This is a genomic window from Nocardioides sp., assembly GCF_047607365.1.
Taxonomy (GTDB): Bacteria; Actinomycetota; Actinomycetes; order Propionibacteriales; family Nocardioidaceae; genus Nocardioides.
The window spans coordinates 1-52,879 of sequence record NZ_JASGDD010000052.1 but is presented as its reverse complement, the minus strand read 5'-3'; the positions used below and the strand labels follow the sequence as shown (position 1 = coordinate 52,879).

56 protein-coding genes, 1 tRNA gene and 1 riboswitch are annotated in these 52,879 nt (G+C 71.7%); of the genes, 12 read left to right on the top strand and 45 right to left on the bottom strand.

Annotated features, from left to right (window positions below; translation table 11 throughout):
* Positions 1-666 (top strand): A/G-specific adenine glycosylase (locus QM572_RS04855; protein ID WP_415090616.1); only part of this gene is annotated, 666 nt, incomplete at its 5' end.
* A gap of 98 nt (positions 667-764) precedes the next feature.
* Here the strand turns inward: QM572_RS04855 and QM572_RS04850 are convergent.
* On the bottom strand, positions 765-3,332 hold the full coding sequence (locus QM572_RS04850; RefSeq protein ID WP_415090614.1) for an ATP-dependent Clp protease ATP-binding subunit: 2,568 nt from the start codon (positions 3,330-3,332) through the stop codon (positions 765-767).
* A 112-nt stretch (positions 3,333-3,444) separates the two neighbouring features.
* Positions 3,445-4,329 carry an SDR family oxidoreductase gene (locus QM572_RS04845; RefSeq protein ID WP_415090612.1) on the bottom strand — a complete coding sequence of 295 codons (885 nt, stop codon included), beginning with the start codon at positions 4,327-4,329 and terminating at the stop codon, positions 3,445-3,447.
* Between the two features lie 109 nt (positions 4,330-4,438).
* Between QM572_RS04845 and QM572_RS04840 the strand changes: the two genes are divergently transcribed.
* Positions 4,439-4,813 carry a winged helix-turn-helix transcriptional regulator gene (locus QM572_RS04840; protein ID WP_415090610.1) on the top strand — a complete coding sequence of 125 codons (375 nt, stop codon included), beginning with the start codon at positions 4,439-4,441 and terminating at the stop codon, positions 4,811-4,813.
* 4 nt (positions 4,814-4,817) lie between these two features.
* On the opposite strand, the gene QM572_RS04835 is transcribed toward QM572_RS04840, so the two are convergent.
* The 11 genes from QM572_RS04835 to folP form a co-directional block, all read right to left on the bottom strand.
* The gene (locus tag QM572_RS04835; RefSeq protein WP_415090608.1) at positions 4,818-5,138 is read right to left on the bottom strand and encodes a histone-like nucleoid-structuring protein Lsr2; all 321 of its coding nucleotides are present in this window, start codon (positions 5,136-5,138) and stop codon (positions 4,818-4,820) included.
* 45 nt (positions 5,139-5,183) lie between these two features.
* Positions 5,184-5,963 carry a type III pantothenate kinase gene (locus QM572_RS04830; RefSeq protein WP_415090606.1) on the bottom strand — a complete coding sequence of 260 codons (780 nt, stop codon included), beginning with the start codon at positions 5,961-5,963 and terminating at the stop codon, positions 5,184-5,186.
* 2 nt (positions 5,964-5,965) lie between these two features.
* Positions 5,966-6,871 carry a carboxylating nicotinate-nucleotide diphosphorylase gene (gene nadC, locus QM572_RS04825; protein ID WP_415090604.1) on the bottom strand — a complete coding sequence of 302 codons (906 nt, stop codon included), beginning with the start codon at positions 6,869-6,871 and terminating at the stop codon, positions 5,966-5,968.
* Positions 6,868-8,511 carry an L-aspartate oxidase gene (locus tag QM572_RS04820; protein WP_415090602.1) on the bottom strand — a complete coding sequence of 548 codons (1,644 nt, stop codon included), beginning with the start codon at positions 8,509-8,511 and terminating at the stop codon, positions 6,868-6,870. Before QM572_RS04820 ends, nadC begins: the two co-directional genes overlap by 4 nt.
* Before the next feature lie 25 nt (positions 8,512-8,536).
* Positions 8,537-9,412, bottom strand: a complete 876-nt coding sequence (gene panC, locus QM572_RS04815) for a pantoate--beta-alanine ligase (RefSeq protein ID WP_415090600.1) — start codon at positions 9,410-9,412, stop codon at positions 8,537-8,539.
* A complete protein-coding gene (locus QM572_RS04810; RefSeq protein WP_415090598.1) occupies positions 9,409-10,365 on the bottom strand; it encodes a Rossmann-like and DUF2520 domain-containing protein in 957 nt (318 codons plus the stop codon). Before QM572_RS04810 ends, panC begins: the two co-directional genes overlap by 4 nt.
* Before the next feature lie 280 nt (positions 10,366-10,645).
* On the bottom strand, positions 10,646-11,212 hold the full coding sequence (locus QM572_RS04805; RefSeq protein ID WP_415090596.1) for a hypothetical protein: 567 nt from the start codon (positions 11,210-11,212) through the stop codon (positions 10,646-10,648).
* Positions 11,213-11,287: 75 nt separating this feature from the next.
* Positions 11,288-11,749, bottom strand: coding sequence for a DUF3180 domain-containing protein (locus QM572_RS04800; protein ID WP_415090594.1), 462 nt, complete (start codon positions 11,747-11,749; stop codon positions 11,288-11,290).
* 11 nt (positions 11,750-11,760) lie between these two features.
* A complete protein-coding gene (gene folK, locus QM572_RS04795) occupies positions 11,761-12,330 on the bottom strand; it encodes a 2-amino-4-hydroxy-6-hydroxymethyldihydropteridine diphosphokinase (RefSeq protein ID WP_415090592.1) in 570 nt (189 codons plus the stop codon).
* Positions 12,323-12,706 (bottom strand): dihydroneopterin aldolase, encoded by a 384-nt coding sequence (folB, locus tag QM572_RS04790; protein ID WP_415090590.1) that lies wholly within the window; start codon positions 12,704-12,706, stop codon positions 12,323-12,325. Before folB ends, folK begins: the two co-directional genes overlap by 8 nt.
* A complete protein-coding gene (folP, locus tag QM572_RS04785; protein ID WP_415090588.1) occupies positions 12,703-13,527 on the bottom strand; it encodes a dihydropteroate synthase in 825 nt (274 codons plus the stop codon). Before folP ends, folB begins: the two co-directional genes overlap by 4 nt.
* Positions 13,528-13,795: 268 nt before the next feature.
* Here folP and QM572_RS04780 point away from each other — a divergent pair, with 268 nt between their 5' ends.
* Both QM572_RS04780 and QM572_RS04775 read left to right on the top strand, forming a co-directional pair.
* Positions 13,796-14,671 (top strand): hypothetical protein, encoded by an 876-nt coding sequence (locus tag QM572_RS04780; RefSeq protein ID WP_415090586.1) that lies wholly within the window; start codon positions 13,796-13,798, stop codon positions 14,669-14,671.
* 45 nt (positions 14,672-14,716) lie between these two features.
* Positions 14,717-15,268, top strand: a complete 552-nt coding sequence (locus QM572_RS04775) for a hypothetical protein (protein WP_415090584.1) — start codon at positions 14,717-14,719, stop codon at positions 15,266-15,268.
* A gap of 60 nt (positions 15,269-15,328) precedes the next feature.
* On the opposite strand, the gene folE is transcribed toward QM572_RS04775, so the two are convergent.
* From folE to dacB, 7 genes are all read right to left on the bottom strand, one after another.
* Positions 15,329-15,946: a GTP cyclohydrolase I FolE gene (folE, locus tag QM572_RS04770; RefSeq protein WP_415090582.1), complete on the bottom strand. Its 618-nt coding sequence runs from the start codon at positions 15,944-15,946 to the stop codon at positions 15,329-15,331.
* A gap of 13 nt (positions 15,947-15,959) precedes the next feature.
* Positions 15,960-18,017, bottom strand: coding sequence for an ATP-dependent zinc metalloprotease FtsH (gene ftsH, locus QM572_RS04765; RefSeq protein ID WP_415090580.1), 2,058 nt, complete (start codon positions 18,015-18,017; stop codon positions 15,960-15,962).
* A 45-nt stretch (positions 18,018-18,062) separates the two neighbouring features.
* Complete coding sequence (gene hpt / locus QM572_RS04760) at positions 18,063-18,614, bottom strand: hypoxanthine phosphoribosyltransferase (RefSeq protein ID WP_415090578.1); 552 nt, start codon at positions 18,612-18,614, stop codon at positions 18,063-18,065.
* A 39-nt stretch (positions 18,615-18,653) separates the two neighbouring features.
* Entirely contained in the window at positions 18,654-20,366 is a 1,713-nt protein-coding gene (locus QM572_RS04755) for an aldehyde dehydrogenase family protein (RefSeq protein WP_415090576.1), read from the bottom strand.
* A 194-nt stretch (positions 20,367-20,560) separates the two neighbouring features.
* Complete coding sequence (gene tilS, locus QM572_RS04750) at positions 20,561-21,568, bottom strand: tRNA lysidine(34) synthetase TilS (protein WP_415090574.1); 1,008 nt, start codon at positions 21,566-21,568, stop codon at positions 20,561-20,563.
* Positions 21,569-21,668: 100 nt separating this feature from the next.
* Positions 21,669-22,736, bottom strand: a complete 1,068-nt coding sequence (locus QM572_RS04745; protein WP_415090572.1) for a zinc-dependent metalloprotease — start codon at positions 22,734-22,736, stop codon at positions 21,669-21,671.
* Positions 22,733-24,142 (bottom strand): D-alanyl-D-alanine carboxypeptidase/D-alanyl-D-alanine-endopeptidase, encoded by a 1,410-nt coding sequence (gene dacB / locus QM572_RS04740; protein WP_415090570.1) that lies wholly within the window; start codon positions 24,140-24,142, stop codon positions 22,733-22,735. Before dacB ends, QM572_RS04745 begins: the two co-directional genes overlap by 4 nt.
* 18 nt (positions 24,143-24,160) lie before the next feature.
* Here dacB and QM572_RS04735 point away from each other — a divergent pair, with 18 nt between their 5' ends.
* Positions 24,161-24,652: an inorganic diphosphatase gene (locus tag QM572_RS04735; RefSeq protein ID WP_415090568.1), complete on the top strand. Its 492-nt coding sequence runs from the start codon at positions 24,161-24,163 to the stop codon at positions 24,650-24,652.
* Between the two features lie 44 nt (positions 24,653-24,696).
* Here the strand turns inward: QM572_RS04735 and QM572_RS04730 are convergent, their stop codons facing one another.
* The 9 genes from QM572_RS04730 to deoC all read right to left on the bottom strand — a co-directional run bounded on the left by QM572_RS04730 (position 24,697) and on the right by deoC (position 33,049).
* The gene (locus QM572_RS04730) at positions 24,697-25,035 is read right to left on the bottom strand and encodes a hypothetical protein (RefSeq protein WP_415090566.1); all 339 of its coding nucleotides are present in this window, start codon (positions 25,033-25,035) and stop codon (positions 24,697-24,699) included.
* A 141-nt stretch (positions 25,036-25,176) separates the two neighbouring features.
* Positions 25,177-25,299 carry an acyl-CoA dehydrogenase gene (locus QM572_RS04725; RefSeq protein ID WP_415090564.1) on the bottom strand — a complete coding sequence of 41 codons (123 nt, stop codon included), beginning with the start codon at positions 25,297-25,299 and terminating at the stop codon, positions 25,177-25,179.
* 16 nt (positions 25,300-25,315) lie between these two features.
* Positions 25,316-25,792 (bottom strand): hypothetical protein, encoded by a 477-nt coding sequence (locus QM572_RS04720; RefSeq protein WP_415090562.1) that lies wholly within the window; start codon positions 25,790-25,792, stop codon positions 25,316-25,318.
* 118 nt (positions 25,793-25,910) lie between these two features.
* Positions 25,911-26,261: a hypothetical protein gene (locus QM572_RS04715; protein ID WP_415090560.1), complete on the bottom strand. Its 351-nt coding sequence runs from the start codon at positions 26,259-26,261 to the stop codon at positions 25,911-25,913.
* A gap of 157 nt (positions 26,262-26,418) precedes the next feature.
* Entirely contained in the window at positions 26,419-28,347 is a 1,929-nt protein-coding gene (locus QM572_RS04710; protein ID WP_415090557.1) for an acyl-CoA dehydrogenase, read from the bottom strand.
* Positions 28,348-28,377: 30 nt separating this feature from the next.
* Entirely contained in the window at positions 28,378-29,427 is a 1,050-nt protein-coding gene (locus QM572_RS04705) for a phosphatase PAP2 family protein (protein ID WP_415090555.1), read from the bottom strand.
* 10 nt (positions 29,428-29,437) lie between these two features.
* The gene (locus QM572_RS04700; protein WP_415090553.1) at positions 29,438-31,027 is read right to left on the bottom strand and encodes an ABC transporter permease; all 1,590 of its coding nucleotides are present in this window, start codon (positions 31,025-31,027) and stop codon (positions 29,438-29,440) included.
* Between the two features lie 59 nt (positions 31,028-31,086).
* Complete coding sequence (locus QM572_RS04695) at positions 31,087-32,130, bottom strand: thiamine ABC transporter substrate-binding protein (protein WP_415090551.1); 1,044 nt, start codon at positions 32,128-32,130, stop codon at positions 31,087-31,089.
* A 25-nt stretch (positions 32,131-32,155) separates the two neighbouring features.
* Positions 32,156-32,264: riboswitch (TPP riboswitch) on the bottom strand.
* 26 nt (positions 32,265-32,290) lie between these two features.
* Entirely contained in the window at positions 32,291-33,049 is a 759-nt protein-coding gene (gene deoC / locus QM572_RS04690) for a deoxyribose-phosphate aldolase (protein WP_415090549.1), read from the bottom strand.
* Positions 33,050-33,115: 66 nt separating this feature from the next.
* Here deoC and QM572_RS04685 point away from each other — a divergent pair, with 66 nt between their 5' ends.
* Positions 33,116-33,856: a GntR family transcriptional regulator gene (locus QM572_RS04685; protein WP_415090547.1), complete on the top strand. Its 741-nt coding sequence runs from the start codon at positions 33,116-33,118 to the stop codon at positions 33,854-33,856.
* A gap of 211 nt (positions 33,857-34,067) precedes the next feature.
* Here the strand turns inward: QM572_RS04685 and QM572_RS04680 are convergent, their stop codons facing one another.
* The 3 genes from QM572_RS04680 to QM572_RS04670 all read right to left on the bottom strand — a co-directional run bounded on the left by QM572_RS04680 (position 34,068) and on the right by QM572_RS04670 (position 36,927).
* Positions 34,068-34,562, bottom strand: a complete 495-nt coding sequence (locus QM572_RS04680; RefSeq protein ID WP_415090545.1) for a DUF4854 domain-containing protein — start codon at positions 34,560-34,562, stop codon at positions 34,068-34,070.
* Between the two features lie 55 nt (positions 34,563-34,617).
* Positions 34,618-35,694: an MBL fold metallo-hydrolase gene (locus QM572_RS04675; protein ID WP_415090543.1), complete on the bottom strand. Its 1,077-nt coding sequence runs from the start codon at positions 35,692-35,694 to the stop codon at positions 34,618-34,620.
* A gap of 144 nt (positions 35,695-35,838) precedes the next feature.
* Positions 35,839-36,927: a PLP-dependent cysteine synthase family protein gene (locus QM572_RS04670; RefSeq protein ID WP_415090542.1), complete on the bottom strand. Its 1,089-nt coding sequence runs from the start codon at positions 36,925-36,927 to the stop codon at positions 35,839-35,841.
* A 22-nt stretch (positions 36,928-36,949) separates the two neighbouring features.
* On the opposite strand from QM572_RS04670, the gene mqo reads away from it, so the two are divergent.
* Both mqo and QM572_RS04660 read left to right on the top strand, forming a co-directional pair.
* Positions 36,950-38,425 (top strand): malate dehydrogenase (quinone), encoded by a 1,476-nt coding sequence (mqo, locus tag QM572_RS04665; RefSeq protein ID WP_415090540.1) that lies wholly within the window; start codon positions 36,950-36,952, stop codon positions 38,423-38,425.
* 55 nt (positions 38,426-38,480) lie between these two features.
* A complete protein-coding gene (locus QM572_RS04660) occupies positions 38,481-38,921 on the top strand; it encodes a DUF2231 domain-containing protein (RefSeq protein WP_415090538.1) in 441 nt (146 codons plus the stop codon).
* A 42-nt stretch (positions 38,922-38,963) separates the two neighbouring features.
* Here the strand turns inward: QM572_RS04660 and QM572_RS04655 are convergent, their stop codons facing one another.
* From QM572_RS04655 to QM572_RS04640, 4 genes are all read right to left on the bottom strand, one after another.
* Positions 38,964-39,146 carry a YegP family protein gene (locus tag QM572_RS04655; protein WP_415090536.1) on the bottom strand — a complete coding sequence of 61 codons (183 nt, stop codon included), beginning with the start codon at positions 39,144-39,146 and terminating at the stop codon, positions 38,964-38,966.
* Between the two features lie 81 nt (positions 39,147-39,227).
* Positions 39,228-40,370 carry an o-succinylbenzoate synthase gene (menC, locus tag QM572_RS04650; protein WP_415090534.1) on the bottom strand — a complete coding sequence of 381 codons (1,143 nt, stop codon included), beginning with the start codon at positions 40,368-40,370 and terminating at the stop codon, positions 39,228-39,230.
* Between the two features lie 7 nt (positions 40,371-40,377).
* The gene (locus tag QM572_RS04645; protein ID WP_415090533.1) at positions 40,378-40,872 is read right to left on the bottom strand and encodes a GNAT family N-acetyltransferase; all 495 of its coding nucleotides are present in this window, start codon (positions 40,870-40,872) and stop codon (positions 40,378-40,380) included.
* Positions 40,873-40,884: 12 nt separating this feature from the next.
* The gene (locus tag QM572_RS04640; RefSeq protein WP_415090531.1) at positions 40,885-41,319 is read right to left on the bottom strand and encodes a MarR family winged helix-turn-helix transcriptional regulator; all 435 of its coding nucleotides are present in this window, start codon (positions 41,317-41,319) and stop codon (positions 40,885-40,887) included.
* A 79-nt stretch (positions 41,320-41,398) separates the two neighbouring features.
* On the opposite strand from QM572_RS04640, the gene QM572_RS04635 reads away from it, so the two are divergent.
* Entirely contained in the window at positions 41,399-42,331 is a 933-nt protein-coding gene (locus tag QM572_RS04635) for a zinc-binding alcohol dehydrogenase family protein (protein ID WP_415090529.1), read from the top strand.
* 4 nt (positions 42,332-42,335) lie between these two features.
* On the opposite strand, the gene QM572_RS04630 is transcribed toward QM572_RS04635, so the two are convergent.
* From QM572_RS04630 to QM572_RS04620, 3 genes are all read right to left on the bottom strand, one after another.
* Complete coding sequence (locus QM572_RS04630) at positions 42,336-42,617, bottom strand: hypothetical protein (RefSeq protein WP_415090527.1); 282 nt, start codon at positions 42,615-42,617, stop codon at positions 42,336-42,338.
* Between the two features lie 21 nt (positions 42,618-42,638).
* Complete coding sequence (locus QM572_RS04625; protein ID WP_415090525.1) at positions 42,639-43,007, bottom strand: thiol-disulfide oxidoreductase DCC family protein; 369 nt, start codon at positions 43,005-43,007, stop codon at positions 42,639-42,641.
* Between the two features lie 32 nt (positions 43,008-43,039).
* A tRNA-Thr gene (locus QM572_RS04620) sits at positions 43,040-43,115 on the bottom strand.
* A 161-nt stretch (positions 43,116-43,276) separates the two neighbouring features.
* Between QM572_RS04620 and QM572_RS04615 the strand changes: the two genes are divergently transcribed.
* Positions 43,277-43,747, top strand: coding sequence for a hypothetical protein (locus tag QM572_RS04615; RefSeq protein WP_415090523.1), 471 nt, complete (start codon positions 43,277-43,279; stop codon positions 43,745-43,747).
* 75 nt (positions 43,748-43,822) lie between these two features.
* Here the strand turns inward: QM572_RS04615 and QM572_RS04610 are convergent, their stop codons facing one another.
* The gene (locus QM572_RS04610) at positions 43,823-43,981 is read right to left on the bottom strand and encodes a hypothetical protein (protein ID WP_415090521.1); all 159 of its coding nucleotides are present in this window, start codon (positions 43,979-43,981) and stop codon (positions 43,823-43,825) included.
* Positions 43,982-44,065: 84 nt separating this feature from the next.
* Between QM572_RS04610 and QM572_RS04605 the strand changes: the two genes are divergently transcribed.
* Entirely contained in the window at positions 44,066-44,983 is a 918-nt protein-coding gene (locus QM572_RS04605; RefSeq protein ID WP_415090519.1) for a LysR family transcriptional regulator, read from the top strand.
* Positions 44,984-45,074: 91 nt separating this feature from the next.
* Here the strand turns inward: QM572_RS04605 and QM572_RS04600 are convergent, their stop codons facing one another.
* The 5 genes from QM572_RS04600 to topA are packed head-to-tail and all read right to left on the bottom strand — an operon-like array spanning position 45,075 to position 52,071.
* Entirely contained in the window at positions 45,075-46,676 is a 1,602-nt protein-coding gene (locus QM572_RS04600) for an alpha/beta hydrolase (protein WP_415090517.1), read from the bottom strand.
* Positions 46,673-47,854 (bottom strand): DNA polymerase III subunit delta', encoded by a 1,182-nt coding sequence (locus tag QM572_RS04595; protein WP_415090515.1) that lies wholly within the window; start codon positions 47,852-47,854, stop codon positions 46,673-46,675. Before QM572_RS04595 ends, QM572_RS04600 begins: the two co-directional genes overlap by 4 nt.
* Positions 47,855-47,902: 48 nt before the next feature.
* Positions 47,903-48,550, bottom strand: coding sequence for a dTMP kinase (gene tmk, locus QM572_RS04590; RefSeq protein WP_415090513.1), 648 nt, complete (start codon positions 48,548-48,550; stop codon positions 47,903-47,905).
* A 10-nt stretch (positions 48,551-48,560) separates the two neighbouring features.
* A complete protein-coding gene (locus QM572_RS04585; protein WP_415090510.1) occupies positions 48,561-49,385 on the bottom strand; it encodes an alpha/beta fold hydrolase in 825 nt (274 codons plus the stop codon).
* 10 nt (positions 49,386-49,395) lie between these two features.
* On the bottom strand, positions 49,396-52,071 hold the full coding sequence (gene topA, locus QM572_RS04580; protein ID WP_415090508.1) for a type I DNA topoisomerase: 2,676 nt from the start codon (positions 52,069-52,071) through the stop codon (positions 49,396-49,398).
* A 115-nt stretch (positions 52,072-52,186) separates the two neighbouring features.
* Between topA and QM572_RS04575 the strand changes: the two genes are divergently transcribed.
* Positions 52,187-52,879, top strand: a 693-nt coding sequence (locus QM572_RS04575) for a hypothetical protein (RefSeq protein WP_415090505.1), incomplete at its 3' end; no start/stop codon positions are given.

Sequence of the window (52,879 nt, the reverse complement as noted above, 5' to 3'; positions counted from 1 at the left end):
GAGCCGGCCGGCGAGGCGGTCCGAGCCTGGGGGCGGCTGGGCTACCCGCGACGGGCACAGCGGCTGCACGCGGCGGCCACCGCCATCGTGGCCGAGTACGACGGCGAGGTGCCCTCCACCTACGACGAGCTCCTGGCTTTGCCCGGCGTCGGCGACTACACGGCGAGTGCGATCGCCTCCTTCGCCCATCGAGGACGTCACGTGGTGCTGGACACCAACGTGCGGCGGGTCTTCGCACGCGTGGCGAGCGGCGTGGAGTTCCCGCCGACGTCGGTGACGCGCGCCGAGCGCGACCTGGCCGCGGACCTGCTGCCCGACGACGACCGGGCGCCGGCGTGGGGCGTCGCCGTCATGGAGCTGGGCGCCCTCGTCTGCACAGCGGCCAGCCCGCGGTGTGCCGACTGCCCGGTCGCGGAGCAGTGCGCCTGGCGGCTGGCCGGCAAGCCGGCGTACGCGGGGCCGGCGAGGAAGGCGCAGACCTGGGCCGGGACGGACCGTCAGTGCCGCGGCCGCATCCTGGCCGTCCTGCGCGACGCCGACGGCCCCGTCCACCGCAGCAGCATCGAGACGGTCTGGGACAAGGTCGACCAGCGCGAGCGGGCGCTTGCCGGCCTCCTCGCCGACGGCCTGATCCGCCAGGTCGGCCCCGACACCTTCGCCCTCTGACCCCCCGCTCGGACGGGCAAGAACCCCACCGAGGTGGGGTTCTTGCCGTTTGCTGAGGCTGCCGAGACCGCCATTTCCCCACCAGGGTGGGGTTGTGGTCACTCCTCGGTCGGCGGGGCCTCGTCGAGTGGGTCGGTCAGCGGGTCGTTGAGACCGGCCGTCTCGAGCGGCGGGGCGTCCGGCACGGGCGTGTGCTTCTGGCCGGTGAAGCTGAACTCGGCCGTCGGGCCCTCGCCGGAGACGTCGACCAGGACGATCTCGCCCGGACCCACCTCGCCGAAGAGCATCTTCTCCGACAGCGGGTCCTCGATCTCGCGCTGGATCGTGCGGCGCAGCGGCCGAGCGCCCAGGTCGGGGTCGAAGCCACGCTCCGCGAGCAGGTCACGGGCCGCCTGCGTGAGCTCGATGCCCATGTCGCGGTCCTTGAGACGCTTGTCGATCGCGCCGACGAAGTTGTCGACCATGGCCAGGATCTGCTTCTTGACCAGCTTCGGGAAGACGATGACCTCGTCGACACGGTTGAGGAACTCGGGACGGAAGTGCTTCTTGAGCTCCTCGGTCACCTTGGACTTCATCCGGTCGTAGGAGCCCGCCTCGTCGACGTTGCCGAAGCCGAGGGACACCGACTTGTTGATCTCGTGCGCGCCGAGGTTGGTGGTCATGATGATCACGGTGTTCTTGAAGTCGACCACGCGGCCCTGCGAGTCGGTCAGGCGACCCTCCTCGAGGATCTGCAGCAGCGAGTTGAAGATGTCGGGGTGGGCCTTCTCGACCTCGTCGAAGAGGACGACGGAGAACGGCTTGCGGCGCACCTTCTCGGTGAGCTGGCCGCCCTCCTCGTAGCCGACGTAGCCCGGAGGCGAGCCGAAGAGCCGCGACGCGGTGTGCTTCTCGCCGAACTCGCTCATGTCGAGCGAGATCAGCGAGTCGTCGGAGCCGAACAGGAACTCCGCGAGCGCCTTGGAGAGCTCGGTCTTGCCCACGCCGGAGGGGCCGGCGAAGATGAACGACCCACCGGGGCGCTTGGGGTCCTTGAGCCCCGCACGCGTACGCCGGATGGCCCGTGCGACGGCCTTGACCGCCTCGTCCTGGCCGATGACGCGCTTGTGCAGCTCGTCCTCCATCGTGAGCAGCCGCTGCGACTCCTCCGCGGAGAAGTTGCCCAGCGGGATGCCGGTCGCGACGGCGAGCACCTCGGCGATGAGCGCCTCGTCGACCTCGGCCACGGAGTCCATGTCGCCGGAGCGCCACGACTTCTCCCGCTCGCCCTTGGCGAGGATGAGCTGCTTCTCCTCGTCGCGCAGCCGCGCGGCGGCCTCGAAGTCCTGGCCGTCGATGGCGGACTCCTTGCGGACCCGGACCTCGCCGATCTTGTCGTCGAACTCGCGCAGGTCGGCCGGCGCCGTCATCCGGCGGATGCGCAGCCGCGAGCCGGCCTCGTCGATGAGGTCGATCGCCTTGTCGGGCAGGAACCGGTCGCTGATGTAGCGGTCGGCGAGCGTCGCCGCCGAGACCAGCGCCTCGTCGGTGATGGTGACGCGGTGGTGCGCCTCGTAGCGGTCGCGGACGCCCTTGAGCATCTCGACGGTCTCGGCGATGGACGGCTCGGGCACCTGGATCGGCTGGAAGCGGCGCTCGAGCGCTGCGTCCTTCTCGAGGTACTTGCGGTATTCGTCGAGCGTCGTCGCGCCGATGGTCTGGAGCTCGCCGCGGGCCAGCATCGGCTTGAGGATGCTCGCCGCGTCGATGGCGCCCTCGGCCGCACCGGCGCCCACCAGCGTGTGGATCTCGTCGATGAAGAGGACGATGTCGCCGCGGGTGCGGATCTCCTTGAGCACCTTCTTCAGGCGCTCCTCGAAGTCACCGCGGTAGCGGCTGCCGGCCACCAGGGCGCCCAGATCGAGGGTGTAGATCTGCTTGTCCTTGAGCGTCTCGGGGACGTTGCCCTTGACGATGTCCTGAGCCAGGCCCTCGACGATCGACGTCTTGCCGACGCCGGGCTCGCCGATGAGGACGGGGTTGTTCTTCGTACGCCGGGAGAGCACCTGCATGACGCGCTCGATCTGCGGCTCGCGGCCGATGATCGGGTCGAGCTTGCCCTCGCGCGCGTCCTGGGTGAGGTTGCGGCCGAACTGGTCGAGGACCAGCGACGACGACGGCGCCTCGGAGCCGCCGACCCCGGCCGGCTGGGCGCCGGAGGCTCCCTGGCCGCCCTGGCCCTCCTTGCCCTGGAAGCCGGAGAGGAGCTGGATGACCTGCTGGCGGACCCGGTTGAGGTCGGCGCCGAGCTTCTGCAGCACCTGGGCGGCGACGCCCTCGCCCTCGCGGATCAGGCCGAGCAGGATGTGCTCGGTGCCGATGTAGGAGTGGCCGAGCTGCAGCGCCTCGCGCAGCGAGAGCTCGAGGACCTTCTTGGCGCGCGGCGTGAAGGGGATGTGGCCGCTGGGCGCCTGCTGCCCCTGGCCGATGATCTCCTCGACCTGGGCGCGGACGGCCTCCAGCGAGATGTCGAGGGACTCCAGCGCCTTGGCGGCGACACCCTCGCCCTCGTGGATGAGACCGAGCAGGATGTGCTCGGTGCCGATGTAGTTGTGGGAGAGCATGCGGGCCTCTTCCTGGGCCAGCACGACCACCCGACGGGCTCGGTCGGTGAATCTCTCGAACATTCGCTCTCCTCCTTCACACCGGCCACCGCGGACGCCAACACGATGGCGAAAGGCCGGCTACGGGGGTTCTAACCCCGCAGCCAGCCTACGCGTTCCGGGTTACCGGCAAATGTCATCCGCTCACAGCGAACACGGCGCCGCGCACGGCGTCGGCCAGCGGCGTGGTCGGCCGACCGATGAGCCGGCCGAGATCGCCGGTCGTGACCTCGAGCTCACCCCGGCCCACGCCGGCGCTGGAGTCGGCGAGCACGGCCGCGAACGGAGCCGGTACGCCGGCACCGGCCAGCACCGCGGCGTACTCCTCCTCGGGGAGGTCGCGATAGGCGATCGGCTTGCCCGCCGCCTCGCCGAGCAGCCGGGCGAACTCGGCGAGGGTGAAGGCCTCGTCGCCGCCGAGCTCGTAGACCTTGCCCGCCTGGTCGTCCTCGGCGAGCAGGACCGCGGCGGCGGCCTCGGCGTAGTCGCGGCGCGCGGCGGCACTGACCCGGCCGTCGCCGGCGCTGCCCAGGACGACACCGTGCTCCAGCGCGGGGGCGGCGTTCTCCGTGTAGTTCTCGTGGTACCAGCCGTTGCGGAGGAGCACCGTGGGCACGCCGCTGGCGGCGAGGACCCGCTCGGTGGCGAGGTGGTCCTGGGCGAGGATCATCGTGGTGGTGTCGGCGAACGGGATGCTGGTGTAGCCGAGCAGGCCGACGCCGGCCGCCTTCGCCGCCTCGATCACGGCGGTGTGCTGGCCGACGCGGTCGCCGCCGACGGCGTTGGAGGAGACGAGCAGCGCCTTGTCGACGCCCTCGAAGGCCGCGGCGAGAGAGGCGGGATCGGCGTAGTCGGCGCGGCGGACGGTGACGCCGCGGTCGGCGAGGCCCTTGATCGCGTCGACGTCACGCGCGGTCGCGACGATGTGCTCGGGTGCGGCGCCACGGTCCAGCAGCGCCTCCACGACGAGGCGGCCGAGGTGGCCCGAGGCTCCGGTGACGAGGATGGTCGGAGTGGTCATGGGGAGTTCCTTTCATCGGCGCCGGCATCGGCGCGGTCACCCACCCCAACGAGCCTCCCGACACGATGCTTCCCAAAAGTTAGTACCCACTTTGAGGTAAGGTACCTCCATGACGGTAAGCACACCGGTCAGCGCCGTGTTCCCCGACCAGGCGTTCACCGCCGGCTGTCCGACGCGGGAGGTCCTCGACCACGTGATGAGCCGGTGGGCGCCGCTCGTCCTCGCGTCCCTCGCCGACGCCGAGCCACTGCGCTGGACCGAGCTGCGCCGCCGCGCCGACGGGATCAGCGAGAAGATGCTGGCCCAGACGCTCAAGCGGCTCGAGCGCGACGGGCTCGTCCGGCGCGACGCCAAGCCCGTCGTGCCGCCGCACGTGGAGTACTCACTGACCTCGACCGGCCGTGAGCTGACCGATCACCTGGTCCCGCTGCTCTCGTGGATCGCCCACAACGCCGAGACGATCCTCGCCGGTCCTCCGGCCTGACCGATCAGTTGGCGGCGTCGAAGGCCTCCTTGACGGACGCCGGGATGCGACCCCGCTCGGGGACGTCGTAGCCGTTGGACTTCGCCCAGGCGCGGATCTCCGCGGCCGCCGTGCCACCGGCGGTGGCCTTCTTGGCGGCCTTGCCCGCGCGGCCCACCTTGCGGGCGTGGCCGACGAAGGGCGCGAGCGCGTCGCGCAGCTTCGCGGCATTGTCGGAGGTGAGGTCGATCTCGTACGACGTGCCGTCGAGCGAGAACGTCACCGTCTCGTCCGCCGCGCCACCGTCGATGTCGTCCTCGAGAATGATCTGAACTTTCTGAGCCATATCCCCAGCGTGACATAAAGCCACCGGATATCAAAGTCCGGATAGTCATGAATTGCGGAGATAGACCAATTCGAGACCGAGCAGCGTGAGCCAGGGAGCGTGCTCGGTGAAAACCGCGGAATCCACCATCACATCGAGGACCAGCGGAGCGAGATATCCAGTCGCGATCACGTCGACGTCCGCGGGATCGGCGCCCAGCTCGGCGATCATCCGCGACACCAAGCCCTGCACCTGCGCCGCGGCGCCGAAGAGGATCCCGGACTGCAGCGCCTCCGCGGTGTTCCGGGCGATGACGGTCCGCGGACGGCTCAGCTCGACGGCACGGAGCTGGGCGTTGCGCCGGCCGAGCCCGGCGAGGGCCAATTCGATGCCCGGAGCGATCGCGCCGCCGACGTACGCGCCCTTTCCGTCGACGACGTCGAAGGTCGTCGCGGTGCCACCGAAATCGACCACGATGCACGGCCCACCGTAGATCTGGGCCGCGGCGAGGGCATTGCAGATCCGATCCGATCCCACCTCACGCGGATTGTCGGTCTGGACGGGGAGCCCGGTGCGCACGCCCGGTCCGACAATCACGGCGACGAGCCCGGAGAAATGCCGGTCGAGCATTTCCCGCCATTCCATGAGGACGGCCGGAACCGTCGAGCACACGGCGAATCCGGTGACCTCGTCCAGGCGCGGGCCGAGCAGGCCGCGGAGCACGACCGCCCAGTCGTCGCTGGTGCGGCGCTCGTCGGTGGCGACCCGCCAGTGCGCGGCCACGTCGCCGTCGCGCAACAGCCCGAGCTGGGTGTGCGCGTTGCCGACGTCGACCGCGAGCAGCACGGCTACAGATCCTCGAGGTCGAAGCCGATGTCGAAGACGACCACCGAGTGGGTGAGGGCGCCGACGGAGATGTAGTCGACGCCGGTGAGCGCCACCTCCCGCGCCCGCTCCAGGGTGAGACCGCCGGAGGCCTCGAGCACCGCTCGGCCATCCGTCAGCTCGACGGCCTCGGTCATCTCGGCCGTCGACATGTTGTCGAGCATGATCCGCTCGCAGCCGACCTCGAGCAGGGCGCGCAGCTCGTCGAGGGTCGTCACCTCGATCTCGATGGGCAGACCCGGATGGGCGTCGCGCACCGCGAGGTACGCCGGCACGACGCCGCCGGCCGCGATGACGTGGTTGTCCTTGACCAGCGCCATGTCGACCAGCGAGAAGCGGTGGTTGACCCCGCCGGCGACGCGCACGGCGTACTTCTGGAGGCTCCGGAAGCCGGGCAGCGTCTTGCGGGTGTCGAGGACCCGCGCGCGGGTGCCCTCGAGGGCGTCGACCCAGCGCGCGGTGGCCGTGGAGACGCCGGAGAGATGGCAGGCGAAGTTGAGCGCGGTCCGCTCGGCGGTGAGGAGACCGCGGGTGGGTCCCTCCACCACCATCACCACGTCGCCGGGGGCGACACGGGTGCCGTCGGGGACGCGGCCGGTGACGACCACGTCGTCGCCGACGACGATCCGGAAGACCAGCTCGGCCACGGCCAGGCCGGAGACGACGCCCTCGTGCCGGACCGCGAAGTCGCCGCGCGCCCGCGCGTCGGGGGCGATGGTGGCCTCCGAGGTGACGTCGACCGAGTCGTCCTCGGGCAGATCCTCCTGGAGCGCCCTGAGGATGTGGTCGACCAGCGGCTCGTAGTCGAGGCCGAAGGCCTCGATCTCCTCGCGCAGGGACGACGGCACCGCGCCGGGATGGAACCTCATCGCGGATCCGTCGGCGTCGCCGAGGAGAACGTGACGGCCACTCCGCCGACGCCGAGCACCGCGTCGAAGTGGCCGGACCATCGGGCATCGTTCCTCTCGGGGAAGTCCTCGCGCCAGTGCGAGCCGCGGGTCTCCTCGCGGCCGGCGGCGGCCTCGGTGAGCAGACGCGAGACGGTGAGGAGGTTGGTGTTCTCCCAGGCCGTCGCGTCGACGTCGGTGGCATCGGTCGGGATGGCGTCCAGCGAGGCGGCCGCCTCGGCGAGCCCGGTGGCGCCGCGGAGCACCCCGACCTTGCCCGTCATCGTCTCCTGCATCGTCCGGCGTACGTCGTCGGCCGCAAGCCCCACGGGACGCCGGTCCTCCGCGGGCTGGGACCACGCGCGGAGCTCGCCGGGGAGCACCTCGGCGATCCGGCGGCTGAAGACGAGCCCCTCGAGCAGGCTGTTGGAGGCCAGCCGGTTGGCGCCGTGGACGCCCGAGCAGGCGACCTCGCCGGTCGCGTAGAGACCCGGGAGGGTCGAGCGGCCCCAGAGGTCGGTGGCGACGCCGCCGGACGCGTAGTGGCAGGCCGGCGCGACGGGGATGAGGTCGACGAGCGGGTCGACGCCGTGGGACCGGCAGGAGGCGAGGATGTTGGGGAATCGCTTCTCCCACTCGGCCTGGCCGAGGTGGCGGGCGTCGAGCCACATGTTGGGATGCCCGGTCTCGAGCATGCGCGCCATGATCGCCTTCGCGACGATGTCGCGGGGCGCGAGGTCGGCGAGCTCGTGGACCCCCTGCATGAAGCGGGCACCCTCCCAGTCGACGAGGAACGCGCCCTCGCCGCGCACGGCCTCGCTGATCAGGGGCTGCTGGCCGCGGGAGTCCGGGCCGAGGTACATGACGGTGGGGTGGAACTGCACGAACTCGAGGTCGCGCAGCCGTGCGCCGGCCCGGAACGCGACCGCCATCCCGTCGGCGGTCGACACGGCCGGGTTGGTGGTCTGCGAGAAGACCTGTCCGAGCCCTCCCGACGCGAGGATGACGGCACGGGTCAGCACCAGCCCGACGCCGTCGTCGTCGCCCTCGCCGACCACGTGGAGGGTGAGGCCCGCGACGCCGCCCTCGGCGTCGGGGACGAGGTCGACGACCATCGCGTGCTCGAAGACGTGGATCTCGGGCGCCTGCTCGACCGCCTCGATGAGCGCGCGCTGGATCTCGGCGCCGGTGGCGTCGCCGTTGGCGTGGGCGATGCGGTGGCGGTGGTGGCCGCCCTCCATGCCGAGCGAGAGGGTGCCGTCGTCCTCCTTGTCGAAGTTCGCGCCCCAGCTGATCAGCTCCTCGACGGCCTCCTTGCCCTCGCCGACGAGCACGCGGACGGCCTCGAGGTCGCACGCGCCCGCCCCGGCGACGAGCGTGTCCACCTCGTGCTGGTCGGGAGTGTCGCCCTCGCCCAGCGCCGCGGCGATGCCGCCCTGCGCCCAGTTGGTGGACCCGGCCGCGAGCACGTCCTTGGTGACGACGGCGATCGTGTCGACCTGGTCGCGCAGCCGGAGCGCGGCGGTCAGGCCGGCGATGCCGCTGCCGACGATGACGACGTCGGCTCGTGCGGTCCAGCCAGGCACCGGCGCCCTGAGCCTGCCGGGGAGATCGATCGACATGCCTGAAACCTACTCAGTGGCCGCGTCAGAAGTGGAGCGGCAGGTTGTCGATGAGCCGCGTGGTCCCCACCTTGGCCGCGACGAGGATGCGGCCCTCGGTGCCGGGAGCGGGGTCGGCCGGCAGCTCGGAGAGGTCGGCCGCCCGCAGAGCGAGGTAGTCGAGCTCGACGCCGTCGGCGCTCTCGAGGATCTCCAGCGCCGCGTGGCGCGCCGGCTCCACGCCGTACGACGTCCGCGACTGCGCCGCCCACAGCGCCCTGCTGAGCGCGAGGGCGGTGTCGTGCTCGGCGGGGCTGAGGTAGCGGTTGCGGCTGGACAGCGCGAGGCCGTCGGGCTCGCGGACGGTCTCGGCGCCGACGACGTCGATGCCCAGGCAGAGGTCGGCGGCCATCCGGGTGATGAGGGCGAGCTGCTGGTAGTCCTTCTGGCCGAAGACGGCGACGTCGGGACGGACCAGGCCGAAGAGCTTCGCGACGACGGTGAGCACGCCGCGGAAGTGACCGGGCCGCGAGGCGCCGTCGAGGATGTCAGCGAGCCCGCCCGGCACGACGGTGGTCATCGCCGCGGTGGCCTCGGCGTCGAGGCCGCCCGGATAGACCTCCTCGACGCTCGGTGCGAAGGCCACGTCGACGCCGTTCGCGTCGCAGACGGCGAGGTCGGCGTCGAGGGTGCGGGGATAGCGGTCGAGATCCTCGCTCGGGCCGAACTGGAGGGGGTTGACGAAGATGCTGGCCACGACCCGCCCGTCGGCTCCCACGCGCTCGCGGGCCAGCCGCATCAGGCTGGCGTGGCCCTCGTGCAGCGCGCCCATCGTCGGGACCAGGGCGACCGCCCGGCCGCTCGCGCGCGCGTCCGCCAGGTGCTCGGCCAGCTCCGCGCGGGTCGGGGCCAGCCGGGTCACAGGTCGGCAGACTCGGCGGTGCCGTCGATGCCGGACTCGAAGAGGAGTGGCAGGCCGAACTCGGCGGCGTCGAGGAGCTGGCCGATCTTGAACGCCCGGATCGGCAGCAGGCGGCCGTCGGAGACGACGCGGCTGAGGGTGGCGCGCGCCAGGGCGAGGTAGGAGGGCAGCGTCTGGGGCGCGTTGGCGCGGATGTCCTCGAGGTGGGCGGCGACCGTGCCGGCGTCGCCCCGGACGATCGGTCCGGTGAGAGCGGCGTCGCCCGACGCCAGGGCGTTGTCGAGGGCCGCGGTGAGGAGCGGGCGGAGGGTGCCCGCGGGGTCGTCGGCGCCGGCGGCGGCGAGGATCTCCATCGCCTCGGTGACCAGGGTGGTCAGGTGGTTGGCTCCGTGGGCGAGACCCGCGTGGTAGAGCGTGCGCATCTCCTCGGGGACCCACATCGGCCTGCCGCCGAGGTCGCGCACGAGCGCCTCGGCCACGTCGTGGTCGGCCGGAGCGGCGGTGAGGCCGAAGACGCAGCCGGCGAGGCGGTCGAGGTCGACCTCGGTGCCGGTGAAGGTCATGGCGGGGTGGAGGGCGATGACGTGGGCGCCGAGGTCGCGGGCCGGGGCGAGGATGGCCAGGCCGTGGCGGCCGGAGGTGTGCACGACGTACTGGCCCTCGCGGAGGGCGCCGGACGCGGCGAGCTGGGTGACGACGTTGCCGAGCATGTCGTCGGGGACGGTGAGGAGCACGATGTCGGCGGCGCGGGCGACGGCGGTCGGCTTGGCGATCCGCACGCCCGGCAGGAGCGCGGCGATGCGGCTGCGGGAGGCGTCGGACTCGCCGGCAGCGGCGGCGACGGGATGCCCGGCGCGGCGGAGCGCGGCGGCGAGGACGCCTCCGACGCGGCCGGCGCCGATGACGCCCACGGAGAGGGGCGCGCCTGTGCTCGCCTGGTGAATCTGGGTCATGAGCCCGTCTCAACCTTTCGTTCCAACCCCGCCGCCCACTCCTCGCGGAGCCGGTAAGGGTGCCGGACGTCGTGTCGTTTCCAACGGGAGACGGTACGCCTCGGTTACAGACAGGTGAACAGGCCGACAGTGTGACCCGTGCCACACGTGCCTCGGCACGTGACCGGTCGCGGAGGCGCGTGACGCGCGCGGCTCCCGGGCACGGGCACGAAGGCGGCCTGGAGAGCGAAGCGGCCGTCGAGTGCCCGCAACGCAGGAGACGCGCCGTCAGGTGCCTCCGCTACGCGGACTGGATGCCCCAGCGGTCGAGGGCGGACTCGGCGGTGTGGAGCTCGGCGCGGACCGCGTCCAGCTCCAGCTCCAGCTCGTGCACGCGCAGGATCGCCTCGGCGGCGCGCGACTCGGCGTCCTCGAGCCGCTGCTCGGCCTCGGCGAGCCAGGTGTCGGCGTCGCGCGTGGCCTCGGCGCGCTGCTTCATCGCGTCGGCCGCGCGCTGGTGGGCCGCGGTGAGCGCGCCCTCGAGGTCGGCGACGGTCTGCTGGTGCTCGGCGACCTGGGACGCGAGCCTGGCCTCCAGGCGGCTCTCGAGCCGCTCGATCTGCGCGTGGTGCTCGGCGATCCGGGCGTCGGTGATGACGAGGTAGCCCTGCGCCTGCGCGGCGCGGTCCTGGGCGGCCGCGACGCGGGTGTCGAGCATCTCGAGGTGGACGATGCGGGTGGCGACGGCACCGAGGAGTACGGCGGCGCCGGCTGCGACGGCCACCGCGAGGTGGACGCCGCTCAGCACCGCGCCGGCGACGGCCAGCGCGGCGAGCACGATCAGGCCCACGGCCGCGGTGACGCGCACGTTGCGCTCACGACGGCGTGTTACACGAGTGACTCGCGTGGCCTCTGTGGCTGTTGGGGAAGACATGCATCGAGGCTACGACTCGTCGTCGTCGGGGCGGACGCGACACGCCCGCTCGAGCAGGAGCGCCGCGCCGGTGATCAGGCCGCCCGAGACACCGGCGAGCAGCGACCTGACCAGTCGCTGGTGGGCCAGCTCGGCGTCGACGCCGAGCCAGCTGACGGCGTACCCGAGATAGAGGCCGGCGGCGAGGGCGCCGACGACGGCGCACGCACGGGCCAGGACCAGCCGGTTGACGGCGCGGTGCGGCTCTAGGCGGACGCGGTGCACGTGCACGGTGCGCCACGTCGACCAGGCCACGCCGCCGAGGAGCAGCGCCATCACGAGCAGGAGCAGCGGCTGCCCCCAGGTGACGACCGGCGCGTGGTCGAGCCACGCGTCGGCGAGCCGGTGCGACACCCAGCCGGCGATCAGGCCGGCGACCAGACAGCCGGTCAGCACGCGCGCCGAGGTGGGCCTCAGCTCGGGCTGCGACATCCGCGCCGAGGTCAGTCGTCGGCGAGGGTGATGTCGGTGAGGGTGAGGCCCTCCTCGCCCACCTTGGCGAGGAGCTCGGCGACCGAGCCCACGCCGGGGATCTCGCCGTCGGGCTCGACGTCGTGCCACGGCTTGAGCACGAACGCGCGCTCCGCGGCACGCGGGTGCGGCAGGCGGAGCTCGGGAGCGTCGCTGGTCTTGTCGCCGACGATGATGAGGTCGACGTCGATCGTCCGCGGCTCGTTGACCACGCCCGGGGTCCGCTGACGGTCGAAGGCCTCCTCGATCGCCAGCGCCCGCTCCAGCAGCACGGTGGCCGGGAGGGTCGTGTCGACCAGGACGACGGCGTTGAGGTAGTCGCCGGAGCCCTCGGGCGACTCGACCGGCACGGTCTCGTAGACCGGCGAGACGCCGGTGATCCAGATGTCGGGGGTGTCGGCGAGCTGCGCGACGGCGCCCTGGAGATTCCCCTCGCGGTCACCGAGGTTCGAGCCCAGCGAGAGCACGGCGCGGCGGATCGGCTTCATGTCACCGGTCAGGGTGTCGGTGTCGATCGCATAGGGGTTCGGCGACTCAGTCACGGTCACGGCCTCCATTGGCTCGGGTGATGGTCAGGGCGACGTCGCGGAACGTCGCTTCGATCGGGGCGTCGGGCTTGTGGACCGTGACCCGGACCCATTGAACACGGTTCTCCAAGAGGACGACATCCGCGATCCGCTGGGCAAGGGTCTCGATCAGGTCGACCGGATCACGCTCCACGGCGGCCTTCACGTCCGCCACGAGGGTCCCGTAGTGCACGGTCTGGTGCAAGTCGTCCGTCGCGGCCGCCGCCGAGGTGTCGAGGCCGAGAACCAGGTCGATGACGAACGTCTGCCCCTCGCGGCGCTCGAACTCGAACACCCCGTGGTAGCCGAAGCACTCGATCCCGTGGACGGCGAGCTCGTCGATGGTGGTCACCGCTCCATCCTCCCCACCGCGAGTACGGCGTCGCGCGCCGCCCCGACGTCGTGGACCCGCAGCGCCCAGATCGGCGGGCTCGTCCGCGCCGCGAGCACGGCCACGAGGGCGGTGTGGGCCGACTCCCGCTCGCCGACCGGGCGCGGGGTGCCGTCCGGCGCGGCGAGGAGCGCACCGAGAAAGCCCTTGCGGCTCGCGCCGACCAGCACGGGGAGCCCGAGCGAGCCGATCCGGTCCAGGCCGCGCAGCAGCTCCCAGTTCTGCTCGGCGGTCTTGGAGAACCCCAGGCCCGGGTCGACGATCAGCCGGTCGTCGTCGAGGCCCGCGGCGCGGGCGGCGTCGAGCCGGGCGCCGAGCTCCTCGAGGACGCCGGCGACCACGCCGCCGGCGTACTCGAGGTGGGGGGCGGCCTGCATCTCGGTCGCGTGCGCGCGCCAGTGCATGCAGACGTAGCGCGCCTCGGAGTCGGCGGTGACGGCGAGGATGCGCGGGTCCGCGAGCCCGCCGGAGACGTCGTTCACGATGGCCGCGCCCGCTGCGACGGCCGCGGCCGCCACCTCGGCGCGCATGGTGTCGACGGAGACCGTGACGCCGTCGCCGGCGAGGGCCTCGATCACGGGGATCACCCGGGCGAGCTCCTCGGCCACGACAGGCCGGGTCGCCCCGGGACGGGTCGACTCGCCGCCGATGTCGAGGAGGTCCGCGCCCTGCGCGACGAGCGCTCGCCCGTGCGCGATCGCCGCGTCGGTCGCGAGGAACCGACCGCCGTCGCTGAACGAGTCCGGCGTGACGTTGACGACCCCCATGAGGAGCGGAGACATGGAGCCAAACCTAGTGGGACCGGCTCGGCCCGGGCTAAGTTCTCGCTGTGCCCTGCCGATGGAGCGGCTGACCTCCTCGAGCCGACCCCACGGCGGCGCGACCCGCAGATCCCCCAGCCCCGGAGCGGCGGTTGTCACCAAGCCGTGGATCGACGTTTCCGACTCTCGCGGCGCCCGATCGCCATAATGGGGTCGCACGGACAGCCCGGCTCGTGGACCGCGGCAGTGACCCGTGCGCCCCACGGCTCGCGATCCCCGCAGGAGACAGATGTCCATCTCGCTCGCCCCGCGTCGCACCCTCCGCCCGTCGACGCCACCGGCCCGAGCACGCCGCGCGGGCGCCGCGGCGGCCCTGGCGGCCCTGTCGCTCCTCGTGCTGACGGCATGCGGGGGCGGCGGCACGGCCGCGGCGCCGGTGACGGTGACCGTCACGCCGTCCGCCACCGTCGCAGCGTCGGCCTCCGCCTCCGCCTCTGCCTCCGCGTCGAGCGATCTCTGGTGGCAGAAGATCGTCGACCAGCCGCTCGACTTCAACTCGGTCTTCTCCCGCGACGGCACCTACCAGGGGCACATCAAGATCGACGACATCGACTTCGTCTACACGATCTGGTCCGCGAAGGCCACGCCTCGGATGCAGGAGTGGGCACCGGCCGGCACGAAGTACTTCTCGTTCACCTTCCAGGCGTACGACATGCGCCGCCGGCTGCGCGATCCCTTCAAGACCAAGCGCCGGGTCTACCTCGAGCACATGACCATCACCTCCGCGGTCACCGGGCCGACGGCCGCGCCGGTGTCGCCGTACGACCTCGACGGCTGGGCGCCGAACCTCACCTTCGACCCGCAGGCGAAGACCAAGTGCGGGAAGAAGGCGTCGGCCACCGCCGAGGGGAAGTGCAAGTGGGGGATGCTGATCACCTCGCCCAAGGGCGCCTTCGAGATCCGCAACCAGGGCATCAAGGAGATGCCGCTGGACGCTGAGGGCGTGACGCTCACCTTCCAGGCGACGGTGCACCTGGAGGACGACCGCAGCGGCGGGGTCTACAGCACGCACGTCGTGCCGCTGGAGCTGCCGATCGCGCTTTACACCGACGGCGTGACCGGAGCGACCACCCACCCCCAGCCCGTCCCCTACGACGCGAGCTGAGAGGCGGTGGCGCAGATGACTTCGAGGAACCCGAGAGGACCCCTGATGGAATCCCGACTCCGGGCGTCGACCCTGCTGGCGATGCTGGCACTGGTCGCGCTGATCCCGCTCGCGGCCGGGTGCTCCCGGTTCGGCGCGGGCGACAACACCTCGCCGAAGCCGACCGAGACGGTCACCGGGCACGGCAACACCGAGACTGGCCAGAGCGTGAGCGGCGGCAACATCTTCGAGGAGCTCGACGTGAGCACCGACGCCCCGGACTGCGGCACCGTGTGGGTCGTCGGCCAGATCCTGCCCAACGACTACGACTGGTGCTGGGACTCCACCACCGGTGTGCGGCAGCCGCGGGCGGGGGTGCGCTCGGGGCCGTGCGAGGTGGTCACCTTCCGGAACGTGCTCTTCGCCATCCCGGGCTTCGCGATCCAGCAGAGCGCGACCGTGAACGAGGTGGACGGCGTCTCGCTGATCGGCGGCGACCCGACGTACAAGAAGCTGCTCACGTCGTGCTTGCGGACCCCGTGCCCCGACGCCCCCGAGGACTCCAACAAGATGCGGATCCCCTACCCGCAGTGCGACCGGACCAAGACCTCCGGCTGACCGACTCCGGCGCCTGAGCGCGTGCGGCCGTCGAGGACGGCCGACGCCGCGGATCCAGGCTCAGGTGCGGGAATTGATCAGCGCCATGGCCTCGGAGCGCGTGGTGGCACTGGAGCGCATGGAGCCGCGGACGGCGGAGGTGATGGTGCGGGCGCCGGCCTTGCGGACGCCGCGCATCGTCATGCAGAGGTGCTCGGCCTCCATCACGACGATGACGCCCTGGGGCGCGAGGATCTCCATGAGCGCGTCGGCGATCTGGGTGGTCAGCCGCTCCTGCACCTGAGGCCGCTTGGCGTAGACGTCGACCAGCCGGGCGAGCTTCGACAGGCCGGTGATCCGGCCCTCGGCGTGGGGGATGTAGCCGACGTGGGCGACCCCGCTGAACGGGACGAGGTGGTGCTCGCACATGGACCAGAACTCGATGTCCCGGACGAGGACGAGCTCGTCGTGGGCGCCGATGTCGAAGGTCGTGGTGAGCACGTCCTGCGGCAGCTGTCGCAGGCCCTGGGTCACCTCCGCGTACGCGCGCGCGACCCGGGCGGGGGTGTCGAGCAGGCCCTCGCGGTCGGGGTCCTCCCCGATCGCGAAGAGCAGCTCGCGCACGGCCGCCTCCGCGCGGGCGTGGTCGAACGACGGAGCCACCCGCCCGTCGTCGGGGAGCGAGACGCGATCGGTCATGGGCGGGAGGTCCTCAGCTCCCGGCCCCGGGAGCGGGCGGAGGCGTCTCGGCGGGCACCGGGGAGTCGGGCACGTCGGTGATGCCTCCGGGCGGGTTCTGGCCGTTGCCGCCGATCTTTGCGTGGGCCGCGGCGGCCGCGGCGACGTCACGGTCGCGGATCCACTGCGGCACCTCGACGGCGGGCACCTCGGAGGGCCGGCGCGTGTCCGAGCCGGTCCACGCGGGACGGAGCGGGCGGCGGCGCAGCGGCTCGAAGATCTCGGCGATCTCCTCCTTGCCGAGCGTCTCCTTGTCGAGCAGCGCGAGGACCAGCGAGTCGAGGACGTCGCGGTTCTCGTCGAGCACGTCGAACGCCTCCTGGTGGGCGTTGGCGAGGAGCTTCTTGACCTCCTCGTCGACGATGCCGGCGATCTCCTCGGAGTAGTCGCGCTGGTGGCCCATGTCGCGGCCGAGGAAGGGCTCGCCGTTGCTGCTGCCGAGCTTGATCGCGCCGAGACGCTCGGTCATGCCGTACTGCGTCACCATCGCACGGGCGAGGTTGGTCGCCTTCTCGATGTCGTTGCCGGCGCCGGTCGTCGGGTCGTGGAAGATCAGCTCCTCGGCGGCACGGCCGCCGAGCATGTGCGCGAGCTTGTCCAGCATCTCGCTGCGGGTCTGGCTGTACTTGTCCTCGTCGGGCATGACCATCGTGTAGCCCAGCGCGCGACCGCGCGGCAGGATCGTCACCTTCTGCACCGGGTCGTTGTGCGGCATCGCCGCGGCGACCAGGGCGTGGCCGCCCTCGTGGTAGGCGGTGATGAGCTTCTCCTGCTCGCTCATCAGGCGGGTGCGGCGCTGCGGGCCGGCGATGACGCGGTCGATGGCCTCGTCGAGGTGGGCCTTGGTGATGAGCTTCTCGTTCGCGCGGGCGGTGAGGAGCGCGGCCTCGTTGAGCACGTTGGCGAGGTCGGCGCCGGTGAATCCGGGCGTACGCCGGGCGACGCTCGTGATGTCGACGTCCTTGGCCAGCGGCTTGCCGCGCGAGTGGACCGACAGGATCTTCTCCCGCCCGGCGAGATCGGGGGCGTCGACCTGGATCTGGCGGTCGAAGCGGCCCGGGCGCAGCAGCGCGGGGTCGAGCACGTCGGGGCGGTTGGTGGCCGCGATGAGGATGACCCCGCCGCGGACGTCGAAGCCGTCCATCTCGACGAGGAGCTGGTTGAGGGTCTGCTCGCGCTCGTCGTGACCGCCGCCCATGCCGGCGCCGCGGTGGCGGCCGACGGCGTCGATCTCGTCGATGAACACGATGGCCGGAGCGTTCTCCTTGGCCTGCTCGAAGAGGTCGCGCACCCGGGAGGCGCCGACGCCGACGAACATCTCGACGAAGTCCGACCCGGAGATCGAGAAGAACGGCACGCCCGCCTCGCCCGCGACCGCGCGGGCGAGCAGGGTCTTGCCGGTGCCGGGCTGGCCGTAGAGCAGCACGCCCTTCGGGATCTTGGCGCCGACCGCCTGGAACTTCGCGGGCTCCTGGAGGAACTCCTTGATCTCCTGGAGCTCCTCGACCGCCTCGTCGGCGCCGGCGACGTCGGCGAACGTCGTCTTCGGCATGTCCTTGGTGATCAGCTTGGCCTTGGACTTGGCGAACTGCATGACGCCCCGACCGCCGCCGCCCTGCACCGAGTTCATCAGGAACATGAAGAGCACCACGATGAGCACGAACGGCAGGATGAAGCTGAGGATCGAGCCGATCAGGCTGGCCTTGGCGACCTCCGCGTTGTACTTCTCGATGGTGCCCTCGTCGACCTGCGCCTGGACCTTCTCGATCAGCCCCTCCTGAGCGCCGTCGACCCAGTGCGTGGTGACCTCGTCGCCGGCCGAGCGGGTGCCCTTGTCGAGCGTCGCCTTGATCTGCTGGTCGCCGTCGATGAAGGTGATCGACTCGACCTTGCCCTCGTCGATGTACTTCACCATCTGGGAGGTCGTGATCTCGTCACCGCCGCTGCGGGGCGCGAGGTACTGCAAGCCGAGGAGCACGGCCACGACCGCGACGATGATCCAGAGCAGGGGGCTCTTGGCGAAACGCTTCACTCAGATTCCTAACGAACAGGGATTCCCTATTGTCCCCTACGGGCCCTACGAGTAGACATGCGGCGCGAGCGTGCCGATGTCGCGCAGGTTCCGGTAGCGCTCGCGGTAGTCGAGGCCGTAGCCCACGACGAACTCGTTGGGGATGTCCCACCCGACGTACTTCGGCTCGACGGGCATCTGCAGGGCCTCCGGCTTGCGGAGGAGGGTGGCGATCTCGACGCTGGCGGGACCGCGGCTCGACAGGTTGGCGACGAGCCAGCTGAGGGTGAGGCCGGTGTCGATGATCTCGTCGACGATGAGCACGTGCCGGCCGTGCAGGTCGGAGTCGAGGTCCTTGAGGATGCGCACCACGCCGGACGAGGTGGTGCCGGAGCCGTACGACGACACCGCCATCCAGTCGATCTCGACGTGGCGGTCCATCGCCCGGGTGAGGTCGGCGATGACCATGATCGCGCCGCGGAGGACCCCGACGACGAGCAGGTCGCGGCCCTCGTAGTCGGCCTCGATCTGCTTGGCCATCTCGCCGAGCCTGCCCTGGATCTGCTCTTCGGTGAAGAGGATGTTGATCAGGTCGTCCTGCACGGTGTCCGCGTCCACGGTCAGGAGCCTAGCCGTCCGCTCGCGAGGCGGCGCGGGTCACCCACGCAGCGCGGAGGCGACGATGCCCGGGATGCGGGCCCAGCTGCTCTTGCCGGCGAACGCGGTCAGCCGCGCGGCCGTGGTGTTGGCGGTCTTCGAGCTGAGGAACCACGGCGCCTTGGGCGAGAGGGAGAGCTCACCGCCGAGCACGGAGCGGGGGAACGGGCGGAAGGGCCCGGTGACGACGGTGCGCTCGGCGTGGGCGAGCAGGTGGCTGTTGTGCACGATGCCGATGCCGCTGCCGACCTCGTCGAGGGTGTTCCCGGGGAAGGCGCCCCACGTCGCGCCGTGGAGCAGGAAGCCGACGGCGGTCCACGCGTTGACGCCGATGACGCCGTAGCGCAGGCTCGCCAGCAGGTCCTGGAGGCGTGCGCCCATCCCGCGGAGGGTCTTCGGATCGGCGATGATCGCCGCCCCGAGGCTGCCGTCGAGCCGCTCGTTGGCGAACTCGACGGCGTTGGCCAGGAAGTCCGCGCCGGCGCCCGGGAGTGTGGTGTGGCCGAGGACGGGCGCGAAGTACTCGGTGGTGAAGAGGTCCTGGCTGGTCTCGTCGGTGACCTCGACGAGGAGACGGCCCGAGGTGTGGATCTCCGCCTCCGGGTACGACGTCGTGGCCTGCTCCAGCTTGGCCTCGCTGCCGGGATACCACGCCGGGCGGGGCGGCAGCTCGTCGAGCACCGCGCGCAGCTCGTCGAGGAACGCGTCGCGCTGGGGCCAGTCGGAGCTGAGGATCAGGGCCTGGCCCGCGATGCAGTTGTGGCCCGCGTTCTGCAGCCGCTGGGTCGCGACGTGCTCGGCCTGGTAGCGCAGGTCCGCCTTGGACCACTCGCCGGGCACGACGATGATCGGCGAGACGCCGCCGAGCTCGGAGGTGATCTCCTTGGTCAGCTTCGGGTCGCCGGCCGCGCGGCGGGTCCGCGCCTCCTCGCCGGTGCCCCAGACGATGGCGTCGTGGGTGAGACCGCTGCCGGTGATGTGGACGTGGCTGATCCCGTCGTGGCCGGTGAGGTAGCCGCCGACCGCGGCGCCCCCGTTGACCACGCGCATCAGGCCCGCGCCGACGAGGGGCGCGAACGCCATGTCGAGCACCGGCTTGAGGGTCGCGAAGGTGGGGTTGAGCTTGAGCACGCTCGTGCGGTTGGCGGAGACGAGCTCGTAGAGCACGTCGAGCGGCCCGATGCTCGAGACGTTGCCGGCGCCGAGGACCACGCCGACCCCGCCGTTCTCACCGGTGCGGCGGGCGCCGAGCCCGGCTTCGGCACGGGCCTGGTCGACGCTCACGCCCGGCTCGAGCCACACCGAGGCGGAGAAGCCGCTGAAGAGCACCACCTCCTGCGCGTCGCTCGGCAGGATCTTGACCGTCGTGCGACCGCCCGGGCCGGTGCCGGTCGGCAGGCCGTCGATCGGGGACTTCCCTTCGGCCAGCAGGCGGAGCGACCGGGCGACGCCGGCGAAGGCGTTCATCGCGGCGTACGGGCCCGCGAGGGACTCCTCGCCCGCGTAGGCGGCCGGGGTGCGCTTCGCGGCGACTGCGACCTCGGCCCACGTCTGCGCGTGCGCGGCGACGGCGTCGTGCACCTGATCGAAGAGGTCCGCGCGCTGGCGGAGCGTGAGACCCGCCCAATGCTCGGCTCCGGCGGTCAGCGCCGCGATGTCGGCGTCCAGCTCGGCGCGGGTCTCATCGGTGAGGTCGACAGTGATGTGCGTCACGAAGGACCATGCTAGGGGCCTGACAAGAAATTGCGTGCGTGTTGCGCGGTGTCGTGGTGCGTACTGGCCAAGGCGGAGGGCCGAAGGCGGCCGCCAGGCCGTCGAGTGCCCGACAACGCGGGCCAGTGCGTGCCACGGCGCCGCGAAACTCCACGTGACTTCTTGTCAGGCCCTAACGCCTGCGGCGGCTCGTCTCAGGGGTCAGACAGAGCGGGCTGGAACGCGATGGCGTCGCCGGTCCGCACGGCACGGAGAGGACCGGGCAGGTCGATCCACCGCTGACCGCGCCAGCCGGTGACCAGGCCGTCGAGCGCGCGCACGTGCTCGTAGGTCAGCTCCGCGGCGATCGCGCCCGCCGCGAGGGCGGCGAGGCGGAGGATGCGGGTGCGGATCGCGTCCGGGAATCCCGCGAGCACGCCGGCCGGCAGAGCCTCACCCAGCCCCCGCCACTCGGACTCGGCGATGGCGTCGAGCAGCTCGGTGTCGGCGCGCACCTGGTCGGCGGTGCGGGCCAGCGTGTGGGCGATGCCGGGGCCGAGCTGCTCCTCGAGCACCGGGAGGACCGTGCGGCGCACGCGGACCCGGGCATAGCCCGGGTCGTCGTTGTGCGGGTCGTGCCAGACCTCGATCCCCTCGACCTGGCAGGCGGTGACGGTGTCGTCGCGGCTCACGTCGAGGAGCGGCCGGCGGAAGGTCAGCGCACCCGCGGCGCCTGCCGTCGGCGCGAACGACCGCCGCATCCCGGCGATGCTGCGCGGGCCGCTGCCGCGGGCCAGCCCCAGCAGCACGGTCTCGGCCTGGTCGTCGCGGGTGTGGCCGAGCAGGACGACGCGGGCGCCGGCGTGGGCGGCGTACTGCTCGAGGGCCGCGTAGCGGGCTCGGCGGGCGGCACCCTCCGGACCGGCCCGGTCGGGGTCGTCGACCCGCACCGCGATGGTGGCGGTCTCGTCGGCCCCCAGGGCGGCGAGCCGCTCGGCGGTCGCCGCGGCGACCTCGGCGCTGTCGAGCTGGAGGGCGTGGTCGACGGTGGCTCCGATGACCCGCAGACTCCGCTTGCGGCCCTCGAAGATCGCCGCCGACGCCAGCGCCATCGAGTCCGGCCCGCCGCTCACCGCGACGACGACGGTGTCCGCGGGATCGAGGTCGGCGAGCGCGGCACGCACCCCTCGGCGTACGACGGCGACGGCGGGATGGAGGGCCACCTGGTCAGTCTGCCCGACGCACGGATCGTGCCTTTGTTTGATGACACCCCGGGCCGTCGCTGCCTGCCCGGGGTGTCATCAAACAAAGGCACGATTGTGGTCAGCGGCCGGGCACGCGCTGGATCCAGGCCTCGGGGTCGTGGATCTCGGCGAGGGTCGGGAGAGCGTCCGGACCGGACCAGACGGTGTTGAACCGCTCCATCCCGAGCGCGTCGACGACGTGGCGGACGAAGGCGGCGCCGTCGCGGTACTGCGCCATCTTGGCGTCGAGGCCGAGCAGCCGCCGCAGCAGCCGGTCGAGGGCGCCGATGCCCTTGCGCCGCTCGGTGAACCGCGCGCGGATGGCCTCGACCGAGGGGATGACGCTCGGGCCGACGCCGTCCATGACGTAGTCGGCATGACCCTCGAGCAGGGACATGACCGCGGTGAGGCCGTCGAGGATGGCGCGCTGCTCGGGCGTGGTGACGAGGTCGATGAGGCTGCCCCCGGTAGGCCCGTCGCCCTTGACGATCTGGGCGATCCTCCCGACGAGGTCGTCACGGATCGTGCCGGCGTCGGTGAGCTGGGCGAGCTCGCCGATCTGGCCGAGCATGTGGTCGCGCAGCCAGGGGTTGGCGGTGAACTGGACGCGGTGCGTCTCCTCGTGGAGGCAGACCCAGAGCCGGAAGTCGCCCGCGTCGACGCCGAGCTCGCGCTCGACGTGCACCACGTTGGGCGCGACCAGCAGGAGCCTGCCGTGTGGCGCCTCGGTGGTCGAGGTGAACGGGTCGAACTGGCCGAGGACCTTGCCGGCCAGGAAGCCGAGGAGACCGCCGACCTCGACGCCGGTCACCTTGCTGCCGATGGCCTTGCCCAGGCCGGCGGGCGGGCGGGACGCGGTGCTGCCGAGCTTGTCGACGACCGGGGCGAGGACCGTCCGGAAGCTGTCGGCGTTGGCCTGGATCCAGCCCGCGCGGTCGACGACGAGCACGGGGGCGGTGCCCTCCGGGGCGTCGAGGCCGGTGAAGTCGCGGACGAGCCCGGTCGAGCGGGCGGCGTCGGCACGCAGCTCGGCGACGGTCGCGTCGGCCTCGGCACGGCTCACCCGCGGCCCGTCGCCCGCCACGCGCGTGCCGAGCCGGACGCCGAGCTTCCAGTCGATCATCTCGCTCGCACCGGTGGCGGTCATGGGGCGACCGTAGCCGACGGCTGGGCGGTCGCCGTCCCGTCTCCGGAGGCGGTCGCGGAGCAGTGGCAGGTCGCCAGGGCCGCGGCCGCGTCGTCGAGGGCCTGCCGGGCCTTGAGCGTGTTGGCGACCGGCACCTCGTCGGCGATGACGACGTAGACGAGGGGTGTGCCGTCGGCGTCGGTGACGAAACCCGCGAGGGCGCTGACGCCGGTGAGCGTCCCCGTCTTCGCGCGTACGACGCCGAGCCCGCCGTCACTCCCGTCGTCGGTGTAGCGCGCGGCCAGCGACCCGCTGAATCCCGCCACCGGGAGCCCGTACGAGAGCACCTGCAGGTCGGGGTCGGTGGTGGCCAGTCGCAGCACGGAGGTGAGGGCGGCCGGGGTGAGCGCGTCGTCGTGGGAGAGGCCGGAGCCGTCCGCGAGCGTCACGCCGTCGAGCGGGACGCCGAGCTCGGTGAGCGCGGCCGTCGTCGCGGTCGCGCCGCCGCTGAAGGAGCCGTCCCCGGCCCGAGCGCCGACCAGGTGCGCCAGTGTCTCGGCGGCGTCGTTGTCGCTGGTCTGGAGGGTGTGCTCGACGATCTGGCGCAGCGGCGCGCTCTCGACCCGCGCGACCTCGTCGCCGGTGCCGGCGCCGTGGCGGAGCTTGGCGCCGACCGTGATGCCGTCGCTCTCGAGCAGCGCGGCGAAGCGCCGCGCCGCGGTGACGGCGGGCGTCAGGTCGCGGCCGCCGCCCTCGCTGCCGGGCAGCAGCCCCTCGTCGACCCGGAGGGCCGACACCGGGGACACGACGTCCTCGGGCACATAGGTGGACGGCCAGGCCGGGCTGGTAGCCGGGCCGGCGAAGAGGCTGTCGTCGTAGGCCAGGCGGACCACGGTGACGCCCGCGGCCTTGAGGGCGGTGGCGGTGGTGGCCGCCAGCGTGGTGAGGTCGGCCACCGGGGTCTGGGACTTCCCGGTCGGCTTCGACGGCTCGGTGGCCAGCAGCGGGTCGCCACCGCCGACGAGCACGATGACGCCGCTGCGCGGGGAGAGGACCCGGGTGGCGAAGGTCGCCTCGGGGCCGTAGACGTGGAGGGCCGCAGCAGTGGTGAGGAGCTTGGCCGTGGAGGCCGGCGTGGCCGAGCCGGTGCCGACCGAGACCAGGGGGTCGCCCGTCAGGCCCGCCACCTCGGCGAGGACATGGCTGCCGAGGTCGGACCCGGAGAGCCGGCCGCGCAGGACCGCCGCGACCTCGTCCGGGTCGGCCGCCGGCGTACGCGCGGTGAGGGCGGCCGGCGTGGGAACGGAGGCGTCCCAGGGCTCCGGCGACGCGGTCTCCGAGGGCTGGGGGGCCTGCGCGGACGTGGTGAGGACCAGTGCCAGCGCCAGGGCGAGCAGAGCGGCGGCGACGACGGACCACCACTTCACGCGTGGGACACTACCGCCATGACTGTGACGTTCGACGTGCTCATCGAGGTGCCGCGCGGCTCGCGCAACAAGTACGAGCAGGACCACGAGACCGGCAAGATCCGCCTGGATCGCGTGCTCTTCACCTCGATGGTCTACCCGGCCGACTACGGCTTCATCGAGGGCACCCTCGGCGGCGACGGCGACCCGCTGGACGCGCTCGTGCTGATGCCGTTCCCGCTCTTCCCGGGCATCGTGCTCGAGGCGCGCGCCGTCGGGATGTACGTCATGGAGGACGAGAAGGGCCAGGACGAGAAGGTTCTCTGCGTGCCGACCGACCCCCGCTTCGACCACATCCAGGACGTCCACGACGTCGACGACTTCACCCTGGACGAGATCAAGCACTTCTTCGAGCGCTACAAGGACCTCGAGCCGGGCAAGTCGGTCAAGGGCTCCGACTGGGTCGGCAAGGCCGAGGCCGAGGCCGAGATCGAGGCCTCCGTCAAGCGCCTGGCCGACGCCGGTCACTGATCCTCGTTCCGTACGGCGGGTGGAGCACGCTCCGCCCGCCGTGCTCATTCCTGGCGAGTCGGCGCCATGTCGCGCGCGAGCTGGAACACCCGGTCGTCGACGTGGCGGATCTCGGCACGGACAGCGGCGAATTCCGCCCGCAGCTCCGATCTCATGTCACCCATCTCGGTCCGCAGCTCCGAGCCCTGTCCCCGCATCTCGGCGCGGAGCTGCGAGCTCTGACTGTCCAGCTCGGCGCGGAGCTGCGAGCCCTGACTGCCCATCTCGACGCGGAGCTGGTCGAAGCGGCGATTGATGCTCTGGTTGAACGCCCACAGAGCGGCGAAGAGCGGCGCGACGGTGCCCACGACGGTGGCGATGGTGTCGAGCGGCACGGTGGTCACTCCCTCATGGTCGGTGGTCGGTGCATGAACCGCAACCACGCTGACACCCGACACCGACCGATCCCGCGGGGCGCGACACTCGCGTGTGGACAGAGCGGACCACGGATCCCGTCAGGGACGGCGGGTGGCCCCGATGGGATCTCAGACGAGGTCGGGAGCGCGGAGGAAGGCGTCCGGGATCCCGAAGGCGCCCACCAGGTCGCGGGCGTGAGGGCGGAGCTCGCGGCACAGCGTGTTGATCTCGACGTCGCGCCCCGCAATCACGGCAAGGTCGATGAGATCAGCGGGCGACCACGGTGATGCTGCGCGAGGAGGCCGCGAGGCTGCTGCTGCCGGGCCAGGTCACCGTCAGGGTCAGCCGGACCTTGGAGTGGCGCTTGCGTATTCTCTTCGGCAGCGCCCGCTTCAGCTTGGCCGAGGACACCGTGACCTTCCCGCTGAAGGCGCAGCCCGCCAGCGGGACGGTGGCCGAGGTGACGAGCTTCGCGCCCCGGCGGACGGCGACGCTCACCCGTCCCGAGCATGCCGACGCGGGGAAGGACCCGGTCAGGCGGCCCTTGACCACGTAGACGTACGGAGCCTTCTTGTCCCGCTTCGCGCCGGCCAGCGTGAGAGCTGTCGCCGCCGCGGGTGAGGAGGCCGGCGGCGCGGAGGTCCGGACGTCGGTGAGGCCGCTGACGTCACCGGGCGTCCCCCGGCAGCGCCGGTGAGCCCCAAGATCGAGGCGACGAGCGGCACGGCCAGGAGGTGCCGCCACCGACGCATGGCACTTATCGTCAGTCAGAGGGACCCGGGCGTCAATGGCCTCGATGGGTCACGTGAGGCCCGGAGCACGGCGTCGTGCGGCCTCGCCGTCGAGCCGGGCGCCGCCGGGATCAAGCGCCTTCCGGCGCGGTCAACGGCTTGAGAGCCGTCGCGAGCTGGAAGACGCGGTCGTCGATTCGCCGGATCTCAGCGGTCAGTCGCTCCTCAACCCTCGCCGTCTCAGACCGCAGGGCAGCGAACTCAGCCTTCGCCTCCGACCAATGGTTCCCAAGATCGGCCCTGATCTCCGACCGCACAGCCGCCAACTCCGCCTTCGCCTCGGACCGATGGTTCCCAAGATCGGCCTTGGTCTCAGCACGGTGGTCGCGCATCTGCCGACTCAGGTCGGCGTGGACGGCGATGTAGAGGCCGACTGCTGCGACGAGGACGCTCGCGACGGTCGCGAGGGTGTCGAGCGGCATGGTGATCACTCCCTCATAGTGCGGTCGGTGGCGAAGATGTGCAACCAGCCTCACCGCGGCCGCCGACCGAGGCCAGGCCCGGATCTTCCCCTGTGGAGAGCCGCTCCCAGGAGCAGATCCGGGAGAGGACGTGGCTCGTCGTGGGACGCACGAGAGGTCAGACGAGGTCGGGGGCGCGGAGGAAGGCGTCCGGGATCCCGAAGGCGTCCACCAGGTCGCGGGCGTGAGGGCGGAGCTCGCGGCACAGCGTGTTGATCTCGGCCGTGATGGCCTTGGAGCGCTGCACGGTGAGCCGGCCGTGCTCCATCCACCAGGCCCGGTCGGCCTCGATGGCCGACAGCGCGGCCAGGTCGGCGACCTTGTCGAGCAGGTCGCGGGCGGCTCCCTCGGGCTGCGCGCGGACCTTCGCGACGAACGCCTCGTGGATCAGCCGCTCGACATGGGCGCGGCCGAGCGCGATGACGTGGTCCTGGACGTGGGAGAAGACGATGCCGGCCGGCGTGCCCCGGTCGATGCCGCCCTTGAGACGGCGGGCGACCCCGGCGAGCATGTGCTCCTCGCGGAAGCTCAGCATGGCGAGGTGGTAGTCGGCGTCCCTGATGTCGGGCTCGTCGCCGTCGCCGCCCGGGAGCAGGTCGCGGACCCGCTCGATGAGCTTGTGCACGCTGGCCCGCTCGACGACCGTGTCGACCGCCTGGGACGCGACGAAGCGGACGAGCTCGAGCTGGTCCATCGAGGAGAACTCGCCGGCGTAGTCGGTGAGCAGGCCCTTCGCGACGAGCTGAAGCAGGACCGTGTTGTCGCCCTCGAAGGTGGTGAAGACGTCGGTGTCGGCCTTGAGCGCCGCGAAGCGGTTCTCCGCGAGGTAGCCCGCGCCCCCGCAGGCCTCGCGCGACTCCTGGATCGCCCGGGTGGCGTGCCAGGTCGCGAGCGCCTTGGTCCCCGCGGCGCGCGACTCGAGCTCACGGCGGTAGACCTCGGGGTCCTCCGGGCCCTGCAGGTCGCCCCCGAAGGACCGGTGCAGGTGGTCGACCAGGACCTCCTGCGCGGCGGTCAGGGCGTAGCTGCGGGCGATCAGCGGGAGGAGCCGGCGCTGGTGCTGGCCGTAGTCGAGCAGCGGCGTCTCGAGCCCGTCGTCGCCGGCGCCGGTGTCGAACTGCCGCCGCTGGAGGGCGTAGCGGGTGGCGATGCTCAGCGCGACCTTGCTGGCCGTGACGGCGGCTCCGCCGACGCTGACCCTCCCCTGGATGAGGGTACCGAGCACGGTGAAGAAGCGGCGGTTCACCGACTCGATGTCGCTGGAGTAGACGCCCTCCTCGCTGACGTCGGCGAAGCGGTTGAGCAGGGCCTCGCGCGGCACGCGGAGGCCGTCGAACCACAGCCGGCCGTTGTCGACCCCGTTGAGCCCCATCTTGCGTCCGTCGTCCGCGATCCGTACGCCGACGACCGGCTCCCCCGCCTCTCGGATCCGGGCCACGAAGGCATGCACCCCCTGACGTTCGCCATCGATCTCCAGCTGCGCGAAGACGACCGCCAGCTCGGCATGGCGGGCGGCGTTGCCGATGTAGTCCTTGTAGGCGTCCTCCGTGGTCGTCGTGATGACGAACTCCCGCGTCTCGCGGTCGTAGGTCGCGACGGTGCCGAGCGCTGCGACGTTGGAGCCGTGGCCGTGCTCGGTCATCGCGAAGCAGCCCATGACGTTGCCCGCCACGGTGTCGGCGAGGTAGGCCTCGTGGTGGCGCGCGGTGCCGAGCTGGAGGATCGCGCCGCCGAAGAGCCCGAACTGCACGCCCGTCTTGACCAGCACCGAGAGGTCGCCGACGGCCAGGGTCTCGAAGGCGGCGATGGACGCGCCGATGTTGCCGGCGCCGCCGTACTCCTTCGGGAAGCCGAGCGCGGTCAGGCCGGAGCCGGCCATCTCGACGACGACGTCGCGGACCCGGTCGCGGAACTCGTCGATCGGGAGGCGCTCGGCGTCCTCGAGGACCGAGGCGTAGGGCTCCAGGCTGCCGAGGACCAGCTCACGCGTGTCGGCGTACGGGCCGGCGAGGAAGGCGCGGAGCTGACGGGCGACGGTGCTGTCCATGAGGGATCTCGTACCCGGGGACCAGGACCGTCAAACCGTGGTGACCTCCTGCTCGGGACGCATGCGGAGCGCCTCCCGCCGTGCGTAGCCCTTGCGCCGGAAGTGCTGGTGACTCACCAGTCCGCCGAGGTAGAAGGAGACCAGGCCGATCATGATCCCGGCGACGTCGTCGCTGATGTAGTGCCAGCCGAAGTAGAGCGTGGCGCACACGGTGAGCACGAGGTTGATCCACGCGACGACCTTGAGCCAGGCCCACGGCAGCGTGTACTGCACCATCAGGGTGATCAGCAGGGTGATGGCGCAATGCAGGGAGGCGAAGCCCGCCACCGTCTGGGCGGTCGTGGACTGGGCGTCCCACAGCATCGACTGCCGCGCGAGGACGAGTGAGTGCATGAGGTCGCTCGTCGGGGTCTGAGCGAGCGTCGCGTAGATCTGCGGGTACTGCAGGCCGGGGCCGATCGTCGGCAGCGCGTAGTAGGAGATCGTGCCGAGGGTCCACGCCAGCGCCTGGGAGCAGACGAACCAGTAGCCGTAGGCCAGGTTGCGCGACCAGACGCACCAGATGGTGACGCAGATCGGGACCAGCGACAGGAACCAGATGTAGACCAGCGACAGCACCCAGGCGGAGACGCTCGTGCCGAAGATGTCCTGCATGAGCACGCCCGGCTCGTGGCCGAAGAGAATGGCGCGGTCGATCAGGTGGAGCTCGTGGTCGTACTGAGCGCTGATCAGCGCGGGCAGCGCCGACTTCAGGTTCCGGTAGGACACGTAGACGATGTAGAACGCCAGGATGCCGACCACGACGAGGGTCAGGCGCTCCCTGTTCCAGTGGGTGCGCAGCCGGGCCTGGGCGACGGGCAGCATGGCGCTCGGCCGGAACCTCGACAGCCACAGCGTCCGCGGCAGGATGTCGAGCAGGATCGCGCCACCGAGCAGCAGCGGAAGGCGCAGCCACGTGGGCCCGAGGAAGCTGCCGTCGGGATCGACGAGCGGCCGGTCCGTGACGATCGAGACGATGACCGCCGCGACCCCGATGCCCACCGCGTTGACGAGCAGCAGGAGCTGGGCACGGCGGTACACGACCGGCAGTCTAGGTGAACGGACGGTGACGGGTGGCCGCGCGCTCGCCGGCCAGCAGCACGACCGTCGTGACGGCGCCGAGCACCACCGACGCCGCGAGCGCGCCGCCGTAGTTGGCGGCGCCCGGGTGGCTGAGGAGGCGGTAGACGAGGATCGGCAGCGTGGGGTGCTCGTCGCGGGCGAGGAAGCTGGTCGCACCGAACTCGCCGAGCGAGACCGCGGCGGCGAGCCCGGCGGCGCCCGCGGCCGCGCCACGGACGAGCGGGAGGTCGACGCGCAGCAGGATCCGCCACGGTGAGGCCCCGAGCGTCGCGGCGGCGTCCCGGAGCTGGTCGTCGATCCCGGCCCACACCGGCACGAGCGTGCGTACGACGAGGGGCAGCGCCACGAGCGCCTGGGCCATCGGGACGAGCCACGGGTCGTCCCGCCACCGGCCGAGCGCGAGCAGGAGGCCGAAGCCGAGGGTCACCGCGGAGACCCCGAGGGGCAGCATGAAGACGGCGTCGAGCGCGAGTCGCAGGCGGCGCTCCGCGCCGGTGCGGGACGGCCGGCTGACGACGTACGCGACGAGAAGGCCGAGAGCCATCGCGGCGAGGGTGGCGACGACGGCGGTGAGGAGGCTGGTGGCGATGGCGTCGCCGGCGAGGCCGGCGAGCGCGCGGTAGTTGGCCGGCGTCCACGCGCCGTCGCGGCGGAGACTGCCGGAGACGAGGGTCGCGACCGGGACGACGATGAGGGCGGCCAGCACGAGGGTGGCGCCGAGTGCCGGGACGTCCGAGCGCCGCACGGCCCGCGGCTGGGCGATGCCGCGCTCGGTGGGAGCCTCGCGCTGCAGCCGGCCGGTGAGCAGGAGGAGCGCGGCCACCACGAGGAGCTGGAGCAGCGACAGGGCGGCGGCGGCGCGGAGGTCGAGCAGGTTGGTCGTGAGGAGGTAGATCTCGGTCTCGACCGAGGCGTAGCGCAGGCCGCCGAGCATGAGCACGATCCCGAACGCGGTGGCACAGAAGAGGAAGACCGCGGCGGCGGACCCGCCGATGGCGGGCCGCAGCGCGGGGAGGGTGACGCGCCGGAAGACGGTGGCCGGGCCGGCGCCGAGCACGGCCGCCGCCTCGGCCGGCTCGGGGTCGAGGCCCTCCCACGCAAGGCCGACCGTGCGGACGACGAGCGGCACGTTGAAGAAGACCAGGCCCGCGATCACGGCGGCAGCGGAGTGGTCCAGGCCGAGGCCGCCGAGCGGCCCTCCCTCGGAGAGCAGCTGGCGGAAGGCGATGCCGACGACCACGCTCGGCATCGCGAACGGCGTCATCACCAGCGCCCGGACGGCGCGGCTGCCCGGCCACCTCAGCCGGTAGAGGACCGAGGCGGCCGGGACGCCGAGCAGGACCGCGATCGCCGTGGCGACGGTGCTCGACCAGAGGGTGAACCAGAGCACGCGGTGCACCCGCGGGCGCGCCAGCACGTCGAGCACCGGCCCGATCCCGCCGTCGAGGCCGCGCCCGATCATCGCGCTCACCGGCAGCACGAAGAGCGTGCCGAGGACCGCCAGGGGCACCGCCGCCAGCACCACCACTCGGACCAGGGCCCCCATGAGAGGGGTCACCCGCCGGAGGGTGCGTCCGCCCTCGGCGTGTGGCCCCACGTTCGTGGGCTCCTCGCCCGCTACTGGGTGGTGATGTCGGTCCATCGCTCGAGCCAGGAGTCGCGGTTCCGGTCGATCTCCGCGGGGTCGACGCTCCACGGCTTCGTCGGCCGCTTCGTGTACGACGCCCAGTCGGCCGGCAGCGGGGTGCCGGCGACCACCGGGTAGACGTACATGGCGTCCGGGAGCGCCTCCTGGACCTCCGGGGTGAGCAGGAAGTCGACCAGCGCCCGTGCGCCGTCGACGTTCTTCGCCCCGGCCAGCACCCCGGCGTACTCGACCTGCGTGAAGCAGGTGTCGAGCAGCGCCTCCGTGGTCGTCCGGCCGTCCTTGACGGTGAACGCCGGGCTGGAGTCGTAGGAGAGGACGAGCGGGCGGGTGCCGTTGCCGCCGCCCGCGGTGAAGTCGACCTCGTAGGCGTCCGACCATCCCTGGGTGAGCTCCGCGCCGTTGGCGAGCAGCGCCTTCCAGTAGTCCGGCCAGTCATCGCCCTTCGCCGCGATCGTGGTCAGCAGGAACGCCATGCCCGGGCTCGAGGTGGCCGCGCCGGGGAGCACGAGCAGGTCCCGGTACGCCGGCTTCGTGAGGTCGTCGAGAGTCGCCGGCGGGGTCAGGTCGTGATCCGCGAACCAGTCGGTGTCGGCGTTGACGCACACGTTGCCGGTGTCGATCGGCGTGAGCTTGCTGCCCCCGTCGCCGGACAGGTCGTAGTCGCCGACCCCCTCGGGCACGCTCGCCGGGGTGTAGTCGGCGAAGACGCCCTCGTCGAGCGCCCGGGAGCCGAAGGTGTTGTCGACGCCGAAGGCGACGTCCCCGGTCGGAGAGTCCTTGGTGAGGACGAGCTTGTTGGTGAGCTGGCCGGCGTCGCCGTTGGCGACCACCTTGAGCGTGTAGCCGCTCTCCTTCTCGAACCTCGCCGTGAGCTCGTCGGGCAGCGAGAACGAGTCGTGGGTGACGAGGGTGACCGTCGAGCCCTTCGAGGACGCTGCCGAGCCGTCGGCGTCGCTGCCGCAGGCCGTCAGGGTGGAGGCGGTGATGGTGAGGAGGGCGGCAGGCACCGCCACGGTGAGACGGTGCCGTCTCCATGCGCGCGAACGCATCATGACTCCCTTCGCCGGTGCTAACCGGAGCAGGTTCGGAGGGTCCGCGACTCCTGTCGCGCTCTCAGCCCGGTTCCAGGGCTCCCCTGTCTGACGCGTCAAGGCTAGCGGCCGAAGATGACCACTAGTAGCCGCCCCCGGGTGCAACGCTCGCGGCAACCGGAGCGTGACCGGCAAGCCGCGCGGCCAGGTCATCCAGAATGGTGCCCGTGGCTGTCGCACCGAAGCGCGTCGCGCCGAGTCGGTTCAACTCAAGCAGGGCGTCCAGGGAACGGACGCCGCCGGCAGCCTTCACGGCGACGTCCACCGCGACCGTCGCGCGCATCAAGGCAATGTCGTGCGCGGTTGCGCCGCCGGCGGCGAACCCGGTGGACGTCTTCACAAAGTGGGCGCCGGCTCGCTCTGCCGCGAGATAGCCAGCCACCTTCTGATCGTCATCGAGGTAGCTGTTCTCGAAGATGACCTTCACGCAGCGTCCGGCCGCAGCCTCGACTACGGCGCGGATCTCAGACTCGGTGAACGCCGCATCGCCGTCGCGCAGTCGGCCGATGTTGACAACCATGTCGATCTCGTCGGCCCCGGCCGCGATCACCCGCTCGGTTTCATAGACCTTGACCTCGCTGGTGCTGCTCCCGTGCGGGAACGCGACCACCGTGCCGACCGCCACTCCGGTTCCCGCCAGTCGCTCGGCAGCGTAGGCGACGTCGGCGGGGCGCACACAGACCGAGGCGACGCGGTATTCGACAGCGGTGGCCAGGCCGCCGTCGATGTCGACTCTGCCCAGTTCGGGACGAAGCAGGGAGTGGTCGATCATCTTCGCGACCGACTCCATCGTCGGCAGTCGTCCGGTCCACACCGGGTAGGCAAGGGTTTCGACGCTCACCAGCTGTCCTCATTTCTTTCATAATCTGTCTAGGTTGTCTAGGCAGCCTAGACTATAGGATGACTCTTGCGCACACAACAGCGAAAGGCCCGCATGCCGTCAGAACCGCTCTACGAGCGCATCGAGAAGGAACTGCGGCGGCGTCTGGCCGAGGCACGTGACGGAGACCCGTTTCCCTCGGAGCCGCGCCTGTCAGAGGAGTTCGCCGTGGCTCGCATGACTGTGCGCGCGGCACTGAATCGCATCGAGAGCGACGGGCTCCTCGAGCGCGTCCCCGGCCGAGGAAGCTACGTCCGCAAGCCAGCCGCCGCTCGACCGGTTGGGGAACTGGTCAGCTTTCACGACCAAGCACTCGCCGAAGGAAGAAGACCTCGGTCGCGTGTCCTAGAGGCGAACATCAGGCCAGCCAGCGAGGGGGAGAGCGCGGCACTGGCAGAGGGTGGGGCCGGCACCGCGCGGGTCGTCGCCATCACCCGGGTTCGTTACTTCGATGATCTTCCGATTGCCGTAGAGCGCGCGGCCTTCCCAGCGCACCTCACGGCGCTGTTAACCGCGGACCTCGAGGGCGGCTCGCTCCATCACGAGCTGCGGCGTCTCGGCCACAGTCCGATGGCGGGCCGCTCGGTGATCAGCGCGCGAGCCGCAGGAGAGGACGCCGAGCATCTTCGGGTCGATTCGGCGACGCCACTGCTGGTGGAGACTCGCACGATCACCGACCAGACTGGACGACCGCTCGAATACACCATCAGTTCCTACGTCGCCGAGCGCTATTCGCTTCGCGTGGACTTCGACGTGGCACAGGCGTAGGCCGCGCGCCAGACACGCCGCGGCGGGTGTCAGGAGGTCTTCGGGCCGACACACCGTGAGCGCGGGTTTGGCCAGGGACAGCCGGGGATCGGGGACCTCCTCAACGGCTGACGCGACGACGCCGAACGGGGGCGGAGAGGACACGAAGGACGGGGAGACGCGGAGCGCCCGCCCCGGTGGTGATCCGGGGCGGGCGCTCGCGAGGTGTCGGCTAGCTGCAGGTGTAGGAGCCGACCTCGTCGCCGTCGGGGCCCTGGAAGATGTACTCCACCTTGGCGTCCTTGACGCCCGCCTGCTCGAGCATCGGGGTGATGGTCGAGTCGCAGGTGGACTGGAACGTGTCGTACTGGTCCTTGAGGCTCGACTTCGCCGCGTCGGCGGTCGAGGCGTCGGCGAAGACGTAGGTGTACTTGAGGGTGTCGTCGCCCTCGGCCTCGATCTTGATGTCGGAGTAGATGCCCCCGAAGGAGTCCTTCATCCCGTCGACCGACTTCTGGGCCTGCGCGACGATGTCCTCGAGCGACCCGCTCGCCGTCGTGTCGTCGGACGAGCTCGACTCGCTCGCGTCCGCCGAGGCGCTCGTGCTGGTGCTGGCAGAGGACGTGCTGTCCGCGTCGTCGCTGGAGGACCCGCAGGCCGCGAGCCCGAGTCCCAGAGTGACGACGGCCGCCAGCGAGGCGACGGCGCGCGTGTTGATTCCGATCATGTTCCACCCCATTCTTGCGACGCCCGATGCGTCGTGTGCGCTTGGAGTCTCTCACTCAGCCCGCCGGGCTAAACCCGACGCCGTCGGCCGACGGCGAGCGGGCCGCCTGGCCGCGCGCCACCAGGAGCTCCAGATGCGCCTTGGTCTCCATCACCGCGAGCGCGGCGTTGAAGCTGTCGAGACGGGAGAACGGGTGCTCGTGCCGGGTCCAGGGCAGCGTCTGGGCGACCTCCTTCGAGGTCACGGGCGCACCGCCGGTCAGGGCGGCGAGGCACAGCGACAGCCGCCGCTCGTGATGGGCGAGCAGCTCGTCCACCCGCGCATGGGTCGACGGTGCGACCGGGCCGTGCGCGGGCAGCAGCCGCAGGTCCGGCAGCTCCCGCATCCGCGTCAGCGAGGCCATGAAGTCGCGCAGCGGCTGCTCGCCGACCGCCGGCTCGAAGCCGATCGACGGGGTGATCGTGGGCAGGACGTGGTCGCCCGCGAAGAGCATCCCGGCGGCGGTGTCGGCGAAGACGAAGTGGCCGCGGGTGTGACCCGGGGTGTGGATGGCGTCCAGGGTGCGCTCCCCCACCGCGATCCGCTGGTCGCCCTCCAGCCACGTATCGGGATAGCGCGACGACCGGTCGTCGCGCCCGTCGTCGAGGTCGAAGCCCTCGAAGAGCTCGGCGAGGTCGTGCGCGCCGGCGTCGCGGAGCTGGTCGAACATCGTCGGCCCACTGACCGACGACGGGTCCAGCAGCATGTCGAGCGTGGGCTTGTCGCCGATCCCGAGCGTCACGTCGACGCCGTACTCGGTGCCGAGGGTGGCGGCGAGCGAGTAGTGGTCGCGGTGGACATGGGTGACGAGGAAGCGCCGGATGTCGCCGAAGCCGCGGCCGATCTGGGCGAGGCCCTTCTCCAGCGCCGTGCGGGACTCGGTGATCGCCCAGCCGCCGTCGATGAGCGTCAGCCCTCCGCTCGCGTCGCCGGACTCGAGCACGTAGACGTTGACCGCGCGCAGCCCGTCCATGGGCAGGGGCAGCGGGATGCGATGGAGCCCGTCGGCCACCCGCCAGGCTCCGGGGGCGCTCCAGTGCTCTCCGGAGTCGGGCGAGACGGCGGCGCCGGTGGAGTCGGGGCTGGCGGACATGGCCCCATCGTGCCGCAGCCGGCGAGCGCCGCCGGGAGGAGGGTGAAGGTCGTCCACCCCCCACCGGTGGACGACCTTCGGGGATGGAACGGGCGCGTTCGCGCTCCATGACGCGAAATGCCCGAACGGTCTAGACCATCGGGGTCAGACGACGAGCGTCCCGCTCTCCGCGTACGCCGTCAGCGCGGCGTCGAAGGGAGCGAGCTCGATCCCCTGGCCGCTGATCCAGGCGTCGTCGAAGTAGGTCGTCCGGTAGCGCTCGCCGCCATCGCACAGCAGCGTGACCACCGACCCCGGCTGCCCGGCCGCGCGCATCCGCTCGATCACCCCGAGGGCCGCCCAGACGTTGGTGCCGGTCGAGGGCCCGACCGGCCGCCCGAGCAGCGACGAGACCCAGCGCATCGTGGCGATCGACGCGGCATCGGGGACCCGGACCATGTCGTCGACCACCCCGCCGACGAACGACGGCTCGATCCGCGGGCGGCCGATGCCCTCGATCCGCGAGCCCGGGCCGGTCGCGTCGGAGGTGTCGGCCGCCCAGCCGTCGAGGAAGGCCGAGCCGTCGGGGTCGGCGACGAGCAGCCGGGTGGGATGGCGCCGGTAGCGCAGGTAGCGGCCGATGGTCGCCGAGGTGCCGCCGGTCCCGGCCGACACGACGATCCACGCCGGGATCGGGTGCGGCTCGGCCGCGAGCTGGGCGAAGATCGACTCGGCGATGTTGTTGTTGCCGCGCCAGTCGGTCGCCCGCTCGGCGTAGGTGAACTGGTCCATGTAGTGGCCGCCGCGCTCCGCGGCGATGCGCCGGGCCTCGTCGTAGACCTGCCCGGCGGTGTCGACGAACGCGCAGGTGCCGCCGTACCACTCGATGAGCTCGACCTTCGCCGGCGACGTGGAGCGCGGCATCACGGCGACGAAGGGCAGCCCGATGAGCCGCGCGAAGTAGGCCTCGGAGACGGCGGTCGAGCCCGACGACGCCTCGACCACGGTGGAGTCGGGCCGCAGCCAGCCGTTGCAGAGCGCGTAGAGGAAGAGGGAGCGGGCGAGCCGGTGCTTGAGCGAGCCGGTCGGGTGGACGGACTCGTCCTTGAGGTAGAGCGAGATGCCGGCCTCCCCCACCGCGTCGGGCAGCGGTGTCAGGTGGAGGTGCGTGTCGGCACTGCGATTGGAGTCGGCCTCCACCCGGCGTACGGCCTCCTCGATCCACGCCCGATGGGCTGATGTCAGAGCAGGCACGAACGCATCCTAGAATCCGCTCATGGCGTCTCCTGCGACCAACTCAGCGACGAAGGACATCGTGCTCATCGGCGGCGGCATCATGAGCGCCACGCTCGGCACGCTGCTGCAGCACCTCGAGCCGACGTGGAACATCCGCATCCTCGAGCGTCTCGACGCGCTCGCCGAGGAGTCCTCCGGCCCCTGGAACAACGCCGGCACCGGTCACTCGGCGCTGTGCGAGCTCAACTACACGCCGGTGGCGGCCGACGGCACGATCGACATCTCCAAGGCGGTCGTGGTCAACGAGCAGTTCCAGCTCTCCCGCCAGCTGTGGGCCTTCCTCGTCGAGAGCGGCGAGATCCCCGACCCCTCGTCGTTCATCCGCACCACGCCGCACATGTCGTTCGTCTGGGGTGCCGCCAACGTCGACTACCTCCACCGCCGCTGGCAGGCCCTGCGCGAGCACCCGCTCTTCGCGGGCATGGAGTTCAGCGACGACTACGACGTCATCAAGAAGTGGGCGCCGCTGCTGATCGAGGGCCGGCGTCCCGGCGAGGCCATCGCCGCGACCTTCCACCCGGCCGGCACCGACGTCGACTTCGGCACGCTGACCAAGGCCCTCACCGACAACCTGGTCGCCCGCGGCGCCACGGTGGAGTTCGGCGCCGACGTGAAGCTCGTCCACCGCACCAACGACGGCGTCTGGCACGTCATCGGCCGCCACCACGACACCAAGGAGAAGTTCCACCACACCGCGGACTTCGTCTTCGTCGGCGCCGGCGGCCGTGCCCTGCCGCTGCTGCAGAAGTCGCGGATCAAGGAGATCAAGGGCTTCGGCGGCTTCCCCGTCTCCGGGGAGTTCCTGCGCACCTCCAAGCCCGAGCTGGTCAGCAAGCACCTCGCCAAGGTCTACGGCAAGGCGGCCGTCGGCGCCCCGCCGATGTCGGTGCCGCACCTGGACACCCGCGTCATCGACGGCAAGCGGCACCTCCTCTTCGGCCCGTACGCCGGATGGACGCCGAAGTTCCTCAAGAAGGGCTCCTGGCTCGACCTGTTCGGGTCGATCAAGGGCGACAACATCGCCCCGATGCTCACCACCGGCGTCCACAACGTGCCCCTGACCTGGTACCTCATCACCCAGGTGCTCTCGAGCTCCTCGCGGAAGTTCAAGGACGTCCTCGACTTCTTCCCCGAGGCGCAGCAGGGCGACTGGGAGAAGGTCGTCGCCGGCCAGCGGGTCCAGGTGATCCGCCCCGACGGCACGCTGCAGTTCGGCACCGAGGTCATCGTCGGCGACGAGGGCACCATCGCCGGCCTCCTCGGCGCCTCGCCGGGCGCCTCGACCGCGACGCCGATCATGCTGCAGATCCTCGACCAGTGCTTCCCGGACCACCGCGAGGCATGGGCACCCACGCTGGCCGAGCTGGTGCCGACGTACGGGACGAAGCTGGGCGACGACGCCGAGCTGGCCACCGCCACGCTCGAGCGGACCGCGAAGGCGCTCCAGCTCATCTGACCCGGAGACTGCCGGGACACTGGCGATTCTCAGATTGAACGTTCATGCTGGACGCATGTTCGACTCCATCGACGGGATCCCCCTCCACCCGCTGGTCGTGCACGCGGTCGTCGTGCTGCTGCCCCTGGCCGTGCTCGGCACCGTCGCCGTGGTGGTCGTGCCGCCGTGGCGCCGGCGCTTCGGCTGGCTCCTCGTCGGCTGCACGGCGGTCGCGACGGTCCTGATCCCGGTCGCGACCCAGAGCGGCGAGGCGCTGGAGAAGTGGGTCGGGGACCCGGGCGAGCACGCCAAGCTGGGCGAGCAGCTGATCTGGTTCGCACTCCCGCTGCTCGTGCTCGACGTGCTGCTCGTCGTGCTCTCCGGCCGGGGCCACCGCGTCCTCACCGGATTCGTCGCGGTGCTGGCGCTGGCCGCCTCGGTCGCCGCGGGCGTGCAGGTCTACCGGGTCGGGGACTCCGGCGCGCGGTCGGCCTGGGAGGGCACCGTCCAGAGCTGACGGCGGGCGGCGGGCCGGTGCCCGCGCGCCCGCCGAAGCGGCTCAGCCCTCGGTCTCGACGACCGTCGCGCCGTCGGCGGCCCGCTGGACCGCCTCGGTGCCCTTCTTCGCGGCCGAGAGCGTCTCGTACGCCTCGCCGACCGCGACCACCTGGCCGTTGGAGGCCTTCAGCCGGAAGCGGAACTTGCCGCCCTTGTCCTCGTAGACCTCGAACTTGCCTGCCATCGGATCCCCCCTATCGTCATGCCGCCCAGCGGTTGGGCGGCTCCGCACATCGTGGACCCTCGCGGCTGACGAGGGGAAGGGTCACGGGCGCGACACGTCGATGAGCCCGACGCTCGTGGTGACCTCGTCGAGGATCTCGGGGATCGGCGTCGGGCCCAGGCCTGGGCCGGTCGGCACCCGCATGTGGCCGTCCTGGATCCGCAGCGGCTCGGTGATGTCGCGGGCGTAGAAGCGGTGCGACGCCGAGATGTCGCCCGGCAGGGTGAAGCCGGGCAGCGAGGCGAGGGCGACGTTGGCCGCCCGGCCGATGCCGGTCTCGAGCATGCCACCGCACCAGACCGCCTTGCCGTGCGCGGCGGCGACGTCGTGGATCCGGACGGCCTCGAGGTAGCCGCCGACCCGGCCGGGCTTGATGTTGACGATCTCGCAGGCACCGAGCCGGATGGCCGCGGCCGCGGTCTGGGCGGAGAGGATCGACTCGTCGAGGCAGATCGGGGTGCTGATGAGCTTCGCCAGGTCGGCGTGGCCGAGCATGTCGTCCTCCTCCAGCGGCTGCTCGATCAGGAGCAGGTCGAAGGGGTCGAGCCGGGCGAGGTGGCGGGCGTCGCGGAGCGTGTACGCCGTGTTGGCGTCGACCTGCAGCGGGATGTCGCCGAAGCGCTCCCGGACGGCTCGCACCGGCTCGACGTCCCAGCCGGGCTCGATCTTGAGCTTGATCCGGACGTAGCCCTCGGCCAGGTAACCGCCGACGACGTCGAGGAGCTGCGCGATCTCGTCCATGATGCCGACGCTGACACCGCTCGGCACGGTCGCGGCGACGCCGCCGAGCTCGCGGGCCAGGCTGCGGCCCTCCGCGCGCAGCTCGGCGTCGAGGATCGCCGTCTCCAGCGCGGCCTTGGCCATCCGGTGGCCCTTGAACGGGCTCAGCACCCGGGCGACCGCGGGGGCGCCGTGCTGGCGGAGGGCATGGCGTCCGGCGTCCGAGGCGAGCGCGGGGATGAGGAAGCCGCGCATCACCTCCTCCTGGGTCGCGATGTACTCCGAGGAGTAGAGCGGGTCGGCGTCGGCGACGCACTCGCCCCAGCCCTCGGCGTCGCCGGTGACCACCTTGACGAGCAGGGCGTCGCGGTCGGTCTGGGTGCCGAAGGAGGTCCGGAACGGCGCGACGAGGGGCAGCGCGATCCGGCGGAGCTCGATCGCCTCGATGTCGACTCCCTGCGTCATCGCCGGATCAGAGCTCCTTGACCATCATGACGTTCGGGTGGCCGTCGACGGTGAGACGGCCGACCTCGGCGTACCCGCGACGGGCATGGAAGGCGAGGCTGCCCGCGTTGGTGTCGACGGCCTCGAGGGTCATCCTCCCGCGAGGTGCCGCGAGCGCCTCGAGCTCGGCGTAGACGTGGCTGCCGACACCGAGCCGGCGCACCTGCGGGTCGAGCGCGATCCGGTCGAGATAGAGGAAGTCGTCGTAGCGCCCGGAGAACCACGCGAAGTTCTCCGACCAGTAGCCCGCCGTCGGCGCGTAGACGACCACGAAGCCCGCGATCCGCCCGCCGACCTCGATCACGTCGAAGCGCTCGGCGATCGCCTGCTTGCGCCGCAGCTTCGCCTCGTCCATGGGCGCGAGCACCTCGACGTTCTCCTCGTTGATGCGGAGCACCTCCGCGACGTCGAGGGCGTCGTCCGGGTCGATCGGGCGCAGGCGCACCGTCTCCGCACTGTCCATGGTCCGGCGAGGCTACCGCGTCCCGCCGGCGGTCGAGACGATGGTCTCGAGGCTGTCGGTCAGGTGCGCGATCTGGGCCGGATGCAGATCGAGCAGGAACTCGCCGAGGGTCTCCAGGATCCGCTCCCGGGCGGACTCGACGAGCTCGCGGGAGTCCTCGGTCATCACCACGACCGTCGCCCGGGCGTCGACCGGGTCGGGGCGCCGTTCGACGAGTCCGCGTCGCTCGGCCCGGTCGATGAGGCCGGACATGGTGGAGCGCTCGAGGCCGAGGTGCTCGGCCAGCTCGGCCATCCGCGGCTCATGGTCGAGGAGGATCCCCATCAGTCGCAGCAGGGTCAGGGAGACGTCGTGCTCGGAGGCGACCTCCGACAGGACGCGCGTGACGGCGAACGAGGCCTGGACCAGCGCGTCGACGGCTCGCTCCTCGTCGACACGTTGCGGCATGCGCTCAGGTTGACATGGTTCGTTTCGCGAATCAAACTATCAAGTAGTTCGTGTCACGAACAATCGACAGGAGATCGCCATGCATGCTGCCCTCGTGACGTCGTACGACGCCCCGCCCCGTTACACCGAGATCGAGGAGCCGACCGCCTCCGCGCGCGGCGAGGCGGTGGTCGAGGTGCTCGCCGCCGCCCTGCATCCCCGGGTGCGCTCCCAGGCGGACGGCTCCCACTACACGAGCACCGACGAGCTCCCCCTCGTGCCGGGCATCGACGCCGTCGTCCGCGACGACCGCGGGCGGCTGCGCTACGCGCTGCTGGACGACACCGCGCTCGGCACCATGGCCGAGCGCACCGTGATCGAGCTCGACCGCAGTGTCGTCCTCCCCCGGAGCGTCGACCCGGTCGCCATCGCGGCGGCGATGAACGCCGTGATGTCCTCCTGGGTGGCGCTACGCCGGCGCATCCGGTTCCGGCGGGGACAGCGGGTGCTGATCCTCGGCGCGACCGGCAGCTCCGGGCGGATGGCGATCCAGGTCGCGAAGCGACTCGGTGCCAGGGAGGTCGTCGCCGCGGGACGCAACATCGCGAAGCTCGCTCCGCTCGGCGCGCTCGGGGCCGACCGCACACTGCTCTACGACGACCTGACCCCGGCTGCGGACGTCGACGTGGTCCTGGACTACGTCTGGGGTCCGGTCACCGCCGCGGCGATGGTGCCCCTGCTGACCGCTCGCCGCGACCGCTCGCAGCCGCTCGCCTGGGTCCAGATCGGGTCGATGGCGGGCCTGGAGTCGTCGATCCCGTCGGCCGCCCTGCGCTCGGCCCGGCTCCAGCTCGTCGGCAGCGGGATCGGCTCGGTGCCGGGGCGCGAGTACAAGAGCGAGCTGCCCGCGATCGCCAAGGCGGTCGCCGCCGGCGCCTTCGACGTACGGCCGCGCGCGGTGCCCCTCACCGACGTCGAGCGGACGTGGACGGAGTCGCTCGGCTCGGAGGAGCGGATCGTGTTCGTGCCGTGACCGGTCAGCCTTCGTCGACCGCGTCGATCCGCTGCCGCAGCGCCTCCGAGAGCTTCTCTCCCCGGCGCCTGGCCTCGGCCTGGGCCGCCTCGAGCACGTCGGCGTCGACCCGGAACGGGACGCGCACCCAGTCCTCGGGCTGACTCGTCGGGGCGCCGGCGGCGTACTCCCGCAGGAGCTCCTCCACGAGCCGGTCGCGGGAGATCCCCCGCTCGTCCGCGACGCGCGCGAGCTGCCGGCGCGCGGTCTCGGTGATCGAGGTGTTGAACTGCCTGCGCTCCGCCACGACCGCCGAGCCTAGCGAGCGCTACGGCTTCGGCGGCAGCGCGCACTGCGGCGTGCCGCCGGGCAGGCGCTGGCGGTTGTCGGAGACCCACGCATAGACCCGGCGCGCGAGGGGCACGACCGGGCGGGCCAGGAGCGCGTGGCCGGCGAGGCGGAGCGGCAGTGGCCCGCGCAGCAGCGCCTCACCCCACGCGACGTGGCCGTAGACGACGCTCCCGTCCGGCCGCACCAGCGGCATCTCCCGCTCGGCCCGCTCGGCGTCGATGCCCAGCGCCTCGAGGTCCTCGGCCTGGATCGAGGTGATGTCGAGGTCGAGCCTCAGGAGCGGAAGGCGGCCGGCCACGGTCTCGCAGAAGCCGCAGTCGGCGTCGTACAGGAGGAGCGTGCGCACGCCTCCAGGCTACGCGCGCGACATTCCGATGCTGGAGCCGCCTGTCAGAATCGAACTGACGACCTACTCATTACGAGTGAGTTGCTCTACCGACTGAGCTAAGGCGGCGTGCTGGCCTCGCGTCCGCCGCGGACGGGCCGGGCGGGGCGTGGACAACGCGGGCAAGCATAGCGACGACCCGCCCGAGCGACGAAAACGCGGCGACCGGGACCGCGCTAGACCACCGGTCCGCGGTCGGCACCGATGTCGGCACGGCTCGTTAAGGCGCCGTGATCGTCTCACCGAGGGCACCGCGACGCGCCGGCGTCCGGCGCGTCCTCGTGCGGCTGCTGGCGATCAACGCCCTCGCGGTCGGGGGACTCGTCGCGGTCGGGGTCTCGCTCACGTCCCGGCCGACCGACCTCGTCGTGGTGACCGGGGAAGCGGACGTCGCCGGCGTCGGTCCCGAGCCGAGCGCGTGGCTGCTCGCGCACTACGAGTGCTGGAGCGGCGAGGCACCCGCCGACATGCGGGGCGCGATCCCCGAGCATGTCGTCGTCCGCTCGCCGGGCGGGGGCGCCGAGGGCACCCGCGGCGCCTGGGCGTACGCCGGCGGCGGGGAGCTCGTGCTCGCGCTGGCCACCCGCGGCGGGATCAGCGCGTCGGAGCTGCCCTCGCCCGTCGACTGGGCCGGACTGGCGCTGGCGCAGACCTTCGGCGACCAGGACCACGGCCTCGAGATCGCGGGATTCTGCCGCTAGCGGTCGTCGAAACAGCCGGAGCGCAGCCGCGGGGGCGCCGGCCGACTTGCCGGACGTGCCACCAGGGAGCGTCGCTCAGGCGGCGAGGACGTGCTGGGTGGCCTCGACCTGGGGGGCGCCGCAGACGCAGTCGAAGTGGATCTCGACACCGTGGTCGGTGTTGCGCAGCGCCGCGATGTCGGTCGGGAAGAAGAGGTAGGTCGTGTCGCACGACGAGCAGTGGTGGGTGAACATGCTTCTATGATGAGCCGGATTATTGTATAGAGGTAGACGATCTTTTCTCTGGATCCCATAGGCTTTTCCTATGAGGTTCGAGCCATGATGACGCTGCACCAGCTGCGGTGCTTCCTCACGGTCTACGAGCACGGCTCGCTGACGGCGGCGGCCGAGGAGCTCGGCTATGCCCAACCCTCCATCTCCGAGCAGATCCGCGGCCTGGAGCGCGGCCTCGGCGTCGACCTGTTCCGCCGGGTGGGCCGCGGCGTGGTGCCGACGACCGTCGCCGACGAGCTCCGGCCCCACGCCGAGCGCACCCTCGCCGCCGCCGACGAGGCGAGGCGCGCGGTGCAGTCGGCGAAGTCCTTCGAGACCGGCACGATCCGGTTCGGCATGTTCGGCGCCGGCCGGCACTACCTCAGCGCCAACCTCGTCGCCGACGTGCTGGCGCGCTACCCCGGCGTCCGGGTCGAGATCACCGGGCTGAACTCGATCGAGATCTACGAGGACCTGCGTCACGGGAAGCTCGAGGTGGCGCTCATCGCCGTCTCCAGCCTGGTCAGCGAAGGCCTCGACCTCACGCCGATCGCGCGCGACGAGATCGTCTACGTCAGCGTCGACCCGGCCCGGCTCGCGACGCCGGTCACACCGCACCGGCTCTCGCTGGCGAACCTGGCGCTCTCCCAGAGCTCGTTCAAGGACGTCGACTCCACCCGGATCAAGCTCAGCCAGATGATGGCCGAGCACGGCCGCACCCTGGCGCCCAAGATCGAGGTGGAGGACGTCGAGACCGTCATCGAGCTGGCCGGGCGCGGGGTGGCCGACACCGTCACGACCAAGGGGATCGCCGACGTACTCATCCCGACCCTCGCCCCGCGCGCGGCCTACGTGTCGCTGCGGCCCAAGGTCTACGAGACGTTCGCCATCGCCCATCGCCCCGGCGCCACGCTCTCGAACGCGGCTCGCTTCATGATCGAGCTGGCCACTCGCCGGATGCACGACTACGCCGAGCCGGTGTGACTCCCCAAGGCCCCATTCGGCGTGAGGAAAGGCCCCATTCGCGGGGAGGGGAGGCCCCAGTCGGCGGGAGGGGAGGCCCCGATCGGCGGGGTCAGCAGGAGAGGCCGTCCTTCGGCACGACGCCCTTGATGAGGTAGTCCTCGATCGCCCCGTCGACGCACGAGTTGCCCGCGTTGTAGCCGGTGTGGCCGTCGCCGTCCCTGCTCACGAGTACGCCGTTGTCCAGCTGGGACGCGAGGGACTTCGCCCACTGGTAGGGCGTGGCGGGGTCGCGCGTGGTGCCGACGACGACGATCGGGGCGGACCCGGTGGCGTGCAGCTCGTGCGGCTCGTTGTCGGTCTTGTCCTGGAAGCCGGCGCAGGACGTGCCCATCCACGCGAAGGCGCGGCCGAAGGTCGGCGAGGCCTTCTCGAAGTCGGGGATCACCTTCTCCACCTCGGCGGCCGAGGTGAGCGCCCAGGAGTCGTCGAGGCAGTTGATCGCGTAGATCGCCTCCATCGAGTTGTCGGTGAACGCGCCGTTCTCGCGGCTGGCGTAGGCGTCGGCGAGCAGCTGGAGGATGTCGCCCGAGCCGCTGTTCAGCGCCTGCTTCAGCGCCTGGCTGAGGTAGATCCAGTAGTCGCGGGAGTAGAGGGGCAGGGCGATGCCGAGGAAGGCCTCCCCCTCGGTGAGCTCGCCGCCGCCGGAGGTGGGCAGGGGCTTGGCGTCGATCTGTGCCAGGAGGTCCGCGATCCTCTGCTCGGCCTCCTCGCGGGTGGAGCCGAGGAAGCAGCTGTCGCTCCCGCCGTCGCGGTCCCGGTCGTCGACGTCGCTTGGGTCCAGGCAGTTGTCGACGTACGCGTCGAGGGCGGTCTGGAAGCCCTTGGCTTGCTCGAGGTTCATCGTCGCGGCGGGCAGCGACGGGTCGACGGCGCCGTCGAGGACGAAGCGGCCGACCTTGGTCGGGAAGAGGTCGGCGTAGGTCGCGCCCAGCTTGGTGCCGTAGGACGCGCCGAAGTAGTCCAGGGTCGCCTCGCCCAGCGCCGAGCGGAGCACGTCCATGTCGCGCGCCGCCTCCTCGGTGGAGACGTGGGCCGCGAGCTCGCCCGACCTGGCGACGCAGCCCGCGCCGAACTCGCGCCCGACCGCGAAGGACTCGGCCTCCTCGGCGGGGGTGTCCGGGTCCGGGTCGGTGTCGATGTAGGCGTTCAGCTGCTCGTCGGTGAGGCAGTCGACCGGCGAGGAGTCGCCGGTGCCGCGCGGGTCGAAGCCGACGATGTCGAAGCGCTCGTGCAGCGGCGTGCCGAAGGCGTCCTCGTACTGCGCGGCGTAGTCGGTGCCCGGGGCGCCCGGGCCTCCCGGGTTGACCACCAGCGAGCCCACCCGCTTGCCGCTGGCGGGGACCTTGAGGAGCGCGAGGTCGATCGTCGTGCCTGTCGGGTCGGCGTAGTCGAGCGGGACCGTGAGGGTCGCGCACTGGAACGTCTTGCGGCAGCTCGACCAGTCGAGCTTCTGGCCGTAGAACTGCTGGAGCGTCGCCTCGGGTGCGATGCTCGATCCCGCCTCGGGCGACATGGAGGCGGCTGGGTCCTGGGCGCCCGAGGTGCCCGAGCCGCCGGAGCCGGACACCACCGCCGCGACGACCGCGGCCAGGCCGCCGAGGATGAGCGCGGCGACGAGCACCCACACCATGACCTTGTTCCCGCGGCTCATGCCCGGACTCCCCTCTCGCTCGGCTCGCCCGTCCCTCGCAGGGCGACCATCAGTGACTCCAGCGCGAGCGCCGGAGGGACGTTGAACTCCAGCATCTGCTCGCGCGCGGCGAAGATCGCGTCGATCCGCACCAGGTTGGCCTCGGGCGTGGCGACGCGGGCGAGCGACTCGACCTCGGCCCGGATCTCCTCGTTGACCAGGCGCGTGGGTACGCCGGCGGCGACCGCGATCGCGTCGCGGTAGACGCTCACCAGGTCCATGAGACCGCGGTCGATCACGTCGAGCTGCCGCCGCTTCGCGCGGGTCCGCTGACCCTCCTCCAGGCGGCGCAGCGCCGGTGCGTACTCGCGCGGGCGACGGCCGCGCTCGACGACGCCGTAGGCGGCGTCGAGATCGGCCTTCTCCCGCGCGTCCAGCTCCTGCGTGATCGCGTCGGCCTCCGCCTTGGACACCTCGACGAGCTGGGTCGCGGCGCGCATGCAGGCGCCGAGACCGCTCCGACCGGCCGGGCTGACGAGCATCGCCGGGATCGCGACCACCTCGCGGCGCCGGTTGCGGGTCGCCTCGTCGCGCGCCAGGGCCCGCGCGCGGCCGATGTGGCCCTGGCTGGCCCGGGCGGCGTAGTCGGCGAGCGAGGCGTTCACGTCGTCGACGCGGACGAGGAATCCGGCCACCTCGTCGGTCGTCGGCGTGGACAGCGTGACGAGGCGACAGCGGCTGCGGATGGTGGGCAGGAGGTCCTCGACGGTCGGGGCGCAGAGCATCCAGACGGTGTGGCCGTTGGGCTCTTCGATCGCCTTGAGCAGCGCGTTGTTGGCCTGCTCGGTCAGCCGGTCGGCGTCCTCCACGATCAGGATCTGCCAGCGTCCGCCGGCCGGGGCGAGCGCGCTCCGGCGTACGAGCTCGCGGACCTCGTCGACGCCGATGGACAGCTTCTCGGTGCGGATGACCGCGACGTCGGCGTGGGAGCCGGCGAGGACGGTGTGGCACTCGTGGCACGTCCCGCAGCCGCGGTCGGGGCACTGGAGGGCGGCCGCGAAGGCGATCGCGGCGTTGGAGCGGCCCGATCCCGGAGGTCCGGTGAAGAGCCAGGACTGCGTCATGCCCTGGCCTCCGGCGGCCCGCTGGAGCGAGCCGACGACGTGCCGCTGTCCGACGAGGCCGTCCCAGACCGTCACGAGGCCACCGCCGTGGCGAGGGAGACCGTCACGCCGACTCCTGGGTGGTCATCGCGCCGCCTGCTCGAGCAGCGGGATGGCGCGCGCGAGGATCGCCCGGTGGATCTCCTCGACGGGCGCCCGCGCGTCGAGCACGAGGTAGTGATCGGGGTCGGCGCCGGCCATGGTGAGGAAGGCGTGGCGAACGCGCTCGTGGAACTCCAGCGACTCCCCCTCGATCCGGTCGCGGCCCTCGAAGCGACCCAGCCCGGCCGACGGCTCGAGGTCGAGCACGACGGTGAGGTGGGGTCTCAGATCGCGGGTCGCCCAGCGCGCCACCTCCTCCACCTCGGCGACCGGAAGGGTGCGGCCGGCACCCTGGTAGGCCAGCGTGGAGTCGACGTAGCGGTCCATGATGACGACCTCGCCGCGGGCGAGAGCGGGCAGCACGAGCGTCTCGACGTGCTCGGCCTTGTCGGCCGCGTAGAGCAGCGCCTCGCAGCGGTCGGCGAGGGCGCCGGTCTCGGGCGAGAGCACGATCCGGCGGATCGTCCGGCCGACCTCGGTGCCGCCCGGCTCGTGGGTGAGCAGCGGCGTGAACCCGTCGGCGGCGAGCGTGTCGGCGAGCAGACGGGACTGGGTCGACTTGCCCGACCCCTCGCCGCCCTCGAAGCAGACGAAGACCCCGGTGTCGGCGTAGACCCCCGGGAACCTCACGCCGGACACCCTATGCGGGCTCACCGACAGCGCTGCGCACCCACCCGAGGATCTGGGGCAGCACGCTGTCGGGACGGCGGGCCCACTTGAAGTGGTCGATGCCGTCCTCGTCGAGGTGCTCCCAGGTGACGTCGGCGCGAGGGATCAGGTCGAGCAGCCCGTGCACGCTGGCGTCGCCGGCGAGCCAGTCGCCGGCGATCGTGTAGGCGAGCACCGGCACGGTCAGGGCGTCGAGCTCGGCACGGGTGGCGCCCGGGAGACGGCCGGTCACCGCCAGTCCGGCCCAGTCGCGCATCATGGTCCTGGCCTCGCGACCGGCGAACTTGAAGCGCTTGCCCGGGAAGTGCCCGAGAGCCTGGCTGGTGCCGACGAAGAGGGGCGCCGCGATCAGCGCGCGCCACCCGAAGTCGCGCCAGTACGGCGTCCCCGACCCGATCAGCACGAGGCCGGCGATCCGCCCCGGGTGCGTGGCGACGTACGCCGTCCCCAGCTGTCCGCCCATCGAGTGGCCGAGCAGCACGACCGGCGACCCGGGGAACCGCTCCTCCACCGTGGCCACGGTGGCATCGAGGTCGTCGAGCATGTCGGCGTACCCGAAGTCGTAGGAGTGGCTGGGGATCCGGCCGCCCTCGGCCTCGTGGCCGCGCAGCTCCGCGACGGCGGCATGCATCCCCGCCGCGGCGACCTGCTCGCCGAGGCGGTGGTAGTAGCTCGCGGGCATCCCCATGGCGGGCTGGACGAGCAGCACCGGGGCGCCCGGATCCGCCGCGGGCCAGGTCGTGACGGTGAAGCTGGTGCCCTCGTCGCGAGTGACGACGGTGTGCCGCAGAGTCAACGCGTCGTACTCACTTCTTGGAGGCGGTCTTCTTCGCCGCGGTCTTCTTGGCGGGCGCCTTCTTGGCCGTCTTCTTCGCCGCCTTCTTGGCGGGTCCCTTGGCGCGCCGCTCGGCGAGCAGCTCCGCGGCGCGCTCGAGGGTGAGCTGATCGATGGTGTCGTCCTTGCGCAGGGTGGCGTTGTACTCCCCGTCGGTGACGTAGTCGCCGAAGCGCCCGGACTTCACCACGATCGGCTGGCCGGAGACCGGGTCGTTGCCGAGCTCCTTGAGCGGCGCCGCCGCGGCGGCGCGGCCCCGGGCCTTGGGCTGGGCGTAGATCGCCAGCGCCTCGGGGAGGGTGATGGTGAGCAGCTGCTCCTCGCTGCCGATCGTGCGGGAGTCGGAGCCCTTCTTGAGGTAGGGCCCGTAGCGGCCGTTCTGGGCGGTGATCTCCTCGCCGTCCTCGGCCACGCCGACGACGCGCGGCAGGGTGAGCAGCTTGACCGCCTGGTCGAGGGTGATCGACTCCAGCGTCTGGCTCTTGAACAGGCTCGCGGTGCGCGGCTTGGTGCCCTTGGGGGCGTCGTCGGGGAGCACCTCGGTGACGTACGGCCCGTAGCGACCGGCCTTGGCGACGATCGGCAGACCGCTCTCGGGGTGGTTGCCGAGCTCGATGTCGACGCCGGTCGGGTTGGCCAGCAGCTCCTTGGCGCGGTCGAGGGTGAGCTCGTCGGGCGGCAGGTCGTCGGGGACGTTGGCGCGCTTGCCGAGCGAGGTGCCGTCGTCGTCGGGGCCCTCGAGGTAGGGGCCGAACTTGCCCACCCGCAGCCGGATCCCCGAGTCGGCGCCGCCGATCGGGAAGGTCGCGTTCTCGCGCGCGTCGATGTCGCCGAGCCCGTCGACCAGCGGCTTGAGCCCCTCCTGGCGCTCGGAGCCGAAGTAGAACTCGCCGAGCTCCCCGACCCGGGTGGCGCTGCCGTTGGCGATCTCGTCGAGGGCGCGCTCCATGTGGGCGGTGAAGTCGTAGTCGATGAACCGGTCGAAGTGGTCCTCGAGCAGCCGGGTCGCGCTGAAGGCGATCCACGCCGGGACGAGCGCGGTGCCCTTCTTGTAGACGTAGCCGCGGTTGATGATGGTCGAGATGATCGAGGCGTACGTCGAGGGGCGGCCGATCTCGCGGTCCTCGAGCTCCTTGATGAGGGTCGCCTCGGTGTAGCGGGCGGGCGGCTTGGTCTCGTGGCCGTTGGCACCCAGGCTCGCGCTGGTCACGCTGTCGCCCTGGTTGAGGTTGGGCAGGCGGGTCTCGGCGTCGTCCTTCTCGGAATCGGCGGAGTCGGTGCCCTCGACGTAGGCCTTGAGGAAGCCGTGGAAGGTGATCACGCGTCCGCTGGTGCCGAAGACGACGTCCTCGCCAGTGGCGGCCGCGCCGCCGAGCCGGATCGAGACCGTCTGGCCGACGGCGTCCTTCATCTGGGAGGCGACGGTGCGCATCCAGATCAGCTCGTAGAGCCGGAACTGGTCGCCCGTCAGGCCGGTCTGGGCGGGGGTGCGGAAGGTGTCGCCCGAGGGGCGGATCGCCTCGTGCGCCTCCTGGGCGTTCTTGACCTTGCTGGCGTAGACGCGAGGCGCGTCGGGCAGGTAGTCGCCGCCGTACAGCTCGCTGACCTGGCGCCGCGCGGCGTTGACCGCGGTGTCCGACAGGCTGGTGGAGTCGGTGCGCATGTAGGTGATGAAGCCGTTCTCGTAGAGCCGCTGGGCCACGGACATCGTGACCGAGCTGCTCATGCCGAGCTTGCGGCTCGCCTCCTGCTGCAGGGTGGTGGTGCGGAAGGGGGCGTAGGGGCTGCGGCGGTAGGGCTTCGACTCGACGCTGCGGACGTCGTACGTCGTGTCGGCGAGTGCGCCGACGAGGGCCTCGGCGCGGGTGCGATCGAGGTGCACGACCTTGTCGGACCCGCCCTTGAGGTTGCCGTCCAGGTCGAAGTTGGACCCGGAGGCGACGCGGGTGCCGTCGATGGAGTGGAGCTTGGCCGGGAAGATCCGGGCGGAGCCGGCGCCGGCGACGCCCGAGTCGAAGGTGCCCTCGAGGTCCCAGTAGGAGGCGACCTTGAAGGCCATCCGGGTGCGCTCGCGGTCGACGACGAGCCGGGTGGCGACGGACTGCACGCGGCCGGCGGAGAGGCCGGACATCACCTTGCGCCAGAGCACCGGGCTGACCTCGTAGCCGTAGAGGCGGTCGAGGATGCGTCGGGTCTCCTGCGCCTCGACGAGGTCCATGTCGAGCTCGCGCGGGCTCGCGGCCGCGGCCTGGATCGCGTCGCGGGTGATCTCATGGAAGACCATCCGCTTGACCGGGATGTTCTTCGGCTTCAGCTCGTCGAGGAGGTGCCACGCGATGGCCTCGCCCTCGCGGTCCTCGTCGGTGGCGAGGTAGAGCTCGTCGGCCTCCTTGAGCAGGCCCTTGAGCTTGGTGATGTGGCTCTTCTTGTCCCTGGGGACGACGTAGTAGGGCTGGAATCCGTTGTCGGTGTCGACACCGAGACGACCCCAGGGCTTGTCCTTGATCTTGGCCGGGGTGTCGGCGGCCGACTGCGGCAGGTCGCGGATGTGGCCGATGGAGGACTCCACGACGAAGCCGTCCCCGAGATAGCCGCCGATCGTGCGTGCTTTCGCCGGGGACTCGACGATCACCAACTTGTGTGCCACACGCGGAACGTTAATGGGTGGCGTCAATCCGGGTTGCGCCCGGTTCTGTCGGTGGGCCGTGGTGGAGTGCTCGGCGAGGACGGCGACTTCCACGCACATCTCTTCGCAACGACAGATGAAGGAGACGGAGGTCACCATGAACGACGACACCGCGAGCTGGTACGACGCTGGCGACACGCAGCAGCTCGATCACACGGTCCACCTGTGCCCGGAGTGCCGGGACCTGATGTACGACGTGCTCGCCGCACAGCGGCGCGTGCTCGACGCCCCCGCCTGCGCCGAGCCGCCCGCATGGGTGGGCGCGATGGAGTGGCTCGACGCCCACTGCGGCAGCCGGCAGGCCGTGCTGACCCTGACGCGGGAGCCGCTGACCGGGCCGCTGCCGGAGCCGCCCATCGACCTGGACGCGGCGGGCGGCGCGCGCTTCCGGGCGATCGCCGAGCTGCTCGACGCGGTGAGCGAGCGGTTCTACGACGGTCCGGGAGGCGAGGTGCGGCTGGCACTGCGGCGAGCGCTCCTGCTCGGCTTCGAGCGCCGGCCCGGCGTCTTCGCCGGCGAGCGGCCTGCCCGGGCGGCGCTGGGCGTGGTCTGGGCCGTGGCCAAGGCGAACGGGCTGCTCCACCCGACGACCGCGCTCACGGAGAGGACGGTCCGGGAGTTCCTGGGCTCCGACGCCGCGGCCGCTCCGGTCGGGCGGAAGGTGCAGACCGCGCTGCGCAGCGTCTACAGCTGGTCGGGGTCCGACCGCCCCGGCTGGCGCTGGCCGGCGGCCGGCGGTCCGGCCGACAGCCTGGCGCCGCTGGGGCAG

Excerpts from the sequence above, each read along its gene's own strand:
- QM572_RS04850 (WP_415090614.1), bottom strand. The coding sequence starts at position 3,332 with ATGTTCGAGAGATTCACCGACCGAGCCCGTCGGGTGGTCGTGCTGGCC.
- QM572_RS04845 (WP_415090612.1), bottom strand. The coding sequence starts at position 4,329 with ATGACCACTCCGACCATCCTCGTCACCGGAGCCTCGGGCCACCTCGGC.
- QM572_RS04840 (WP_415090610.1), top strand. The coding sequence starts at position 4,439 with ATGACGGTAAGCACACCGGTCAGCGCCGTGTTCCCCGACCAGGCGTTC.
- QM572_RS04835 (WP_415090608.1), bottom strand. The coding sequence starts at position 5,138 with ATGGCTCAGAAAGTTCAGATCATTCTCGAGGACGACATCGACGGTGGC.
- nadC (WP_415090604.1), bottom strand. The coding sequence starts at position 6,871 with ATGAGGTTCCATCCCGGCGCGGTGCCGTCGTCCCTGCGCGAGGAGATC.
- QM572_RS04820 (WP_415090602.1), bottom strand. The coding sequence starts at position 8,511 with ATGTCGATCGATCTCCCCGGCAGGCTCAGGGCGCCGGTGCCTGGCTGG.
- QM572_RS04810 (WP_415090598.1), bottom strand. The coding sequence starts at position 10,365 with ATGACCCAGATTCACCAGGCGAGCACAGGCGCGCCCCTCTCCGTGGGC.
- QM572_RS04800 (WP_415090594.1), bottom strand. The coding sequence starts at position 11,749 with ATGTCGCAGCCCGAGCTGAGGCCCACCTCGGCGCGCGTGCTGACCGGC.
- folP (WP_415090588.1), bottom strand. The coding sequence starts at position 13,527 with ATGTCTCCGCTCCTCATGGGGGTCGTCAACGTCACGCCGGACTCGTTC.
- QM572_RS04780 (WP_415090586.1), top strand. The coding sequence starts at position 13,796 with ATGTCCATCTCGCTCGCCCCGCGTCGCACCCTCCGCCCGTCGACGCCA.
- QM572_RS04775 (WP_415090584.1), top strand. The coding sequence starts at position 14,717 with ATGGAATCCCGACTCCGGGCGTCGACCCTGCTGGCGATGCTGGCACTG.
- folE (WP_415090582.1), bottom strand. The coding sequence starts at position 15,946 with ATGACCGATCGCGTCTCGCTCCCCGACGACGGGCGGGTGGCTCCGTCG.
- QM572_RS04745 (WP_415090572.1), bottom strand. The coding sequence starts at position 22,736 with ATGACCGCCACCGGTGCGAGCGAGATGATCGACTGGAAGCTCGGCGTC.
- QM572_RS04735 (WP_415090568.1), top strand. The coding sequence starts at position 24,161 with ATGACTGTGACGTTCGACGTGCTCATCGAGGTGCCGCGCGGCTCGCGC.
- QM572_RS04715 (WP_415090560.1), bottom strand. The coding sequence starts at position 26,261 with ATGCCGCTCGACACCCTCGCGACCGTCGCGAGCGTCCTCGTCGCAGCA.
- QM572_RS04710 (WP_415090557.1), bottom strand. The coding sequence starts at position 28,347 with ATGGACAGCACCGTCGCCCGTCAGCTCCGCGCCTTCCTCGCCGGCCCG.
- QM572_RS04680 (WP_415090545.1), bottom strand. The coding sequence starts at position 34,562 with ATGATCGGAATCAACACGCGCGCCGTCGCCTCGCTGGCGGCCGTCGTC.
- QM572_RS04675 (WP_415090543.1), bottom strand. The coding sequence starts at position 35,694 with ATGTCCGCCAGCCCCGACTCCACCGGCGCCGCCGTCTCGCCCGACTCC.
- mqo (WP_415090540.1), top strand. The coding sequence starts at position 36,950 with ATGGCGTCTCCTGCGACCAACTCAGCGACGAAGGACATCGTGCTCATC.
- QM572_RS04660 (WP_415090538.1), top strand. The coding sequence starts at position 38,481 with ATGTTCGACTCCATCGACGGGATCCCCCTCCACCCGCTGGTCGTGCAC.
- QM572_RS04655 (WP_415090536.1), bottom strand. The coding sequence starts at position 39,146 with ATGGCAGGCAAGTTCGAGGTCTACGAGGACAAGGGCGGCAAGTTCCGC.
- menC (WP_415090534.1), bottom strand. The coding sequence starts at position 40,370 with ATGACGCAGGGAGTCGACATCGAGGCGATCGAGCTCCGCCGGATCGCG.
- QM572_RS04645 (WP_415090533.1), bottom strand. The coding sequence starts at position 40,872 with ATGGACAGTGCGGAGACGGTGCGCCTGCGCCCGATCGACCCGGACGAC.
- QM572_RS04640 (WP_415090531.1), bottom strand. The coding sequence starts at position 41,319 with ATGCCGCAACGTGTCGACGAGGAGCGAGCCGTCGACGCGCTGGTCCAG.
- QM572_RS04635 (WP_415090529.1), top strand. The coding sequence starts at position 41,399 with ATGCATGCTGCCCTCGTGACGTCGTACGACGCCCCGCCCCGTTACACC.
- QM572_RS04610 (WP_415090521.1), bottom strand. The coding sequence starts at position 43,981 with ATGTTCACCCACCACTGCTCGTCGTGCGACACGACCTACCTCTTCTTC.
- QM572_RS04605 (WP_415090519.1), top strand. The coding sequence starts at position 44,066 with ATGATGACGCTGCACCAGCTGCGGTGCTTCCTCACGGTCTACGAGCAC.
- QM572_RS04600 (WP_415090517.1), bottom strand. The coding sequence starts at position 46,676 with ATGAGCCGCGGGAACAAGGTCATGGTGTGGGTGCTCGTCGCCGCGCTC.